The sequence below is a fragment of the Clostridium sartagoforme genome (assembly GCF_004794105.1).
Taxonomy (GTDB): Bacteria; Bacillota; Clostridia; order Clostridiales; family Clostridiaceae; genus Clostridium; species Clostridium sartagoforme_B.
Genome location: NZ_SRYR01000004.1, coordinates 172,844 through 230,514, shown reverse-complemented (window position 1 = coordinate 230,514; position 57,671 = coordinate 172,844). Strand labels below are relative to the sequence as shown.

General features: G+C 30.1%; 39 protein-coding genes and 1 riboswitch (2 of these 40 running past the window's edge). Of the genes, 1 reads left to right on the top strand and 38 read right to left on the bottom strand.

Features of this window, described 5'->3' with window-relative positions:
* A protein-coding gene (locus E5347_RS10615; RefSeq protein ID WP_168354950.1) for a GntR family transcriptional regulator crosses the window boundary here: on the top strand, window positions 1–184 show its 3' portion. It extends 542 nt beyond the left edge of the window; only the last 184 of its 726 coding nucleotides appear in the window; its start codon lies beyond the left edge, outside the window; its stop codon occupies window positions 182–184.
* 389 nt (window positions 185–573) lie between these two features.
* Here the strand turns inward: E5347_RS10615 and guaA are convergent, their stop codons facing one another.
* The 38 genes from guaA to E5347_RS10425 all read right to left on the bottom strand — a co-directional run.
* Window positions 574–2,115, bottom strand: a complete 1,542-nt coding sequence (gene guaA / locus E5347_RS10610) for a glutamine-hydrolyzing GMP synthase (RefSeq protein WP_136007183.1) — start codon at window positions 2,113–2,115, stop codon at window positions 574–576.
* Window positions 2,116–2,443: 328 nt separating this feature from the next.
* Window positions 2,444–3,892, bottom strand: a complete 1,449-nt coding sequence (gene guaB, locus E5347_RS10605; protein ID WP_136007180.1) for an IMP dehydrogenase — start codon at window positions 3,890–3,892, stop codon at window positions 2,444–2,446.
* 154 nt (window positions 3,893–4,046) lie between these two features.
* Window positions 4,047–4,144, bottom strand: a riboswitch (purine riboswitch).
* 241 nt (window positions 4,145–4,385) lie between these two features.
* A complete protein-coding gene (locus E5347_RS10600) occupies window positions 4,386–5,084 on the bottom strand; it encodes a response regulator (protein ID WP_136007178.1) in 699 nt (232 codons plus the stop codon).
* On the bottom strand, window positions 5,059–7,764 hold the full coding sequence (locus E5347_RS10595) for a sensor histidine kinase (protein ID WP_136007176.1): 2,706 nt from the start codon (window positions 7,762–7,764) through the stop codon (window positions 5,059–5,061). Before E5347_RS10595 ends, E5347_RS10600 begins: the two co-directional genes overlap by 26 nt.
* 205 nt (window positions 7,765–7,969) lie before the next feature.
* Complete coding sequence (gene kdpC / locus E5347_RS10590; RefSeq protein ID WP_136007174.1) at window positions 7,970–8,563, bottom strand: potassium-transporting ATPase subunit KdpC; 594 nt, start codon at window positions 8,561–8,563, stop codon at window positions 7,970–7,972.
* Window positions 8,564–8,576: 13 nt separating this feature from the next.
* On the bottom strand, window positions 8,577–10,643 hold the full coding sequence (gene kdpB / locus E5347_RS10585) for a potassium-transporting ATPase subunit KdpB (protein ID WP_136007172.1): 2,067 nt from the start codon (window positions 10,641–10,643) through the stop codon (window positions 8,577–8,579).
* A 12-nt stretch (window positions 10,644–10,655) separates the two neighbouring features.
* Window positions 10,656–12,395, bottom strand: coding sequence for a potassium-transporting ATPase subunit KdpA (kdpA, locus tag E5347_RS10580; protein ID WP_136007170.1), 1,740 nt, complete (start codon window positions 12,393–12,395; stop codon window positions 10,656–10,658).
* A 482-nt stretch (window positions 12,396–12,877) separates the two neighbouring features.
* Complete coding sequence (locus tag E5347_RS10575; RefSeq protein WP_136007168.1) at window positions 12,878–13,768, bottom strand: hypothetical protein; 891 nt, start codon at window positions 13,766–13,768, stop codon at window positions 12,878–12,880.
* A gap of 36 nt (window positions 13,769–13,804) precedes the next feature.
* Entirely contained in the window at window positions 13,805–15,679 is a 1,875-nt protein-coding gene (locus tag E5347_RS10570; RefSeq protein WP_136007166.1) for a vWA domain-containing protein, read from the bottom strand.
* Between the two features lie 14 nt (window positions 15,680–15,693).
* Complete coding sequence (locus tag E5347_RS10565; protein WP_136007164.1) at window positions 15,694–16,290, bottom strand: PilW family protein; 597 nt, start codon at window positions 16,288–16,290, stop codon at window positions 15,694–15,696.
* A 7-nt stretch (window positions 16,291–16,297) separates the two neighbouring features.
* On the bottom strand, window positions 16,298–18,397 hold the full coding sequence (locus tag E5347_RS10560) for a pilus assembly PilX N-terminal domain-containing protein (RefSeq protein ID WP_243109768.1): 2,100 nt from the start codon (window positions 18,395–18,397) through the stop codon (window positions 16,298–16,300).
* Between the two features lie 14 nt (window positions 18,398–18,411).
* The gene (locus E5347_RS10555) at window positions 18,412–19,338 is read right to left on the bottom strand and encodes a type IV pilus modification PilV family protein (protein ID WP_136007160.1); all 927 of its coding nucleotides are present in this window, start codon (window positions 19,336–19,338) and stop codon (window positions 18,412–18,414) included.
* 9 nt (window positions 19,339–19,347) lie between these two features.
* Window positions 19,348–20,604, bottom strand: a complete 1,257-nt coding sequence (locus E5347_RS10550; RefSeq protein ID WP_136007159.1) for a hypothetical protein — start codon at window positions 20,602–20,604, stop codon at window positions 19,348–19,350.
* A 1-nt stretch (window position 20,605) separates the two neighbouring features.
* On the bottom strand, window positions 20,606–21,151 hold the full coding sequence (locus E5347_RS10545; RefSeq protein ID WP_136007157.1) for a PilN domain-containing protein: 546 nt from the start codon (window positions 21,149–21,151) through the stop codon (window positions 20,606–20,608).
* A 14-nt stretch (window positions 21,152–21,165) separates the two neighbouring features.
* Complete coding sequence (gene pilM / locus E5347_RS10540) at window positions 21,166–22,374, bottom strand: type IV pilus assembly protein PilM (RefSeq protein WP_243109767.1); 1,209 nt, start codon at window positions 22,372–22,374, stop codon at window positions 21,166–21,168.
* Window positions 22,375–22,644: 270 nt separating this feature from the next.
* Window positions 22,645–23,052 carry a prepilin-type N-terminal cleavage/methylation domain-containing protein gene (locus tag E5347_RS10535; protein ID WP_136007155.1) on the bottom strand — a complete coding sequence of 136 codons (408 nt, stop codon included), beginning with the start codon at window positions 23,050–23,052 and terminating at the stop codon, window positions 22,645–22,647.
* Window positions 23,053–23,111: 59 nt separating this feature from the next.
* On the bottom strand, window positions 23,112–24,314 hold the full coding sequence (locus tag E5347_RS10530; protein WP_136007153.1) for a type II secretion system F family protein: 1,203 nt from the start codon (window positions 24,312–24,314) through the stop codon (window positions 23,112–23,114).
* Between the two features lie 16 nt (window positions 24,315–24,330).
* The gene (locus E5347_RS10525) at window positions 24,331–26,022 is read right to left on the bottom strand and encodes a GspE/PulE family protein (RefSeq protein ID WP_136007151.1); all 1,692 of its coding nucleotides are present in this window, start codon (window positions 26,020–26,022) and stop codon (window positions 24,331–24,333) included.
* Window positions 26,023–26,144: 122 nt separating this feature from the next.
* Window positions 26,145–26,888: a prepilin peptidase gene (locus E5347_RS10520; protein WP_136007149.1), complete on the bottom strand. Its 744-nt coding sequence runs from the start codon at window positions 26,886–26,888 to the stop codon at window positions 26,145–26,147.
* Between the two features lie 445 nt (window positions 26,889–27,333).
* The gene (locus tag E5347_RS10515) at window positions 27,334–27,723 is read right to left on the bottom strand and encodes a hypothetical protein (RefSeq protein WP_136007147.1); all 390 of its coding nucleotides are present in this window, start codon (window positions 27,721–27,723) and stop codon (window positions 27,334–27,336) included.
* A 126-nt stretch (window positions 27,724–27,849) separates the two neighbouring features.
* The gene (gene groL, locus E5347_RS10510; protein WP_136007145.1) at window positions 27,850–29,475 is read right to left on the bottom strand and encodes a chaperonin GroEL; all 1,626 of its coding nucleotides are present in this window, start codon (window positions 29,473–29,475) and stop codon (window positions 27,850–27,852) included.
* A gap of 14 nt (window positions 29,476–29,489) precedes the next feature.
* Window positions 29,490–29,774, bottom strand: coding sequence for a co-chaperone GroES (gene groES / locus E5347_RS10505; protein ID WP_136007143.1), 285 nt, complete (start codon window positions 29,772–29,774; stop codon window positions 29,490–29,492).
* 739 nt (window positions 29,775–30,513) lie between these two features.
* On the bottom strand, window positions 30,514–32,007 hold the full coding sequence (locus tag E5347_RS10500) for a 4Fe-4S dicluster domain-containing protein (protein WP_136007141.1): 1,494 nt from the start codon (window positions 32,005–32,007) through the stop codon (window positions 30,514–30,516).
* A gap of 449 nt (window positions 32,008–32,456) precedes the next feature.
* Window positions 32,457–33,440 carry a biotin--[acetyl-CoA-carboxylase] ligase gene (locus tag E5347_RS10495; protein WP_136007140.1) on the bottom strand — a complete coding sequence of 328 codons (984 nt, stop codon included), beginning with the start codon at window positions 33,438–33,440 and terminating at the stop codon, window positions 32,457–32,459.
* A gap of 285 nt (window positions 33,441–33,725) precedes the next feature.
* A complete protein-coding gene (locus E5347_RS10490; RefSeq protein ID WP_136007138.1) occupies window positions 33,726–35,039 on the bottom strand; it encodes a class II D-tagatose-bisphosphate aldolase, non-catalytic subunit in 1,314 nt (437 codons plus the stop codon).
* 23 nt (window positions 35,040–35,062) lie between these two features.
* Window positions 35,063–35,920 carry a tagatose bisphosphate family class II aldolase gene (locus E5347_RS10485; protein ID WP_136007136.1) on the bottom strand — a complete coding sequence of 286 codons (858 nt, stop codon included), beginning with the start codon at window positions 35,918–35,920 and terminating at the stop codon, window positions 35,063–35,065.
* A gap of 99 nt (window positions 35,921–36,019) precedes the next feature.
* Entirely contained in the window at window positions 36,020–37,183 is a 1,164-nt protein-coding gene (locus E5347_RS10480; protein WP_136007134.1) for an SIS domain-containing protein, read from the bottom strand.
* A 61-nt stretch (window positions 37,184–37,244) separates the two neighbouring features.
* Window positions 37,245–37,973, bottom strand: coding sequence for a GntR family transcriptional regulator (locus E5347_RS10475; RefSeq protein ID WP_136007132.1), 729 nt, complete (start codon window positions 37,971–37,973; stop codon window positions 37,245–37,247).
* Window positions 37,974–39,047: 1,074 nt separating this feature from the next.
* A complete protein-coding gene (locus E5347_RS10470; RefSeq protein WP_136007130.1) occupies window positions 39,048–40,001 on the bottom strand; it encodes an N-acetylglucosamine kinase in 954 nt (317 codons plus the stop codon).
* 703 nt (window positions 40,002–40,704) lie between these two features.
* Window positions 40,705–47,379, bottom strand: a complete 6,675-nt coding sequence (locus E5347_RS10465) for a discoidin domain-containing protein (protein WP_136007129.1) — start codon at window positions 47,377–47,379, stop codon at window positions 40,705–40,707.
* 669 nt (window positions 47,380–48,048) lie between these two features.
* Window positions 48,049–48,990, bottom strand: a complete 942-nt coding sequence (locus E5347_RS10460; protein ID WP_136007127.1) for a DNA-3-methyladenine glycosylase family protein — start codon at window positions 48,988–48,990, stop codon at window positions 48,049–48,051.
* Window positions 48,991–49,552: 562 nt separating this feature from the next.
* Entirely contained in the window at window positions 49,553–50,395 is an 843-nt protein-coding gene (locus E5347_RS10455; RefSeq protein WP_136007125.1) for a 3-hydroxybutyryl-CoA dehydrogenase, read from the bottom strand.
* A gap of 314 nt (window positions 50,396–50,709) precedes the next feature.
* The gene (locus tag E5347_RS10450; protein WP_136007124.1) at window positions 50,710–51,717 is read right to left on the bottom strand and encodes an electron transfer flavoprotein subunit alpha/FixB family protein; all 1,008 of its coding nucleotides are present in this window, start codon (window positions 51,715–51,717) and stop codon (window positions 50,710–50,712) included.
* A gap of 20 nt (window positions 51,718–51,737) precedes the next feature.
* Window positions 51,738–52,517, bottom strand: a complete 780-nt coding sequence (locus E5347_RS10445; protein WP_136007122.1) for an electron transfer flavoprotein subunit beta/FixA family protein — start codon at window positions 52,515–52,517, stop codon at window positions 51,738–51,740.
* 15 nt (window positions 52,518–52,532) lie between these two features.
* Window positions 52,533–53,672 (bottom strand): acyl-CoA dehydrogenase, encoded by a 1,140-nt coding sequence (locus E5347_RS10440; RefSeq protein ID WP_136007120.1) that lies wholly within the window; start codon window positions 53,670–53,672, stop codon window positions 52,533–52,535.
* Window positions 53,673–53,760: 88 nt separating this feature from the next.
* Complete coding sequence (locus tag E5347_RS10435; RefSeq protein ID WP_136007118.1) at window positions 53,761–54,543, bottom strand: short-chain-enoyl-CoA hydratase; 783 nt, start codon at window positions 54,541–54,543, stop codon at window positions 53,761–53,763.
* A 193-nt stretch (window positions 54,544–54,736) separates the two neighbouring features.
* A complete protein-coding gene (locus E5347_RS10430) occupies window positions 54,737–55,381 on the bottom strand; it encodes a redox-sensing transcriptional repressor Rex (protein WP_136007116.1) in 645 nt (214 codons plus the stop codon).
* Window positions 55,382–56,231: 850 nt separating this feature from the next.
* Window positions 56,232–57,671: the 3' portion of a heavy metal translocating P-type ATPase gene (locus tag E5347_RS10425; RefSeq protein WP_136007114.1), read on the bottom strand. 804 nt of this gene lie beyond the right edge of the window; 1,440 of the gene's 2,244 nt are visible here — the last part of the coding sequence; its start codon lies off the right edge, out of view; its stop codon occupies window positions 56,232–56,234.

Sequence of the window (57,671 nt, the reverse complement as noted above, 5' to 3'; positions counted from 1 at the left end):
TACTGAGTATGAAGCAGAATTATTAGAACTTGAAAAAGGTGATCCTGCAATCATAATAAATGATACTGTTTATTTAAAATCTGGAGAAATTTTTGACTGTAGTTCTGTAGTATATAATTTTAAATATGCTAAATTTTTTGATCTTGCTATATTTAAAAAACAACGTACCTTAAAAGTGAATTAGTTCTGAATATTTATTTAGATCGTACAAATATTTAATCAGCTATTGAAAAAATATACCAAAATATTGCATATAATAAATGGTATTAAGGAAATTTAATATTTTACTTCATATTTATACTTATGTGAACATTACCTATATTAATGAATCTATTTGGGATACAGGAAAAGATATTTCTTTTCTAATATAAATTATTATTTCAGAGGTTTAATACATAATCTTATGTATTAAGTGAAATTTTCTAAAGGTAATTTGGATTACCCTAGAATCATATATATATATTAATAATATCTTATAAAGACATTATAAAAAATTTAACTAAAAAAGAGTTATAATTTATTTCTATCTCAGAAATATTTATAACTCTTTTTATCTATATTAGACTTTTATTATTACTCAAATTCAATAGTTGCTGGTGGTTTTCCTGTGCAATCATAAAGCACACGGTTAACACCTTTAACTTCATTTACTATTCTAGTTGTTACTTTTCCAAGTACTTCCCATGGAAGGTCAGCTGATTCTGCTGTCATGAAATCACTTGTTGTTACAGCTCTAAGTGCTATAGCATAATCATAAGTTCTTTCATCTCCCATTACTCCTACTGATCTCATGTTAGTAAGGGCTGCAAAGTATTGACCAATTTCTTTATCAATTCCAGCCTTTGCAATTTCTTCTCTGTAAATTGCATCTGCCTCTTGAACTATCTTAACTTTTTCAGCTGTTACTTCGCCTATGATACGTATTCCAAGACCTGGACCTGGGAAAGGTTGTCTGAATACTAACTTTTCAGGTATTCCAAGTTCTAAACCTGCTTTACGTACTTCATCCTTAAATAATAGTCTTAATGGTTCTATTATTTCTTTGAAATCTACATAGTCAGGAAGTCCCCCAACATTGTGGTGTGATTTTATAACTGCTGATTTTCCAAGTCCACTTTCGATTACGTCTGGATAAATAGTTCCTTGTACTAAGAAATCTACTGTTCCAATCTTCTTAGCTTCTTCTTCAAATACTCTTATAAATTCTTCACCAATTATTTTTCTCTTAGCTTCTGGTTCTTCTACACCCTTTAACTTTTCGTAGAATCTTTCTTGAGCATTTACACGTATAAAGTTTAAGTCATATTGTCCATTAGGTCCAAATACTTCTTCAACTTCATCTCCTTCATTTTTACGAAGTAAACCATGATCAACAAATACACAAGTTAATTGGCTTCCTACAGCTTTTGAAAGTAATACTGCAGCTACAGATGAATCAACTCCACCTGATAATGCACATAATACTTTACCATTTCCAACTTTTTCACGGATTTCTTCAATTGTCTTTTCAACAAATGAATCCATCTTCCAATCTCCAGCACATTCACAAGCATTGAATAGGAAGTTTGAAAGCATCTTATTTCCTTCTTGAGTATGCATAACTTCTGGATGGAATTGAACTGCATAAAGCTTCTTTTCTTCACATTCCATAGCTGCAACTGGACAAACAGGAGTAGTAGCTACTATCTTAAATCCTTCTGGAGCTTTTTCTATGTAATCTGTATGACTCATCCAACAAATAGTAGATGGTGATACACCTTTAAATATCTTAGATTCTACATCTACATCAACTTTAGTCTTACCATATTCACTTACAGGAGCAGTTGCAACTTTTCCTCCAAGCATATGAGACATTAATTGAGATCCATAGCATATTCCAAGGATAGGAATTCCAGCTTCAAATAATTCTTTTTCACATAAAGGAGAATCTTCACCATATACGCTGTTAGGTCCCCCTGTAAAAATTATTCCCTTAGGATTCATTTCTTTTATTTTATCAACACTTATAGTATGTGGATGAACTTCACAGTAAACACCACATTCTCTAACTCTTCTAGCAATTAATTGATTATATTGACCACCAAAGTCAACAACTAAAACTAATTCTTTATTCATGTGACCCTCCAAAGCGTAATTTATTTATAAAAACTTAACACATATAAGTTTAAAGGAAAACCGACATATTAACAATATGTAAATAACAATTAACAGTTAGCAATTAATAATTAACAATTTATGAAGTAATTTGTGCCAAATTACTAGAAAAAAATCTTTAATGAAACTCAAGCAAGGCTTGAGTTTCTTCCTTAATTATTAATTCTCCACTGTTAATTCTCTTCACTGTTAATTATTCTATTTTAATCATACGAAACTCAATTCATTGAGTTTCATCCTTAATTGTCAATTGTCCATTATTAATTGTTAATTATTATAGTAAATATGCTTATTTACTATAATTAGGTGATTCCTTAGTTATATTAACATCATGTGGATGACTTTCTCTTATTCCTGATGCAGTTTGTACAACAAACTTAGCATTTTCATATAAATCATCAAGAGTTGGTGCTCCTAAGTATCCCATTCCTGATCTGATTCCACCTAGTAATTGATAAATTGTATCTGCTACAGCACCCTTAAATGCAACTCTTCCTTCAACACCTTCTGGTACAAACTTCTTAGTTCCATTTTGGAAGTATCTATCACTTGAACCCTTTTCCATAGCTCCAAGAGATCCCATTCCTCTATAAACCTTGTAGCTTCTTCCTTGATATATCTCCATTTCACCTGGTGCTTCTTCACATCCTGCAAACATTGATCCCATCATTGCAACAGAAGCTCCACCAGCTAAAGCTTTAACTATATCTCCTGAGTACTTTAATCCACCATCAGCAATTACTGGTACTCCATATTTCCTTCCTTCTTCAGCACAATCCATAACAGCTGTTAATTGAGGTACTCCAACACCAGCAACTATTCTTGTTGTACATATTGAACCAGGTCCAATACCAACCTTTACACAATCTGCTCCAGCTTCTATTAAATCTCTTGTAGCTTCTGCAGTTGCAACATTACCTGCTATTATTTGAAGATCTGGATACTTAGCTTTAATAGCTCTAACTCCATCCATAACTCCTTTAGAATGTCCATGAGCTGTATCTAATGTAATAACATCTACGCTAGCCTTAACTAAAGCATCTACTCTGTCCATCATATCTTTAGTTACACCAACTGATGCTCCACATAATAATCTTCCCTTAGAATCCTTAGCAGCATTTGGGAAAGCTTTAACTTTTTCAATATCTTTAATAGTGATTAGTCCCTTTAAATTATTGTCACCATCTACTAAAGGTAGTTTTTCAATTTTATGTTTCTTTAATATTTCTAGAGCTTCTTCTAAAGTAGTTCCTTCACCTGATGTTATAAGTGGGCTCTTAGTCATAACTTCAGAAACTAATCTATCAAAGTTAGTTTCAAAAACTATATCTCTATTAGTGATAATTCCAACTAACTTAGTTCCTCTTGTTATTGGAACTCCTGAAATTCTATATTGAGCCATTAATTCTTGAGCTTCTCTTACAGTATGATTTTCAGATAAGAAAATAGGATCTGTTATTACTCCATTTTCTTGTCTCTTTACTCTATCAACTTCCTTAGCTTGTTGTTCAATAGTCATATTCTTATGAATAATACCTATTCCACCTTCTCTAGCTATAGCAATTGCCATCTTTGATTCTGTTACAGTATCCATACTTGCACTCATTAGTGGAATATTTAAGCTAATCTTCTTAGTTAATTTAGTTTTTAAGCTTACTTCATTAGGTAAAACCTCAGATTTATTTGGTACTAGTAATACATCGTCAAATGTGTATGCTGTTTTAATAATAGTTGCCATTGTTCTTCCCCCTTGAAATGATTTATTTCTTTCATTTTATTTTATGTATGAATTATTTATTTCGTATTTTTACTTATTTTTAGGTATAAAAAAAAGCACACTAATCTTCTAAGTGAAGTTAATATGCCTAAAATCCTATAAAAAGTTATAGTTATAGTATATCAAAATCACTCATAGTCGGAAATTTAAGGTTTCCGGTAGATACTCTCTGCCATATTCAGAGGATATACGAGTTTTGCTTATTACTTTGTTTTAATTTATAGATATTATATAACTCCCTAGATAGCTTGTCAATAAGTTTGCAATTTATATTTCAGATAAACTTTCTTATGAAATCTATATCATTATATATAATTTCTAAAATAATAAAATATCATTGATATTACTACATAAATTCAGTATAAGATTTATAAGTTTACAAGATAAATAAAACTATAAAGAAAAAACTCCACTCGGAGTTTTTATACTAAAATTTATTTAAGCACTTTCTAAATTAATTATTTATCCTAATTAACCTATAGCCAACCCCTATATGTGTTTGAATAAATCTTCCCTTTTCACAATTCTTCTCAATCTTCTTCCTTAAAGTAGCCATAAATACTCTTAAAGAAGGTATATCACTTTCATAAGCTACTCCCCATATTTCCTTCAATATATAAGTATGGGTTAACACCTTCCCCACATTTTTAGCTAATAAGCATATTAATTTATATTCTATTGGAGTTAAATGTATTTCTTCATCCTTAACAAATACACATCCTGAAATATAATCTATTTTTAATTCACCATTTATAAATTCAGTGCTTTCTTCTTTTCTTGTATTATCATAATTCATTTTCCTTATAGCAACTCTTATTCTAGCTAAAAGCTCATCTACACTAAAAGGCTTTGTTAAATAATCATCTGCACCTGAGTCTAATGCTTCGATCTTATCTTTATCTTCACTTCTTGCACTTACTACTATTATTGGACAATTTGACCATAATCTTATTTTCTTAATTATTTCAACTCCATCTATATCTGGCAGACCAAGATCTAATATAATAATATCTGGTTTATTAGATGTCACCATTAACATTGCTTGTTCCCCATTTTCTGCAATTAAGCAATTATATGAATGTACCTCCAATGTTGCAGATATAAAATTTCTTATTGCTTTATCATCTTCAACTACTAAAATTGAAACCTTCATTGTTAACCTCCACCTTAGTTAATGTAAAACCAATTACCGTACCTTTAGGTTTATTATTTCTTACATAGATTTCGCCACCATGGGCATTTATTATGGACTTACATAAGGCTAGCCCTAGCCCTATACCTCTTCTACTATCACCTTTATTTTCACTTGAAGTAAAGAACATATCAAATATGCATTCTTGATTTTCTTTACTTATTCCAAGACCATTATCTAAAACTTCAATTATAACCTTATTACCCTTAGTAAATGATCTTATTACAATATCTGTACCTTCATCTGTATATTTAATAGCGTTATCTAAGATATTAATCAGTACTTGAACTATTAATCTCACATCTACATCTGCCATAATAAAATCATTGGCTAGGTCTATCTTTAAATTGTAATTTAAAATCTTACGATTTACATGTGTTACTGCTTCATTAATAATATCTTCTACTAATTGTGGCTCAGTTTTTAATTGAACTTTCCCATCATCTAACCTAGATGCTGATAATAAATTCTCTACTAAATTAATTAACCATATAGAATCATCATAAATATCTGATATTAGCTTTTTCTTAGTATCTTCATCAAAATCATTATTTAATATAGAGCTTGCACTTCCTGATATACTTGTTAAAGGGGTCCTTAAGTCATGAGAAACAGCTCTCAATAAATTAGCTCTAAACCTTTCATTTTCAGCCTGCATTAAAGCCATCTTTTTTGATTCATTTAAAGTGTATTTTTCTATAGCAAAAGATATTTGACTAAGCATAGCTTCTAATAATGATTTTTCGCTACTATCTACACTTTCATCCTCTTTTAATACTATAGCTATAACTACCATTACATTTTCTTGCCCTATTAAAGGTATATAAGTTGCCTTTGCTCCTGGCAGGGTATCTGTCTCTGCCCCAGCTCTCTTTTTATTTTTTATTACCCAAGTAACTATTGCTTTTTCATCTTCAACTATATACTTATTATTAATCTTAACTAATGACTCATTCTTTTGCTTATATACATTAGATATTTCTTCATTAGAAACTTCATATATAATGATAGATTTTCTTAAAAACTTATATAATTGCTTTTGAGCTGTAAAAATTATATCTTCAAGAGAATTAGCTCTTTCAAGCTCTCTACTTGCTTCAAGTAATATATTAGTCCTATTAGCAATAATTGCAGAAACCTTCGCCTGCTGCTTCACCTTATTTGTTAATGTACTTGTAATTAATGCAGAAGCTAGCATTATAATAAAGGTAACTACATAGGTCGGATCATAAAAGTCTAATGAAAACCTTGGATTAGTAAAGAGAAAATTGAATAACATAACACTAATTAATGCTGCTATTCCACCATAAAGAAATCCATCAGTTTTATTAGAAACAAAAAGAACTCCTAAGATAAATACAGTTATTATATTGGCTTCACTAAACCCTAAATTATAAAGAAAAAAGCTAAATAAAGTTGCAATTGATAATATTCCAAAGGTTCTTATAAAATCCCTTGTTGATATCTCAATATTCTTAACTACATAATTTCTTTTATGAACTAAATCATCATTATCTGGTATAACATATAAATCTATTTCTGGAGCAAGCTCAACTATTCTATCTACATAACCAAGCTTAGACTTAAATAAACTCTTTTTTCTTTTAGTTCTTCCTATTATAATCTTAGATACTCCACTTAACTTTGAGTACTCAGCTACTTGGTAAGGAATATCATTTCCATAAACAGTTTCAACCTTTGCACCTAATTCTTCAGCAATCTTCAAATTTTCTCTGAGTTTTTTAATATTACTTTCACTAAGCTCCTTAGAATCTATCGTCTCTACAAACAGCGCTGTGAAACTTGCATGAAAGGCTTCTGCCATCCTTGCAGCTGCTCTTATAACCCTAGCATTAGTTGGTGATGAGCTTAAGCAAACTAAAATATGCTCATTAGTATGATACACACTCTTACTGAAGCTTTTATTTATATTTACTTCCTTATTAACTCTATCTGCTACTTCTCTTAGAGATATTTCACGAAGGGCAGCTAGGTTTTCCTTTGAAAAGAAATTACTTAATGCCTTCTTCGCTTGAATATCTTTATAAATCTTTCCTAAATTAAGTCTTTCAATAAGTTCAATTGGCTCTATATCTATTAACTCAACTTGGAATGCTTCTTGAAAAAATCTATCTGGAATTCTTTCTTTAACTACTACATGAGTTATAGATGCAATAATATCATTTAAGCTTTCTATATGCTGTACATTAACAGTAGTATAAACATCAATTCCAGCCTCTAATAACTCTTCTATATCGCTATATCTCTTATTATGCCTTAGTCCTTCGGCATTTGTATGAGCTAATTCATCAACTAATATTAATTGTGGTTTTCTATTTAAAGCACCATCTAAATCAAACTCTTTAAGTGTTATTCCCCTATAGTTAACAGAGAGCTTAGGCAAAATTTCTAATCCATCTAAAAGAGCCATAGTTTCAGGCCTAGTATGAGGTTCTATATATCCAACTACTACATCTACACCTGCTTTTTGTGCATCATGAGCAGCTTCGAGCATAGCATAGGTCTTTCCAACACCTGCTGCATATCCAAAAAATATTTTTAGTTTTCCCTTGGCATCCTTCTTTTCTTCATCTTTAATTTTTCTTAAAAACTCCTCTGGATTAGGCCTAGACTCTTTCATTAAATCACCCCTTTTTTTAATTAAGAATTAAAAATGAAGAATGAAAAATTATTGAAGTAATTCAGCATGAGCTGAATTACAAAATTTAAATTTCAAAAACTCCTAAGAGTTTTCATCCTAATTCTTTAATTTTTTCATTCTTTCATTCCAAGAACTCTCTTGGAGTTTTATCCTAAATTCTTCATTATTCATTTTTAATTTTTCATTATTCAAGCTTGCCATCTAGTGCAAGATTGACTTCAAGTACATTTACTGTTTTTTCACCAAATACACCTAAAAATCTCTTATTAGTATATTTATCTATTATTGATTCTACTTCATCCTTACTCATATTTCTTTCTCTAGCAATTCTATCTACTTGATAATCTGCAGCTGCAACAGATATATGAGGATCAAGTCCACTACCTGAAGCTGTTACTAAATCTACTGGTATAGGTTCATCTCCTTTTTCAGGATTAGCCTTTCGTATTTTTTCAACTCTTTCTTCTACTAACTTTTTATATTCATCACTAGCAGGACTTAAATTTGAAGGAGCAGAGTATAAAAGTATTTCTCCATTTTCATTTTTAAATGTGCTAGTGTCTAAATTCATTACTCTTCCCCATAAATATTTATCACCTGTAAATTCTTGTGCTAATAATTCACTTCCATATTTAATACCATTTATCTCAATAATACTACCATTTGATTTATCTTTAAAGAAAATTTGAGAAATTCCTGTAATAAATAATGGAAATAACACACCACAAATAATTGTAAATACTAAAAGGAATTTAGCTGATTTGCCTAAAAGTTTCATATATAACTCCTCCTTATACTATGCCTAAAGCTGTTATTATTAAATCTATTATCTTTATTGCTATAAATGGGCTAACTAGTCCACCTAATCCATAAACTAAAAGATTTCTTGATAAAAGCTTACTAGCTGGAACTTCCCTATACTTAACTCCCTTTAATGCAAGTGGTATAAGAGCTATTATAATTAAAGCATTGTAAATAACTGCTGAAAAAATTGCACTTTCAGGACTGCTAAGACCCATAATATTTAATTTATTTAATTCGGGATATAATCCAATAAATAAAGGTGGAATTATAGCAAAATACTTAGCAATATCATTAGCAATACTAAATGTAGTTAAAGCTCCTCTTGTCATTAAAAGCTGTTTACCAATTCTTACTATATCTATTAATTTAGTTGGTGATGAATCTAAATCTACCATATTTCCAGCTTCTTTTGCTGCTTGAGTACCAGTATTCATAGCAACTGCTACATCTGCTTGAGCTAAAGCTGGAGCATCATTAGTTCCATCTCCAGTCATTGCTACTAAATGGCCTTTCTTTTGAAAATCCTTAATCATATTAAGCTTTCCTTCTGGTGTTGCTTCTGCTAGGAAATCATCTACTCCTGCTTCTGCTGCTATAGCTGCTGCTGTAAGAGGATTATCTCCAGTAATCATGATAGTCTTTATACCCATTTTTCTTAAATCTGCAAATTTTTCTTTAACCCCTTGCTTAACTATATCTTTAAGATGTATAACCCCTAAAACCTTACCGTTCTTAGCAACTACTAAAGGAGTTCCCCCAGTATTTGCAATATTCATAACTACATCTTCACATTCTTTAGAAAAGCTACCTCCCTTTTCTAAAATATAATTTTTAATTGTGTCACTAGCACCTTTTCTAATTTCATTCCCATTAAAATCTACACCACTCATTCTAGTTTTAGCCGAGAATTCAACGAAGCTTAAGTTCATATCTTTAATATCTCTTCCTCTTATTCCAAACTCTTCTTTAGCTAGAACTACTATACTTCTACCTTCTGGAGTTTCATCTGCAAGAGATGATAATTGTGCTGCATCTGCAAGTTCTAATGCATCCACTCCATCTACTGGTATAAATTCACTAGCCTTTCTATTTCCAAGAGTTATAGTACCAGTTTTATCTAACATTAAAATATCAACATCACCAGCTGCTTCTATAGCTCTACCACTCATAGCTAGTACATTTGCTTGATTTAATCTACTCATACCAGCTATACCAATAGCTGAAAGAAGTGCTCCTATTGTAGTTGGAGCTAAACATACTAAAAGTGCTATTAATGAAGTAATTGAAGTATTATTAATTTCCCCTGCTTCTGTTGCAATAAAGTGTGAATAAGTGTAAAGAGCAGCTGTTACTATTAGGAATATTATTGTTAATGATACCAAAAGTATTTCTAAAGCCTTTTCATTAGGAGTCTTCTTTCTTGATGCTCCTTCAACCATTTCAATCATCTTGTCCATAAATCCTTCACCAGGATTACTACTAATTCTAATTACAATGAAATCTGAAATAACTGTTGTTCCACCTGTTACTGCACTTCTATCTCCACCACTTTCTCTAATAACTGGTGCAGATTCACCTGTGATGGCACTTTCATCTACTGATGCAGCACCATCTATAACTTCTCCATCTGCTGGGATTTGTTCTCCTGTACTAACTATAACAATATCACCTTTTTTAAGATCAGTTGAATTAACCTTAGTAATATTAGTTACTTCTTTTATTGATGGAATCTTATTTGCTAAAACTTCTTTCTTAGCAGATCTTAAAGCATCTGCTTGAGCCTTACCTCTTCCTTCTGCAATTGCTTCTGCAAAGTTTGCAAATAAAACAGTGAACCATAGTAATATTGCTATTCCTAAAATAAAGCTTGGAGAATTATCTTTAATTCCACCTAGAGCTAAGAAATATAAAATTGTTGTTATTATTGATGAAATATATACTATAAACATTACTGGATTTTCTTTTTGTGCTTTAGGGCTAAGCTTCACAAAGGAATCTTTTATTGCCCTCTTTAAAATATTTTTATCTTTAAAAATACTATTACTTTCCTTCATATCATTCCACTCCTATCCTATCATTTGGAAGTGCTCAGCTATTGGCCCTAATGCAAGAGCTGGGAAAAAGCTTAAAGCTCCTACAAGAATTACTACAAATATTAATAATCCTATAAATAAAGCATTGTGTGTTGCTAAAGATCCTGAGCTTACTGCTACTTTCTTCTTACTTGCAAGAGATCCAGCTATAGCTAAAGTTCCAAACATAGGTACAAATCTTGCAAATAGCATTACTAGTCCAATGCTAATATTTATAAATGGTGTATTTGCAGCAAAGCCTGCAAAGGCTGAACCATTATTACCACCTGCTGATGAGTATGCATATAGCATTTCTGAGAAACCATGCGCTCCTGAATTGTTTAAACTTTCTAAAACGCTTGGTACTAATGAAGCTATAGCACTACTTACTAATATTGCTATTGGAGTTGCTAAAGACACTAACATAGCCATTCTCATTTCATAAGGTTCAATCTTTTTCCCTAAATATTCTGGTGTTCTACCTACCATAAGTCCTGCAATAAATACTGCTATTATTGCAAAAGCAAGCATTCCATATAGTCCACAGCCAACTCCACCAAATATTACTTCTCCAAGTTGCATTAGAAGCATTGGAACCATACCACCAAGTGGAGTATAACTATCATGCATTGAATTTACTGAACCATTAGAAGCTGCTGTAGTAAAGGCTGCCCAGGTTGATGAAGCTGCTATACCAAATCTAGCTTCCTTACCTTCCATATTACCTCCAGCTTGATTTACTGTAGAAATATCAACTGCTCCTCCACTTGCAAGTTGTGGTGTTGCATTTGCTTCACTAACTGCAATGGCTGCTAAAGCAATTACTAAAACTGAGAACATTGCAATAAATATAGCTCGACCTTGTTTTTTATCCTTAATATTTCTACCAAAGGTAAAGCAAAGTGCTGCTGGTATTAATAAAATTGATATCATTTCAACTGCATTAGAAAATGGTGTTGGATTCTCAAGTGGATGTGCTGAGTTAACTCCAAAGAATCCACCTCCATTAGTTCCTAATTGTTTAATTGAAATTTGACTTGCTGCAGGTCCCTGAGGTACAACCCCCTTAGTTACTACAGTTCCATCTTCTAAAGTTACTGGTTCTAATAATTCTACCTCTTCATATGCTTTAAAGTTTTGTACAACTCCTTGAGAATTAATTAAAACTGAAACTACTATTGATAATGGAATTAATATATATAAAACACTTCTTGTTGAATCTACCCAAAAGTTACCTATTGTTTTCTTTTCTGTTCTAGAGAAACCTCTGATTAAAGCAAATAATACTGCTATTCCTACTGCTGCTGATAAAAAGTTTTGAACTGTAAGTCCAAGCATCTGGGTTAAATATGATAATTGAGATTCTCCTGAGTAAGCTTGCCAGTTAGTATTACTTACAAAACTTGCTGTTGTATTAAAGCTTAAATCAAAACTTGTCCCTTTAACGCCTTCTGGATTTAAAGGTAAAAATCCTTGTATAATTTGCAATGCAAATAAGAATATAAAGCTAAGTAAACTGAAGAATACTATGGATTTAAAATACTTTTTCCATCCCATTTCCTCATTTTCATTTACCCCTAGAATCTTATAAATAAATTTTTCTACTGGCTTAGTAACCTTACTTAGAAAAACCTTCTCTCCATTCATTACCTTTCCAATATAACTACCTAATGGAATAGCTAAAACTACTAAAATAATTAAATACAATGAATATTGCAATATTGAGTTAATCATTCATTATCACCTCTTAGTAAAATATAAGTTAAATAAACAAATAAGCTTAAGGCCACAAGCCCCACTAAATAAATAACTACTGTCATTATTAATCCCCCTTCCATAATTGAATTATATAAAAATCCATATAAAGATAGTGTTAGGATTAATAATCAAAACATTAAGATTGTATAAAGATTTTATGTAAATAAATAATGCTAATCATAACTACTCTGTGCTCCGTCGCAAGCTCCAAGTCCTCTTTTTCATAACATTATTAGTCTGCATATTTTGATTATTGAGCGACTGAATGAATAAATTTAGTTATAATGAAAAGAGGATTCAAGCGCTAGCTTAAATCCTCTTTTTTAATTTATATCACTTTAGTACTTATTCTTTATAATATTTATTTATTAATTACTGAATTAAAAATAACTCTAAATAAAAAGATATCTCTTACCCATTAAATATAGTGCTTAAATTAAGAGATATCTTTTTCTTATTTATAAATCTTCTTTAAATATAATCTTACCTTCATCATTTCCATATAAATATGAAGTTCTTAAATATATATTCTTAGCCATAATATTACCTATAATATATATACTATTTGCTTCTATATATACATTTCCATCAGGGGCATATATACTTCCAATCACAGCTACACCAGCATCACTTTTAATTCTAATACTACTATCATATAAAGTTAAATTTGTTGGTGTCATTGTTTTCTTTTTAGAAGCAATTACAATACTGTTCTTATTATTTAAATCCTCTCTCTCATTTGGAGGTAAAATCCCCTTAGCATTAGATGCTTTTATATCAATTTTACCATCAGCTACTATATAATTATTTAATTCTTTTAAGTCACCTGTAATATCTCCTTCTTCATTAATATTGCCAGCTTCATCTAGCTTTTTTTTAGCTATTATAGAATTTCTGTTCAACTCATCAGTAGTTATTATCATATTCCCATTGTGAATTTTACCATTTTCTAAAGCTATCCCTTCAACACTTTCCATTAAATTTATCATTTTTTTAGAATCCTCGTCTGTAATGATATGTGACTCCTTATTATTATCTAATGTTAAAGTACCGAAATTATTATTCCATACACCATCAATAAATTTTCTTTCCTTAATATCATTATTACTCCAGGTATTTCCTTCAATCTTTACTGTTGTAGCATTGAATGTCAAACTTTTATTTGCCCAAATATCTCCTTTAAAACTAATATCAGTACCATAAATATGAATATTTTCAGTAGCAAAAAGTGCAAAGTCCAAAGGGCTTTTTTCACTACCTTCATCACCTGTTGCAAATGCCATATATGATACTAAACTTACAACTAATAAAGATAATGATAATATAATTATACTTTTCTTTTTCTTCACCTAAATACCTCCTTTACTATTACGTTAGCCAAAAGCTTAAAATAAATCTGGGAGTCTAGGCTCATCATCTGAAAGTGTTCCCATATATACAGCCTTAGAACTATTACTGATAATAATATTATTACTTAACACAGTTTTATTGGGAACTTCCGTATTAACCAATCCCCTATAAGCTACTAGTATTTCAGCCTTATTGGTAATACCATCTGAAAGCCCATTTAATTTTATATTATATCTATTTACAATAGATGCATCTTTAGTTATTTCTGAAGTAGTCAATTCAACAAGTTTATTATTTACTATCTTATAGATTTTCATTTCCTCATCATTAACTTCTATATTCTTATCAACGTCTAGTTTAATATCTATATTATTAACATTTAGAATAAAGGTTGAGCCAAAAGTATAGGTAGCTCCTGGAGTTACATTAAATGAATTATTCTCACCATGCTCATCAATACTTGGTTTTCCATTAATAAATCCATTATATAATCCATGTTCCAATCTCTCTGCTTCAGTAAATAAATCTACAACTAAATATTTCTTTAAATCAGCTTTTCTACTCTCATCTTTCCATCTATAATTTATACTAATAGATTCATATAACTTTTGGTTTAACTTATCTTCCTTACCATTGATGTTATAAGTAAAACTTACTTTATTTCCATTATATAAAATCTTGTTAGGATTAGAGTTATTATCATCTTTAGTATAAGTTAAATCTTCTAAGGCTACCTTATTACCTGCAATATTTAATGTAAAATCCTTATTGATACTTTCAAGTTCTAAATTAGTATCAATAAGTGTATATTTTTCTTCTAAATCATTAGCAATCTTTTGGAATACACTATCTATTGCATAGTTATTATTTGGCTTATTATCAACTACTTTATCATTAGCTTCATAATATCCAAGATTCTCATCTATCTCAATATTAGGATTTTCACTTGGTAATTGTATCATTTCCTTATGAATTGCTTTTAAATTTCTATTTCCTGAATCATTAAGGCCATATCCTATAGAATAGGCATTATAATTATTAGTTTTATTTATCTTTGCTATTTCTTTTGCATAGTTTAAATCATAGCCATAAACATCACTTAAGCCACTACCAGTATTCCATATTACTCCACCATTTTCTACGGTAATATCTTTAAAATAATTAGGAATTTGATTCTTGTCTTCTCCAACTATCAGATTTTTAGTAATTACAGTAGAGTAAGTAGGGAGACCATCTGACATTAATACTATAGATTTATTCGCCTTAGTATTATCCTTATTTAAAAGATATAGTGCCTTTCTCAGGCCTTCACCTGTATTAGTCCCTTGTCCAGCACTTAACTTATCTATTGATTCTATTAAATCCGCAGTTTTACTGGACTCTATAAAACCCTTAGATAATATTTCAGCCTTACTATTATAAGAAATTACAGCTATCTTTAAGTTATTAGTAGTTTTAAACTTTTCTACAAAGGCTTTGGCTGCTTCTCTTAATTTGTATATCTTAGAAAATTGATATTGGCTAGGATGATTTTTTGCATTATTATGACCTTTTGTAGTACATATACCATTTTTATCAATCTTACAGTTATCGCTGCTTCCTTTTACGCTCTCATGCATACTTTCTGACACATCTAATACTAATACTAACTCCTTTAAAGGATAGTCAACTTCAAAAGGAAGTGCTGTTACTTCTCCTCTTATTGTGATATCGTTATTTACAATACCTTTTACCCTTATAGTATTATCTATTCCTGCTGGTTCACCAACCGTATATCTTAACTCAAAGCTTGGCTCTGTTTTTACAACATCATCTGCTTTTACATTAGAGGCCTTAATGGATATTAAAGATACTATAAAAAGAAAGCAAGTTAAAAAGCTTATTATTTTATTTTTTTTATTTTTAAACATCTCATCACCTCTCTTTATTTATTTCTAAATTTAACTATTAAGCTAGCTGGAGTTGTTACATCTGAATAACCCTTTTTAGTATTTAGAACAAATGAAACTTCTAGTCCATTTACATTATTGAAATTTCCACCTGAATTCGATCTGTAATCTAAAGGTCTTACTTTAAACTCAGTTACCTTGTTGGATAACTGAGTTGCAGGTTCTAAATTTTTTCTTAGCTCCAATATTCTAGTTCCGCTATTGTAAGTAAATTTATATATATCACTTTCTACTTTAAAAGCTATCTCATTTACATCAAGCTTCCCTTTACTAGTTGGGTCAGTAATTAAATCTGAATACTTTATTTCATCAGGACTTGAAGGTATTGCAGGATCTAATACCTTCACTTCTCTACCATTAATCCTAGTTAATCTTTCTGCTTCTGAGCCATACTTAGAAAGCTCTTTTTGAATATTTTCTATTTCTATTTGAATATCTGAGTTTACTTCTGAGGTTATAATAGTTTTATTAGCATTTAAGAAAAATGTAAATATTGTTCCAAGAACTACAACCGTGATACTTAAGGTTATTATTAATTCTAATAGGGTAAAGCCATTCTTTTTTTGCTTCATATCTATCTTACCTTTCAATCTTCCATCTAGATTTCTCTAGGAATCCTTCTGTAGAAAGAAGTTCTGAAGATGAATTAATTTTAACTTCACTCCCCTTTTTAGAACTTGCACTTCCATTAAATATATCTTTAATCTTATCGTAGTTAGAAGCTATTACTTCTCTTACTACTTGTGGCGAATAGTTAATTACCTTATTTCCATCTCCAATAAATGTTATATCTTTTGAAGTTATTATAGTTCCAGTAAAGTTAAAGTCTCCTTCTATAACAATATCTGAATTAGAAATAATTAATCCCTTACTAACATCCACCCCATTAAGTCTTCCATCTTTTATATTTATTTTTTCATTTTTACCTTTTAATACTAATAACCCTTTATCTGTATTGAAGTTCTCACCTTTTACCCCTTCTAGCTTCTCAAAATCAATTTGATTTGCAACTGTTTTTAATACAGTTTGTCCACCGTAAATATCTGTACTCTCACTAATACCTGTAGTATCTCCCATAGCAAATACGTTTCTAGCATATTCTTCTCTTTCAGCATCTACTACCTTATTAGTTTCTACAGTTATTCCGCCTTTTAATATTTCTCCATCACTATTTTTAATACTAGTACCTACTGAGTGTACATTTCCTTTTAGTGTTACTCCACCATCATTAAATTTATATTTACTATCTTTATTGTTAAAGTAATTAGCAAAATAATTTGATTTCATATCAGCATTACTTACACCATTTATACTTTCAAGTAATTGAAGTGGACTATAATACTTTAATGTTGCATTACTATTTGGATCTAATATCCCACTTACATCTGTATATGCTAGATAGTTTCCTTTTACTGCAACAGATTCACCAGTCTGATATTGATTTCCTGAAGCATCTGTAGCATTTAAATATGCAACCCCCATAATATAAGCATCTTTTTCTATATTTAGTTCAGAAGGAGTACTTACTTCATTAACTATAATACTACTTGAATTTAATGCCTTACCAGCACTGTCTACCTCTGTAGTTTTATCATTTATTCCATAAAAATTATTCTTTAAATTAATTACACTATTAGTTGAATTAATTGCTAAATCATTATTAACTGTTACATCTTTATAAAAGTCAATTTTATTATTAGTGGATCCTCCAGAGTAACTTCCTTTACCTACATAAACATTTTTAGCAAATACATCTCCATCGACTAAGGAATTATGTCCAGCAGTTCCCTTTATATTATTTTCTAAATGTAAAGTATTAGCTGTATATATATTTCCAGTAATATCAAAACCAGTGTTATTTAAATATATTCCACCTTTATATTTATCAAAAGTAAAGTTCTCACCAGTTAAATTTTCATCTACACCCTTAACCCAAACATCTCCAGTTATATCTAAATTACTCTCTGTTCCACCTTCAACTTTCATATTTCCATCAGCAGTAATAGATTTTCCATCAAATACTGGATAAATATCTACTATATTAATTTCTGAATTATATTCAGGTGCCTTAACCTTAAAGTTTATTGATACTGTTCTTCTTTGTTTAAGCTCAGAGCCCTTAGTTTCAAAATTAGAGTTAACATCCATATTAATCCACTTTTCCCCTGATTCACCCGTTACTAATTCATATCCATTCTCAGGCACTTCAATAATATAACCTACTGATGGATCTACAGCATCTATAGTTTTAATTTCCCTATCTTCAACTGAATCTATTGTTTTTAGATTAGAAACTAAATATAATAATAAATCTGTATCTGTTCCATTAACCACAACCTTATTATCAGTTAAAAAACTATAGAAGCTACTTTTAAATAATTCGTTAGCAACTTCTTTTTCTGTTTTATCTGCAGTAGCAATAATAGTATTTTGGGCGAATCCTTCTTTAACTTTTGTATCTGCATACTTTATAGCTTCTTGAGATGCTTTTATAATAATATTCTCTACAACATCTAAACCTGAATCTGCTTCATAAAGATTTTGCATTCTTTTACTTTCGTTTACTTTCCTCTTATAAGTGCTTGAAGTAAAACCTAAAACAGTTGTTCCAACCAAAAAGATTATAGCCATTGTAATAACTACCATCACCATGGTTGAACCTCTTTTTTTCTTTTTCAACTGAATTCACCACCTTACTTTATAATTAAATTACTACTTGAATCACCTTCAAATAGAATTTTATTCTTACTATCTTTAACTACAACAGAGTAATTATACATATCTGAAACTCCTGCTTCCTTTGATGTATCTATCTTAGAAAACATTATATTTCCCTTTGATGATATAATATTAACTGTTCTTTTATTTCCACTAGCATCTACATTAGTAACACTATTAGTTACTAAATTTATATCAACTGATGAAGTTAGATCATTAAAAATTTCAATATTTAGATTATCAATAGAAAAGCTTTCATCATGGTTTATAAATATAATGCTTTCTTGTCCTGGCTTAATTGGAATAGTTTTTATATTACTCCTGTCATTTCTATTATAAATTTCTAATGTATTAGTTTTTATTTCCATAACTAAATCATCATTCACAATTATTTCTTTTAATGGATTATCCTCATCAATTAGTTTATTAGCTCCTTCTTTTTTTACAAGCTTAAGCTTATAACCTGCCTTTGTATAATCTACAGAATTAACATTACTATAATCAAACTTATCATTTTTCTTTATTTCTAACTCTACATTGAAAACAGGTTCCTTACTTCCTGATGGTTCAGATGGGTTTCCATAAATATTCCTTTGGAAAGTTGCAGTATATTTATCATTTTCTCCATCTTTCTCAACCTTATCTCCATCTAAAAGCTCAAAGTATTTATGCATTGGAGAACCTTCTTCTTTAAGAATTATCTTATCATAAGCCTTTATCTCTTCTAGTACCTTTTGCCCTACATAAATAGCCTTCTGTTTATTTTCTCCGTCCTTACTATTTTTAAAGCCAGAAAGAACTAATGTAGACAAAGGTATAATTAATATTGATAAAAGGGCGACACTAATTATCACCTCAACTAATGTCATCCCTTTTTTGACCCTTTTATTCTTTATTTTCATAATACACACCTACTTATTAGTGACATTTACTGTATTACCCTTACCAGTTACTGAAACTCTAGGGTTTGAAGTATCATCATTTCTAATAATTACTTCAACATTTTTAGATGTATTATTTACAATAGTTAATTTAACTCCAGAATTGTCGAAGTTAACATCTCTCTTTTCACTTAGTATTTCTAATACTATATCTTTAGAGTTTGCAGCAAATACTTTTCCTTCATTAGAGTTTTCCTTTGGATAATAAGATTTTGATGTCTTATATTTGTAATATAATTTTCCATCTACTTCATCCAAGGTCATTTCTACTTCTTCTATCTTTTCATTATCTGAATAAATATAAGTTTCCCTTGCATCATCCTTAGCCTTACCCATAGTTAAGGTTGGAAGTTCTGATGATGGTGACTTTAATAACATTGCAAAGTCAGTTACATCTGTACTAGAGTTTTCATCCTTAAGGTCAGCATAGGCACCTGTTGCATTTCCACTACTAAACAATATTTCTTTTCCGTATACATTATTTAAAGTCCATTTTAAATATTCCTCATCTTCACCAGAAAGTTTAGGAATAGCATGGAATTCTAAATTCATTATTCCTGAAAGCTCATCTTGAGATTTAGCTGTTATAGAAATATTAGTTATTGCTATTTTTCTTCCATAATTTTCTATAGAACTTATAAACTTTTTAACTTCTTCGTAGCTTCCAGTAAAGTTAACTGAAACCTTAAGCTGCTCTGTAGTTGGTCCTTCCTTTTCTGTAGTTGTAACTTCTGAAGTACTTCCTTCTACTGCAGCTGCTGATGAACCTTGAGTATTTTCCTCAGTATCACCTTCTGGTAATTTATCTCCATTATACTCATCAACTAAATCCTTAAAGGAACTTTCTATTTTTACAATTTCATCAGACTTTAGTTCCTCAACTTTTTCTACTGTAATTGGATTAAAGCCTAAATTAGCATCTAGTCCACTTTCAGTTAATAGCTTGTCTATTTCAAGTATAATTTTTTCTTGTAATATAATAGGATATAGTTTCTTAGATTTTTCATAAACATCTACCTTTAGAATTTTAAGCCTTTCTTCTAGACCTTCTAAATCTCCTATATCCTTCATAACTTTATCGTATTTTTCTTTAGTTACTCGTTCTTCTTCCTTTTTAACATCTAGTTTCTTCACTTGATTAATATATATAAATTGATAATAAACAAAACAAATTATTAAAGCTCCAAGAATACCTAATAAATATTTCTCTCTCTTACTTATCTTCATATTACTTAACATCCTTTAAAACGCATTTTATATCAAAAGTATAGCTTTCAGTTCCTGAAATACCACCTATATAAACATCTTGAATATTCTCTAGCTTTCTTAAATTGTTTTCTAGCTCTCCTATAGCAGCTCTGCTACTAGAAACAGCTTGTATTGAAATTTGTTTATTATCTATACTTATACTATTAAAAGTTACTTGTGAAGGTAGGCATGAACTTATCATATTTAAAAGTTCAGTGCTTACTACCGCTCTAGTATCTAAGGCATTATTTATATCTACTAATCCCTCGTTATATCTTGATAAAATATCTGTTTTTCTACTTATGTCTTCCCAGATTGCAAGCTTTTCTTTAACTACTTGTTCTTCTAGCTTAGCATTATAATCTTTTATCTTATTATTTAATAAAATAATACGACCAGTATTCCAAGCAAAACTTCCCACAATAGCTACAGATAAAAAGGCTGCAACGGAGTAGACATAAATATTCTTATTATGTTGTTCCTTCTTTTGCCCCTGATAAGGAGCAAAGAAATTCAGATCCATCATCCTATTGCCTCCTCTTACAATCTAATAATTGCTCCTATAGCATTTAAATATTGGCTTATATCTCTATTCATTAAAATGTTATTGCCTAGGTTTACATTTTTTATATCTTCAATTCTTTGAATTCTTGTATTAAGTTTTTCTTCTAAAAATAAATTAATGTTTCTTATATTGGAAAGTCCACCATAAATAAATATGGTCTCTATCTTTGTACTAGCTCTATTATTATAGAACTGAATAATTCTTTCTAATTCTTCTAATAAATCGTTAATAACACCTTGGACTATCTTACTCTTTTCATCTTCTTCATCTTCAGATAATAGGTCTATATCTTTGAATTTAATAAATTCTGTTGATTTTATTGACATATTTAAGCTTTCGCTTAGGGCATATAATATATTATCTCCACCCATTTTTATCATTCTGGTAAAATCTAATTTGCCATTTTTAAATATTGCAACATTTATAGAGGCTGCTCCCATATCAACAAAAGCAACAGGACCTCCTATTAATCCGACCTCCTTATGAGTGTATTCACCAAGGTTTGCAAGTTTATTTATTGCATTATAGCTAACATCTAAGGCATAAGGATCTAAATCTAAAGCATTAATTAAATTATAGTAACTAAGTGCAACTCTCTCTGGGAAAGCAGTAACATTTACTTTAAGCTTCACACCATCATCATCTACAATTTCATCTAAAACAACAAATTGAACTATATAATCATCAAGATTAATAGGTAAATATTGTTGTATTTCATATCTAACCACTGTATCCATTTCTTCTTCTTGTACTGCTGGAATTAATATATCTCTATTAATAATAGAAGAAGAGTTAGTAGTTATAATTACATCTCTTGCTTTAATAGAGTTTTCTTTAATTAATCTTTCTAAAGCATTTACTACTACTTCAAAATTTATTATTTTCCCATCAGCAATAGCCCCTTCAGGTAATACAACTTCAGCTAGTTTACTAACACTAATACTTCCCTTTTGAAGCTTACCTTCTACTGCTTTTAAATAATTACTTCCCATATCTATAGATAATACAAGCCTAGGTTTTTCAAATTTTTTAGGCTTCTTAGAAGAAATGATACCTTCATAAGATACATTAGTATTTTCACCATTGCCTTCTTTATTTTTCTTAAATAATTTTCCTATGTCTTTTATATCCATACTACCTAAGTCTTTAAGCTTTGTTCCAAGCTTACCCTTTTCATTAGCCAAAAAATCACCCCCTGATAACAATTAATAACTTATAACTGACAATTATTTCAGAAATCCATTCAATTGGATTTCTCTTTAAATTTTTTGTAATTTATAGCTTCCCTTTAAATATAAATTACCTTTGTAGTTATTTATTAAAGTTAGTTTCTTCATTTAAATTCATATTAATTAATTAGAAACTCAAGCTATGCAAGAGTTTCATTAGTAATTTTCTTAATTATTATTATGCAAAATGCAGATGTTATCTGCATTTTGCTTCCATTTCAAATTCTACTGCTCTGGGAATAATGGCGTGCTTTCAGCCGATACAATTACATCTCCCTTATTACTTATTGTTACTGAGAAATTTCCACTCTTACTCTTAGGTGTAGGTACATTTTGTAAGTATCCTGCTACATCTGCTGCATCTCCAGTATTTCCAGTCTTAGCTAATTCAAATGAATTAGGAGTAGCTGCATCTGTACCAACATCTACTTTCCCTTCTGCTACTAATGCAGTTACAGCATTTGCTATAGTCTTAGCATTTGCTATATCAGATTTTTCATTTGCACTTTGTCTTATTTCACTAAACTTCGGAATAGCTAATAATGCTAATATAGCTATAATTGCTATAACTATAATAAGCTCAATTAATGTAAACCCTCTCTTTTTCTTTTTGTTCTTTAAATTTTTTAACATAAAAATTCCCCTTTCTTATATATAAATTTTTAATTTAAAGCTAATTTAAAAGTTTAATATTATACCATTGAATACATATCAAACATTGGTAGCATTATGGAAATTACTATAATTCCTATACTTAATCCCATAAATACTATTAATATAGGCTCTATTAATGCCACAGAAGTTTGGATTGCTTGTTCTACTTCATCATCATAGAAATCAGCAGTTTTATTTAATAAATCATCTAAAGCTCCTGATTCTTCACCTATTTTAACCATTGAAGCTAGCATAGTAGGAAATATCTTTTCATCAAATATTGTTGAACTTAATGTATCTCCTCTTACTACCTTTTCTCTACTTCTCATAATAGCTTCTTCAGCTACCTTATTACCAAGGACACCACTTACTGTAGGTAGGGCATGTACTAAAGATACCCCTGCTGATAATAAAGTAGATAAAGTTCTTGTGTATCTTGAAACTATTATCTTTTTATTTAATTTTCCTATTACAGGTAATATAAGCTTCAATTTACTAAGTCTTGCAATTCCTGTTGGACTCTTTCTATATATATTAAATCCTATAATTATAGCAATTAAGATTATAATTAATAAGATCCAATTACTACTCATAAACTTACTTACAGCTATTAATCCTCTTGTTATTAATGGAAGTTCTATTCCTTCTTCTTCAAACATCTCTATAAAGGTTGGCATTACGAATGTCATAATAAATATTACAGCAGCTACTGCAACTACACTTAAGACAGCTGGGTATATCATTGATGATTTAATCTTATTATTAAGCTTATATTCCTTTTCAAAGTGAAGAGAAAGTCTCTTCATCATTTCATCTATATTACCTGCTACTTCCCCTGACTCAACCATCTTTATTAATATTTGAGGGAAAACCCTAGGATACTTTGCCATAGATTCAGACAATGTATCTCCTTTTTTAACATCTTCAGTTACTTCTACTATTATTTCTCTTAACCTCTTATTAGATATTTCTACTGATAAGATTTCTAAACAGCTAACAATAGAAACCCCTGCTTCTAGCATAGTATAAAACTGTCTACAAAAAATAGCTAAATCCTTAGTAGTAATCCTACCAAAGAGGTCGATTTCTATCCTTTTGCTTTCAATTACTTCTTCTATTTTTAGAGGATAATATCCATTTGAAGTTATCATACTTATAACTTCTTCCCTATTTTCCCCTTCAAACCTACCTTCAATTTTAGTTCCATCGCTTTTCATAGCTCTATACTTAAAACTTTTCACTGCATTAAATCTCCCCTTATACCTCTTTTAATAAAGTTATAGTTGCAAGTTCTTCTATAGTAGTAGTTCCATTTAGAACTAACTCCTTACATTCTTCAGCTAATGTTTTCATTCCATGCTTTATAGAAATATCTTGCAATACATTAGAGTTTTTAGTTTCATTTATTGCATTCCTATGTTCCCTAGTTATTTCCATAATCTCATAAATACCTGTTCTCCCATTATATCCACTATGATTACAATGCCCACAGCCTTTTCCCCTGTATAGTTTTAATTCTTGATCTTTATCAATATTAAATACAGACTTTTCATAGTCTGAAGCTATATATTCTTCCTTACAATTATTGCAAATTCTTCTAACTAACCTTTGAGCTATAATACCTGCAATAGATGTTGCAACTAAATAAGGTTCAATCCCCATATCTAATAATCTAGTTATAGTTGATGGAGCATCATTAGTATGAAGGGTACTTAAAACTAAGTGACCAGTAATAGCTGCTTTAATAGCTATAGATGCTGTTTCTTCATCTCTAATTTCCCCTATCATAACTATATCAGGGTCTTGTCTTAAAATACTTCTAAGACCACCTGCAAAAGTTAATCCTGCTTTAGTATTTACATTTACTTGGTTTACTCCATTTAAAGTATATTCAACTGGATCTTCTACAGTAACTATATTTACATCACTAGTATTTAGTTCACTTAAAACAGTATATAAAGTAGTAGACTTACCACTACCTGTGGGACCTGTAACTAAAACTATCCCATTTGGACTTGAAACAATATTATTTAACTTTTTAAGGTTGTCTTTACTTATTCCTAGGCCTTCCTTACCAAGTCTATAGCTATCCCTTTTTAATATTCTTATAACTATTTTTTCTCCAGTTACTATAGGAAGTATAGATACTCTCAGGTCTACTTCTTCTTTTCCTACTTTAGTAATTATTCTTCCATCTTGAGGTAATCTTCTTTCAGCTATATTAAGGTTAGCTAAAATCTTTATTCTAGTTACTAAAGGCCCTAGACTTTCTATACCTAAGGTATTTACAGTAGTAAGTCTTCCATCTATTCTATATCTAATCCTTATTTCGTTTTCATAAGGTTCAATATGTATATCTGAAGCCCTCATTTCAATAGAATTTTTAAAAAGGTATTCTATCATCTTAACTACTGGTGCATTTTTAACATCATCAATTGCTTCTACGTCTACTTCGATATTTTTCGACTCTAAGCTTTCTTTTACTAATTCTTCAGCAGCCTTATTTACTTCTTCTGTACTATAGTTTATTTGAACAAACTTATATATATCTCCTTTAGGCGCAATGTAAGTTTTAACCTTAAGACCTGTTGATATATATACATCATCTATTGCAAATATGTTAAGTGGGTCTTCTAGTGCTACTTTTATCTTATCTTCCTCAAAACCAAAAGCTATTAAGTTATACTTATTGCAAAGGCTTTGTGGAACTATTTTTATAGCTCTCTTATCAAAAGTTAAATTGTTTAAATCTACCCTTTCTATCCCAGTTTGCTCTTCTATAGCTTCGATAATATCCTCTTCGGTAACTATTCCACTTTCAATTAAAACTGTTCCTAGTTTCTTTCCTATTACCTTTTGAGTTTTTAACGCATTTTGAAGTTGATACAGGGTTATCTTACCAGCTGTAACTAGTATATCCCCTAGTCTCTTCTTCTGACCCTTTATCATTACCTCACCCCTAAGTCTAATTACATCTTTTTCCTTTTTTATCCAATTATAAACTCAATTCTATATTAATATATAAAATTTGCATTTTCAAGCCCCATTTAAATTTTAATTAAATTAATTTTTTACAAAAAAATATTTAAATAAACTTCCAAAAGTTTTTCTCCAACCAATATCCACACAATAGTTCCTAACGCAATATACGGGGTAAAAGCCATTTCAGCTTTCCTTTCCTTCTTTATAAGGTACTTATAGGATGCCACTATTCCCGCAATAATTACTGATATGAATAAAGCTCCACAAATCCCCTTTATTCCAATAAAAAGTCCAGATAAACCTGCAATATCTGCATCACCTTCACCCATACCACCAAAATAAACAAATAAAAATATAACTCCATATCCTATAATTCCACCTATTACATTATTAATTAGACTAATATCACCAAAATATTTCCCAGACAATAAATAGATTACTGCTATGATTAAAGTGAAAATACTTATTGATGAGTATACATCCTTACTCTTTATGTCTATTACTGAAATGACTATTAGACATGAAGTGAATATAGCATAAAATAAAAATTCTAAAGATATGTTAAACTTTATAAATAGTAATAAATACATAAGTCCATTTAAAAATTCTATAAATGGATATTGTATTGATATATTTTCTTTACAGCTTCTACAACGTCCCCTTAAAAATAAATAACTAATTATAGGGACTAAATCTATAGGTCTTAATTTATATCCACAATTAGTGCAATGTGATGGTGGATATGATATTGATTCATCTCTTGGTACTCTATAAATAACTACGTTTAAAAAACTTCCTATACACAAACCTAATATTGTGACTAATAAATGCATATTATCCCCCATTTACAATTAACAGTTATCAATTAACAGTTTTTGTTCAAATTCATTTAAATGAATTTCTTTATCTAATATTTTTTTAATAAGAATAGATAATTAACTAGGAATGATTTAAGAAGGTAACTTATTCAAAATCACTGAAACATATCACCTTCAAGAAAAACAAGTATCTGAATTTTATCTTCTATTTTTTAACTCTTTAATTCCCTAATTCTTTTATCCATTAAATCTTCAAATATTTAATTCTTTCATTTCTTAATTTTCTCATTTTTACATTTATTTGTGACTTTAGTCCTATTTATATATTTCTACGCTGAATAGATATTTCCTTTTAATAATTATTATTAATTTTTCCAAAAAATATTCTATAATAAAATAAGCTCTCCATCAATTGAACTTCCTGGTAATAAAGTCTAATAATGGAGAGCCTTCTATTTTTTTATTCTATAATCTTTACAAATTTGCCTTCATTGCTAATTTGAAATTCAACTTTTTCATCAATTATTTTTCTTGCATCCTCAATACTTAAGGCTTCAATCTTATCTAATAAACTTGCATCTTCAATATATTCTTTTAAGGTTTTATCCTTATCAGCTTGAAGCTTGATATCTACTATAGTTTCATCCTCTGCAAAATCAATATCATGATTTATCTCTACTTTTTCAACAGCTAATACTAAATCTCTAGCTGCATCTCTAACTAAAGATTTTTTATAATCCTTAAAGTATCCTCTAAGGGATATTATCATGATAGTTAAAATAATTATTGAGCCTATTGTAATTATAATTTTTTCAAGCCTAGTGACTTTTCTTTTTTTCTTTGAAACCATCCTTTTCCTCCCAGGCTAAACCTTGTAATTAATATTTCTTAATAAAAGAAGTAATCTTTTACTACCTTATTATAATTTAGAAAAGGATTTATATCAATTACAAAATAATGAGGCTGATTAATTATCTTAGTACATTCCGTCCATTCCCATTCCTGGTGCTCCTGGCATTGCAGCTTCCTTTTGAGGAATATCTACAACAGCAGCTTCAGTAGTTAAGAATGTTGATGCAACAGATGCAGCATTTTGAAGTGCTGATCTAGTAACCTTAGTTGGGTCAACTATACCTGCTTTAATCATATTAGTATATTCACTCTTTAATGCATCATACCCAAATCCAGCTTCTTCACCCTTAACATGTTCAATTATTACTGAACCTTCAAGTCCTGCATTAGTAGCTATTTGTCTCATTGGTTCTTCTAATGATCTTACTATAATATTAATACCAACTTGAGTATCTGGAATATCTGAAGTTACCTTAGCTACTTCATTAATTATATTTACATAAGCAGATCCACCACCTGGAACTATTCCTTCTTCAACAGCAGCCTTAGTTGCAGCAAGTGCATCTTCTATTCTTAATTTCTTTTCTTTTAATTCTGTTTCAGTTGCAGCTCCAACCTTAATTACAGCTACTCCACCAGCAAGTTTAGCTAATCTTTCTGTTAACTTTTCCTTATCAAATTCAGAAGAAGTTTCTTCTATTTGAGCTCTAATTTGTTGAACTCTTTCTTTTATAGCTTCGCTATTCCCTCTACCATTTACTATAGTAGTATTTTCCTTAGTAACCTTTATACTTTCACATTGTCCAAGCATATCTAAAGTTACTTCCTTTATGTCTATTCCAAGTTCTTCAGAGATAACTGTACCACCTGTTAAGATAGCTATGTCTTGTAACATTTCTTTTCTTCTATCTCCAAAACCTGGTGCTTTTACAGCTACACATGTGAAAGTTCCTCTTAGCTTATTAACTACTAATGTAGTCATAGCATCGCCTTCTACATCTTCAGCTATAATAAGTAATTTCTTACCTTGTTGAACTATTTGCTCTAATATTGGAAGTAATTCTTGGATATTAGAAATTTTCTTATCAGCTATTAATATTAATGGATTATCTAAAACAGCTTCCATCTTTTCTGTATCTGTTACCATATAAGCTGATACATATCCTCTATCAAATTGCATACCTTCAACTACATCTAATTCAGTACCCATTGACTTAGATTCTTCTACAGTAATAACACCTTCATTACCTACCTTTTCCATAGCATCAGATATTAATTTACCTACTTCTTCATCTGCTGCTGAAATAGCTGCAACTCTAGCTATATCTTCTTTACCATTTACAGGCTTAGAAATATTCTTAATTTCTTCAACAGCCTTATCTACAGCCATCTTAATACCATTTCTAATTAAGATTGGATTAGCTCCAGCTGTAACATTTTTTAAACCTTCTCTAATAATTGCTTGAGCTAAAAGTGTAGCTGTAGTAGTACCATCTCCTGCCACATCATTAGTCTTAGTTGCAACTTCTTTAACTAATTGAGCTCCCATATTTTCATATGGATCTTCAAGTTCTATTTCTCTTGCAATTGAAACACCATCATTAGTTATTAAAGGTGATCCAAACTTTTTATCTAAAACAACGTTTCTTCCCTTTGGTCCTAATGTAACCTTAACAGTATCAGCTAATGTATCAACACCAACTTGCATTGCTCTTCTAGCATCTTCACTAAATTTAATCATCTTTGCCATAATTAATTCCTCCCTTATTCAACTATTGCTAAAATATCATCTTGTTTTAAAATAGTGTACTCTTCACCATCAACCTTAACTTCAGTTCCTGCATATTTTGAATAAAGCACCTTATCTGAAACTTTAACTTCCATTGCTATTCTCTTTCCATCTACTATAGCTCCTGGTCCTACTGCTACTACCTCTGCTTCTTGTGGTCTTTCCTTTGCTGACCCAGTTAAAAGTATTCCACTTTTAGTTGTTTCTTCAGCTTCTAATTTTTTTATTACTACTCTGTCTGCTAATGGTTTAATCTTCATAAAAAAATCCCTCCTATATAAAAATATAATTATTTACTATCTATTTTAGCACTCATCACCATCAAGTGCTAATAATTTTATAATAATCTTTCGTATTTCTTTTTTCAAATACTAACTCTTTTATTTTTCCCCTATATATAATAAATATTACCATCTTACATTAAATATTTCCTATTTACTTAAGGTTTTGTTTGTTTTCTCAATAAATCTCACTCCCTTAGCATTTCCATTACTTATCACTATTACAATACCCAAGAAAAACCCAAAATATAGGTGCTACCATTATGACACTTATATTAAAGAAGCTTTGAACTAAATATCCTATTAAAGTTAAAAATAGTACCCTCTACTTATTATTTCTATTCTTACAAGCTATTATTTATTCTCCTATTTTATAATTCAACATAAGTAATTTATTCCCTTTTTCAACATTAACTCTTTAGTTTACTTTATTAATTATCTTTATTTTTTCCAAAATAAATGAGACTAATTATGAAATTAAATTTTTATATGGCAAAATGAAAAGAGGATTCATATTAGAATCCTCTTTTGGGTCATAATAACACCATGAAAAAAATAAAATTATACTTATTCATTAAATAGGTTTCCCCAATTGTAATAAATTTATTACACATGATAATAATTTAGATAAATCACTTTCAGAAACTTAAGTAAAATTAATTTATAAAACTTAAATTAAATTACTTTAATAATTATTATATATTAGGTATTAAGTATATTAATTTCTTTCAAAATTCACTTTATCATAATCATTAATTTTTTCATTATCAATTACTGCTTTTCTTGAAGCTGCCGAATTCACCTTATTAAATGTATTCTTAGACTTAAATGGAGTTGCTAATGTACCTGCTCCATTTATGCAGCCTCCTTCACACATCATACCTTCTATAAAGTTTCCTTGAAGTCTTCCTATCTTAGCCATAGTCATAGCCTTCTTAATTTCAATTCCTCCAGAAACCTTAACAGGATTAAAGTTTACTTCTAACCCTTGACTTCTAACATAATTTTCAATTGCAGCTGTTAAACCACCATGAGCTCCAAAGCCTCTTCCATAAATAGATGCATCATCTACTACTTCTTCTTCGCAAGCTTCAACTTCTATATCAAAAGCACTAAATAATGCTAATAATTCTTCAAAGGTTAAAACATAATCTACTGCATCCTTAATTGGCTCTCTAACTGCCTCACTTTTCTTAGCTGTACAAGGTCCAATAAATACTACCTTTGCTTCTGGATCTACACTTTTAATATATCTTGCTGTAGCAACCATAGGTGAAACTGTTCCTGAAATCTTAGATACTTCTGAAGGCATCATTTTTTCAATGTAGCTTAGGAAGCCTGGACAACAAGAGTTAGTCATATATGAATCTCCATTTTCAATTCTCTCGATAAACTCCTTACTTTCATGAACTGTTACAGCATCTGCTCCACAAGCTGCTTCTATCATATCTTCAAATCCAAGTTTCTTTATTGCATTTTTTATTTTTCCATATCCAACCTTAGGTCCAAATTGTCCTGTTATTGCAGGAGCAACTACAGCATACATCTTTCTCCCTCTAGCAAGTCTCTTTGCAACAGGTACTATTAAGCTTTTATCTGAAATAGCACCAAATGGGCATGCACTCATACAACTACCACAGTTAACACAAGTTTCTTCCTTAATCATAGCTCGTCTATCATCTTTACTTATATCTAAAGCCCCTGTTGGACAAACTCTCTTGCAAGGTCTCATTACTTCAGCTATAGCATCATAAGGGCAAGCTTTTTTACACATACCACATTCTTTGCATAACTCTTGATTTATATAAGCTCTTCCTGCTACATAAGTTATAGCTCCAAAATTACAGGCTTCATGACATTTGTGTGCTAAACAGTTTCTACAAGAATCTGTAACACTATACTTGTTTATTGGACATCTATCACAAGCTGCCTCTATTACATATATAATTTGATCATCTTCTCTAATATCTACAAATTCATCATCAATATTATCTCCATTAGCTAAATATCCAGCTGCAAGTTTTGCTCTTTCTAAAACTATAGCTCTTTCCTTATAAACACAGCATCTATACATAGCTATATCCCCTTGTATTATTTCATAGGGAATCTTTTCTATCGTTTCAGTAGTTAAGTTATTATCCTTGGCTAACCTTGCTACCTCTGTTAATACATCATGCTTTAACTTTTTTAACTGAGTCTCAAATTGAAACATACCAATACCCTCCTATAAAAATAAAATTATACAATTCTCCCATATATAATTATAGTATTTCCCTTTCATAATTGCTATACTTTTAACAATATATTTTCTATTTTTATTATTTCAGAAAGCCTATTTTATGAGCTTATTCTGAATATCAATGATATTTACTCTATGTATTTTCAATCTTTTATGTTAATTTTTAAACAAACTTTGTAATTGCTTTTTTATTACATTTTAGAAAGTATTAATATTCTCTTTTCATCATTATTATATTATCAATAATATCCAAACTTTACTTAAAATCACTTAACTATATAAATCTATATAATAACCAAACCTTATGAATTAGTATTTAATACTTAACAGCTAACAACTTCTTAAATCCCTTATTATAAATAATAAAATAAAAAAATTTGAAGCTATTATAATGACAATACTAACTTCAAACTTTAATTTTTTCATTCTTTCATTCTTACACTTACTTCTCCCGAAGATAATTCTTTTATACTTCCATCTTCTAATTGAACTCTTAATCTGCATAAATCATCTATTTCTAAAACCTTAGCTTTTACACTACCTTTATTGGACTCTATGTTAACTTCTCTATTTATTAAAATAGATCTTCTTTTATATTCATCTATAAATCTCTTTTGATCTATTGAGTTATAATAACTAAAAAAGTTCTCTATTATTTCTGCTATAAATAAACTTCTAATATCCTTAGGCAAATTATCCTCTTCATTAAATACTGAAGTTGCAATATTTTTAATATCCTCATGGAAGCCTTCATTAGGTGATTTCAAATTAACACCTATTCCTAGCACAACATATTGTATTAATCCACTTTCAAAATCTAAAGCAGCCTCTGTAAGTATTCCAGAAACTTTTTTATCATCTAAGTAAATATCATTTACCCATTTTATTTTAGCTTCTTTATTAGAAATACTCTCTATAGCCTCAGCCACTGCAACTGCTGCTGATGTAGTAATAAGATAAGAATCTTGAGCCATTAGTCTAGGTCTTAATAAAATACTCATATATATTCCAGTATTCTTAGGAGAATGAAATTTTCTACCAAACCTACCTTTTCCCTTAGTTTGCTCTTCAGAAATAACTATGTACCCTTCTTCTTTCCCATCTAAAGCTAATTCTTTAACTTTATCATTAGTTGAGCCTATAGTTTTATAAACCTTTATCTTAAAATCATTACTACTTTTTATATACTTACTAACGCTTTGCGCTGATAAAATATCAGTATCCTCTGATAAACTATAACCCTTATTAGTAACTGCCGAAATATTATAGCCTTCACTTTGAAGGGATTTTATAGATTTCCAAATAGCATTTCTACTAACATCTAGTTCCTTTGCCAATTCAGCTCCAGATATATACCTTCCTCTATTCTTCTCTAAAAATTCTAATGTTTTATCCTTTATACTCATAAATCCACCTTATTATTTCATGATTATTATTCTTCATTATAACACAATAATTGTCATAAAATGCGAAGCATTTTATTAATGAAAGAATGAAAAAATCAAAAAATGAAAGAATGCCTATAAAAAATCCTTAAAACAAAAGATGTTTTGCATTGTAAAACCTCTTCCTTCATTTTTTCATTCCTTCATTCTCTTAATTTTTTCATTTTAAAATGCTTCGCATTTTAAAACTAAATAAAAAGGAGCTGTCCTAAGACAGCCCCAATAAAAGTGGGAAATTATTATTAGCTAATTTATAATTGCATAGATATAATCATCTATATATTCACCAATTCTATCCTTTAGTAAGTCTAAAGCTAGTGGCTTTAGTTTACCTTCTCTGATTTTCTTATATTGATTATGCATATATTGACTTATCACTGAGATAGGTATTTCTTTTTCACCTAAGTTAGAAATTAATTTTTCTAGTGCAAAATTAACATCTTCCTTAGGCATATAGTATCTTGCTCTATCTGATAAGCTATATTTTCTTTCAACCTTTACATCAATGCTACTTCCTGAGTAATGATGGATCCAATCCTTAGGTTCCTTTATCATTGAGAAGTCTAAAATATCTATAAAGTTTGATAGCTCTATATTAGAATCATACTTATATATTTCATTTTCAATATGATTTAATGCAAATGCACCTTCTCTAAATCCAAAGGTAAGTGCTGGTCCAACCTTTAAGATTATAAATCCATCTTCAACCATTTCCTTTAAAGATTCAGGTCTTTGATAATCAGTAGAATGAGCTTCAAAAACTATATTATTATAATCCTTTAAGGATTCTTTTAGTTCTGCTGCCTTTTCTCTATTATATTCCCAAATATAATCACTGCTAAATTCCACACCTGGCTGTACTACTACACCTAGAACATAATCATTAAAGACTTCTTCTAATCCATAATTCTTAAAAGTTTCCTTAAAAGTCTCCACTGTTGTTTTAAAATTCTTAACGCTAGTAAGTACTGGTCCACTTTCCTCTTCTTCTACTTGTGCTCCACCAGGTATTGGAACTTCACTTCCTATAATATAAACTGGATGAATTGCATCCTTATTTTTCTCTTTTAATTTTTCATATGCATTCTCACATGCTAAGCAAAGCTTTCCTGCTCTTTCTGCTATTATTTCATCGCCAAAAGCATTCTTTTCTATATCACCTAATAAAGGCATACTTGTATCTATATGAATTTTAGTAAATCCAGCTAAAACATATTCTTCTATTAGTACTTTTGCATTTTCCATAGCTTTATCAGCATCAATGTTAGTCCAAGTTAATGGTCCTAAGTGGTCTCCACCTAAGATAATTCTTTCCCTTGGAAATCCTACTTTATCAGCTATTTTGTAAATATAATTTACATAGTCAACAGGTTTCATTCCTGTATAACCACCAAATTGATCTACTTGATTTGCAGTAGCCTCCACAAGCAATGGAATATCCTTATCTATAAGTCTTTCCATAGCTGCTTCTATTACATATTGATTAGAGCAACATACAGAAAATATTCCAGCCTTTTCACCCTTTTTATACCTAGCTACTATTTCTTTTATTGAATGCATATAACCTCTCCTCTATATATTATTTAAGCTTTCCCATTACTTCCACATACCATAATCTTATGAGCAACTATTTTCTTCATAGCATCTTTTCCTGGTTGCATATATTTTCTAGGATCATTTGCTGTAGGATTTTCTATAAAGTATTTCTTTACAGCATCTGAAAATGGTATTTTTAAATCTGTTGCAACATTAACCTTGCATATACCAAGGGAAATAGCTTTTTTAACAAGTTCATCAGGAATATCTGAAGCTCCATGTAAAACTAGAGGTACATCTACCATATCTCTTATTTCTTTTAATCTATCAAAATCTAGTTTAGCTTCACCCTTATAAAGTCCATGAGCTGTTCCTATTGCAACTGCTAATGAATCAATACCTGTTTTTTCAACAAAATCTTTTGCTTGCTCTGGATTAGTGTATTTTGCGTCCTTTTCATCAACAACTAAATCATCCTCTTGTCCGCCTAATCTTCCAAGCTCTGCTTCTACTGTAGTATCATACTTATGAGCAAATTCAACTACTTCTTTAACTGTAGCTATATTATCTTCATAAGATTTATGGGAAGCATCAATCATAGCTGATCTAAATCCTAACTTAATAAATTCTTCTATTTCATTAACTTCTTCATAATGATCTAAATGAATTGCAATTGGAATATCATATTTACCTGCTGCTGCATCTGCCATAGATACAATAAACTCTCCACCAGCATAGTTAACTGTTGATGGTGTTCCTGCTAAAATAACAGGTGATTTTAATTCTGCTGCTGTTTCAACAACTACTTGTAATGTTTCTAAATTGTGTATATTAAATGCTGGTACAGCATACCCTTCCCTTTGTGCTTTGTTTAACATTTCTCTTGTTGATACTATCTTCATAATTCACTTCAACTCCTATTTATTATTTTTTAATTGCTGTATTCATCTTCAAAGTCATTTTTATTCTAAAACCTTTTATTACACTTATTTAATAATTAGTAACTAGTTTTTATACTTATGTATAACTACTCCCTTTACTACCCTATTAACAGTTCCATCTGGTCTTGGATTGTCAGGAGAAATTCCTAATTTTAATGAAGAAAAGAATCCAAACATTTGACCAAATAACATGTAGTTAAACACAGTAAATACTTCTGGTACTTCCTCCCCATCTATAGTTATATATTTATCACAATGGTTACATAACTCCTTATTATTTGAATAACTTATTACAGCTAATTTATGATTTCCACTATCTCCATTAATTTCTTTAATAAGATCCATATCATAAAGGTTTGTATATTCATTAGTAGAATTCATACATATAACTAAAGTATCATCATTAATAATTGATTTAGGTCCATGTCTAAACCCAAGTATTGATTCACAAACAGTTACTACCTTACCACTTGTTAATTCTAAGTTTTTAAGAGCCATTTCTTGTGCAAGACCTTTTAATATTCCTGAACCTAAATACACTACTCTTTTAGAATTTAAATCTACTAATTCCTTAACATCTCTCCAGTTGTGATCTAATACGAACTCGCCTTGTTTTACTACTATATCTAGATATTTTTTATTAGTTTCTAAATTCTTAATATCAAATAGTAATAATGATGCTAAAAGCATACAACTAAAGGAACTTGTCATAGCAAAGCTCTTATCATTAGAAGCTTCAGGCATTAATAAACAAAGACTATTATCATTTCCTTTACTCTTTTTAGCTAGTTCACCAGCTCCATTACAAGTAACAATTACTTGAGCTATATCCTTAACATTTTCTTGAAAAATATTATATGCTCCTATACTTTCAGGACTATTTCCCGATCTTGCATAAGATACTAAGATAGTAGGTACATCTTCTTCAATGAATTCTGAAGGATTTGATACTAAATCAGTTGTTGCTATAGCCTCTACTCTTAAATTAAGTTTCTTTGCTAAGTGAAGATAAATTGTATCTCCAATATAATCTGATGTTCCTGCACCCGTTAATATTATTCTAGTATTGCTTTTTATGTTCTTACTTAAGAAACTCTCTATTGAAGCCTTATTATCTTCTATTATTTTGTATGTTTCTAACCAAAGCTTAGGTTGCTGTCTAATTTCAGTAGCGGTAAAAGTCCCACCTAGACTTTTTATATTATCTATATCCATTCCGAATATCATATGTTACCTCCCCAACTTGTAATGTTGTCATTACCAGTTATTCTAAAAATTTTTTCTTTTTTTAATTGTTATTTAACCTAACCCTATACTTAAACTTATCTCCTCTTGCTACACTTACTGTGTATTCAATAACTTCACCCTTCTCATAAGTAAATCTCTCAATTTTTAAACTTGGAGAACCTTCTTTAATATCCAAATAAACACTTTCTATTTTATTAGTTAAAATAGGTCTAAAATATTCCTCTGCAGAAGATATTCTTACATTATATTCTTTTGCTAAAATATCATAAAGAGGCTTATTTTCTAATTTTTCTCTAGTTATTCCCTTAAACCTATCATAAGGGATATACGTAGTTTCATACATCATATGAATTCCGTCTGCCTTTCTTATTCTAGAGATCTTATATAGCAAGTCTTCATTTCCTATCTTAAACATATCACTTATATGGTCTCCAGCTTGAACCACTTCAAATCCAGTTACTTCAGAGCTTGGTTCTTTTCCTAGCTTTTTCATTTCTTCTGTAAAAGAATAAAATGCACTTAAATCTTGATTCATTCTCTTTGGAGATACAAAAGTTCCCTTTCCATGGACCTTATATATATATCCTTCCTTTTCAAGCTCATCCATTGCTTGCCTAACGGTAGTTCTACTTACATCATAAAACTCACATATTTCTCTCTCAGATGGTATTTGAGTATCTTCTTCTAATTTATTTTCTATCTTATCAATTAGAATATTCATTAATTGTAAGTATAATGGCGTTCTCGAATTTTTATCTATAAAACTCATTTCTTTTCACCTCATTATTCTATAACACTATTATACCATAAAATTCTTTTAATAAAAGAACACTAATTTTTACACAAGTGTAAATTTTACACCCTCTAATAACCTTTTAACCCTTAATTAAACATAATATTTTAATCTTATTTATAGTAAATTTAAATAAATTACAGGGCTGTGTATCTGGGCAATCCATCAAAGATGTCATACCCAGTACTACCTCCCCAGGTAGCAATTACTACCTCTTACATAAAGTCATTTCATATAATTTAAAATTCCCCTATAAATTATATTAAAATAAACATATTAAAACTTGTCCCTTTTATTGCTAAAGTTCGTATTCCCTATAATAAACCTTTAGCTGGGACTTTAGCTTCCATAACCTTTAGTATGTCTTATACAATTTTACACACTAAAAATGTATTTTTGTCTATTGGAAGCCTTATGTACTATAGATTTTTCTAAATATAAAAATCTGATTTCAATAGTATCTGGAACTACCATTTCCATTAAGTTTTGCTATACTGGATCATTAGCTAACTGCTATTATCTACTTATATTTATTTGATACCTAAATTATTTATCCATGTAACCTACGTTTATTCGCGAATTATTCGTTGTCAACTTGTTAATAGTATAGTCAGATTGAAATATATTCATAAGTTATAAGTTTTATATAGTGGTAATTACCACTATAGTTTTATTCTAAATCTTCTATTGAAAAGTGTCAATTATTTTTTCTAATTTTATATCAATTTTAATCCTTTATTTTCGACAGTATGATTTGATAATTCTTCACTATTCTATTGAAAATACCATATAAAAAGCAGCCAGATTTATAAAAGAAGCTTATACAAACTTATAACAATGTCACTACCAAATTAGATGCTAAATATACCACCAATTGATCTATAATAGGTAATACAAAAATTATTCCTGTAATATCACTGTTAAATCATTCATTTAATGTACTACATATAATATTAATAGTACATATAAGCATCAGACTGTAGTTTTGGTATTATAAATAATTAATAAAGGAGCTATCCTTAGGACAGCCCCTTAACTCTTAAAATTAATTTATTTTAAAATATCTTTTGCATTATCTGGAACATCATTTCCAGCTAAAGAATAAGCTAATAATACTGAACCATTCCATGGATCTAATGCAGGCTCTTGTAAGCTACACTTTAATCCTGATTCATTAATCATTTCTTGTAGTGGCTCTAATACATGTTTACCTGATTTAAATACTCCACCAGTATATGAAACTACAAACTCATCAGTAAAGTTTAACATCTTAGAAATAGCTTCAATATGGCTGAATAATTCTGCGGCTGCCTCTCTAAAGATGTTCTTACATACAGGACAACCAGCTTCTGCTGCTAAATAGCATACAGTTGAGAACTTAGCTAATTCTGTTCTGTTAAATTGCAATCTATTAAATGCTATATCAACAATTTCATATTGATAAGTAATATTATATTCTTTTTCTAGGATATCAAGTAAAGCTGTCTTTTCTTTTCTTCCATCCTTTTGCTTAGTGTATTCATTGATAGTTTTCAAACCTATCCAATATGCACCACCATCATCACCTATTCCAGGTCCAAATCCACCACATCTAGCAAGTTTACCTTCTGCATTTCTTCCATAAGCTATACTTCCAGTACCTGCTACTATATTAACTCCCGGCTTACAAGCAGTTCCACCTGCCCAGCCATTAACTGAGTCATTATCTATTGAGTAAGGTGTTACCATAACTTCTTTTATGGCAGCATCTATTTTATTCATATCTTCAAGGCTTTCACCATATCCTGGTACCCCTATAAAAGTATAGGCTATATCTTTTACTGATATTTTAGCTTCCTCACAAACCTTTAAAATGTTTTCATTTAATTGCTTTTGAATCCCTTCCACTCCTACTTGATGGATATGAATAGTAGAACCTTCAACATCAGCTACTTTGTTAAGCTTTTCATCAACTAATAAATATCTTGTTTTAGTTCCACCACCGTCAATTCCTAAATAAAACATACTTCTTCTTCCCCCTACACACTCTTGAAATTTTTATTATTGGATATTTTATATTATTATTTTCATTACTGTAGATAATTTATGTATATGCATTGTAATAAAAATTCTACTTTTTATAAAATCGCTATAAAGTAAGTTACATAGCAAAAATATTTAAGTTACATTATTCACTTAATCATTTATATAAAAATTAAACAATATATAAAAATCCACAATATAATTATATAATCATTGATTAACTTTTCCAATATAATATATTGCTAAAATCGAATTTTTCTGAAATTTCTCTATTTTTTTATTTATTTACTACTAAACTTATATTTTATTCTAACTATCTTAGTAGAAATATATTCATAGGTAATTATTTAATATTATATAAATTTGTCACGTTAGAATATTTATGTTAGCTAATGCAATTTCCAGTAAGCATTGAACATTATATAAATTTATCAGATACTTATTAATCCTCTTATACTTATTAAAATCTGTGATTCTTGAAGCTTATATTAATCTATTTCTATTAAATACTATAATCTTATTCTATGATATTAATATTATTATTTATTATTAGAAGCTAATTAAAATAGTATTTATACTTTTTCACAAAAAATAGCCTACTTAGATTTAATGATGAAACCGGCTCTATTCCCTTACTTGATCCGTCCTATTAAATCCTTGCAGACTAAATTATAGTTTTACTTATTTACTTTTTCTTTTTAAATATAGAAACTCCTAATGCTGAAGTTAATACTCCAAATAATGCTATAGCACCTGCTGGTGTTCCTCCAGTACTTGGTAACTTGCCCCCATTATTGCTGTTGTTATTTCCGTTGCCATTACTATTGTTGTTTCCACTACCGTTGCCGTTGCCGTTTCCATTATCACTTCCGTTGTTTCCGTTGTTGCTTCCATTTCCACTTCCGTTATTTCCGTTATTATTTCCATTTCCGCCGCCGTTGTTTCCATTGTTATTACCGTTGCCATTTCCGTTACTTGCTATTAGTCCTTCTAAAGCTGATTTCAATTCATCTGCTGATTCATCTATTTCATTTTGAGTAACCTCTTCTTTGTTTAAGATTGATCTACTATTAGCTAATGCTAAACTTAGCTTATTAGCACTTTCCTTAGTATATTTAGATAAATCTATTGATTCAGCCTTGCTTATTAAATCTTCAAGAAGAGATTTATCTGGGATTAATCTTAAATCAAGGTAAGCTTTTATTAACTTATTATAAGCTTCATTTATTTCTTCTTGACTTGCATCCTTATTGCTTAAGATTCCCTTAGCATATTCTAATTCTGCCTTGAACTTATTAACAGTTCCTGTTGTATACTTAGATAAATCTTTACCTTCTAATTCAGCTACTAATTGTGCAAGTTTAGAATTATCAGCTACTAATTCTAATTCAGCGAATGCCTTATTTAAGCTTTCATAAGTTTTAGCAACTTCTTTTTCCATTGCATTTTCATCTGCAATTACTTTGTCAGCTTTTTCAAGCTCTACTTGCAATGCATTCCAAGTTGAAGTTGTATATTTACTTTCATCTAAAACTTTAATTATTTCAACAAGTTCTTTAAGCTTTGTCTTATCTCCTTTTTTGAACTCTAGCATATGAATTACGTTTATTAATCTCTTTTCAGCTACATCTACTTGAGCTTGTGTAGCATTTTCATTAGCTAAAACTTCTTTAGCTTCTTCTAATGCAGCTTCAAGTTCTTTAATTACTGCTGGAACAACATCTTCAAGTTCTCCATTTGCCTTTAAGTTTTGAACATATTCTATAGCCATTGCTAAAACTGTTTTATTAACTTCTTCAACATCATCTTTCTTAACAAGATTATCAATTGCATCTGTTAAAATACTAATTGCCTCATCAACTTGTTCTTGAGTTGCTAAATTATCATTTAATATTACCTTAGCGCCATCAATTGCTACCTTAACTGCTTCAAAGCTTTCTGCTGTGTAATCAGCTTCAACTAATGCTTCTGCTTCACTAATCTTAGCACTTAAGTTTGATTTATCTACTTCTGATTGTCCATAGAATTTAAGTTCAGCAGCACTTGCATATTTATCACGAGTATCGCCTAAAGTTTTTAATGCAGTAAATCTAACATATTGAGCTTTAGTAGTATTGAAGCGTATTGGATTATATCCTTTATTTTCAAGTCCTGAACCATTACTTGCTTCTTTAAAGGTTCCTCTTCTAGCTTCTGTCCAATTTTCATTATCTAAACTAGTTTCAACAATATATTCAGTTACATGTCCATTTCTACTATTTTGTCTTGGTAAATAATCAACTTGATTAAGGTTATAAGGCTTATCTAGCTTAACTACTATTGAAACTGGTAGCTTATCTTTACTTTGATAACCTGAATGCCATATTGTATTTTCATCACCATCTACAGCATTTTCCATAAAGTCACTATCTGCTTCAGTTGTAGCAAATATAGCTTCTAATTTATTAAAGTCAATTACATTTAAATTAGGTTCTTCACGTTCTTTTAATCCGTTTATAGCTACCCTTATTGATATAATGGCAGAACTTAATTCTGATTCTGTCTTTGCTGATTCTAATACCTTTTCAGCATTTTCTATAGCCTTTAGTAATTCTGAATAAGTTTCCTCTGTATAAATTTCACTATTCTTTGAGTATGATTTACCCTTTTCAATAGCTTCAATTAATATAGATTTATCAAATCCATCAAGTACTGTAACTTCATGTAGATCGCTAAGTTTTCCATCAACTGTTGTAGCTGTTACCTTTGCTGTACCCGGCTTAACCCCTCTTAAATAATAAGTAGATGAATTACCATTATCTACACGTATAACCTTTACTACCTCTTCATTATCTGAAGTAAGTTTATAATTTAAATTTGCAGTTTCAGGTAATACTTTTGCAAATATAGGTGCTATCTTATTAACATAAAGATTAGTTGGTGCATTTTCTAAAAATTCTATTGATGATGGTGCTTGTTGCTTTTCTTCATAGAATTCTATTTCATTTATTGCTAAAGTGTACATATCCTTATTAGATTCTAAAGCTGTAATTACAATCTTATCAAATGATTTACCTTCTAAATTGAATATAGTCTTTGCAGTTGTAATATTAGATACTTCACCTAAATCTGTTGCAACACCATTTAAGTATCCAACTGCTTTTACTTTTTTCATTGCTGCAATATTATTTTTACCATCAGCATTAGTTCTATTGTATATTGTAAAGTTATTAAACTTCTTAGCTTCCTTAAATGTAAATGTCATTTCAAATGGAAGCTTTCCCTTATCTGCTTGATCAGCAGAATATACCCATTTTAAATCCATACGAGAACTATCATCACTACTTGTAGTTCCATCTATTAATCTGCTTAATCCCATTCCTGTTTGTAATTGTGACTCATCACCAGTTACAGTAATACTTTCTTTTCCAATCTTCACTACTGAATCTTTATCTCCTGGTAATGGATCTTCTGGATTAGTAATATTAGCAACTGCATTTTTAGAATTTAAGTTACTATCAACTACTAATGCATCACTTAATGCTAAGTCAAAATTAATATCACTCTTAGCTTTTAAAGTAATTGTTGCAAGAGTATCTGTTCCGTTAAGTCTAACGTTATCACCAATATTAGTGAATACAGTATAAAGATCTTGTGAATTATCACTATGAAGTCTAATCTTTGAGAAGTTCTTCATAGAAGCTGTTGAGACTGCACCTTCTGTTTTTACAAATTCATACTTACTTGAATCTAAAGGAATCTCAGCACTAAAGGCATTAACATCTGATAATCCAGTACCTACAACATCAACAGTAAATGTTTCGCCTGCTGAAATACTTGCTTTATTCGGAACTAGCATAATTTCTCCAGCAACATTTCCACCTTCTGTTGGTACTATACCACCTTCTAATTGGCTTGCTACATAACTTATATCGTAAGCATCAATAACATTATTAAAGTTTAAGTCAGCCATTGATACATAATCCCAATCTGCATCTACAGATGATAATCCAGTGTAATTTTGAAGGAATGTTAAATCTCCTTCTTCAATTGTTCCACCATTGTTCCAGTCACCAACAAGTTGACCCTTACTTCCATCTACCATGTATGGTCTAAACTCTCTCATAGTCAAGAAGTTACCAACTGATTCTTTAGTTACAATCTTAAAGTAACGCGCTTTAATTGGAGCATCAAATCCTATAGTTTTTACTTGTCCATCAGTAGTCCAAGCTGCATTTCCAGAATCGCTTGCATTACTAAATACCTTTTGATAATTAACACCATCTAAGCTGCTATATATTTCAGCACGCTTTACAGAACCATTTCCTGCATTTCTAAACAGTAGCTCTAATTTTTCAATTTGATAAGCTTTTTTCATGTCAATTATAAATGGTACATCAATTGCATTTCCCTTTGAGTGGAATTGAGAGTTATCATCTCCATCTACAGCATTTGCTGGTACATCACTACTATATTGACCTTCTGTCCACTTAACAGTCATGTCTTTAGGAACATTTCTATATGGATCTAAGTCTGTTCTAGCAGTTAATTCTTTACTCCACTCTGAATAACCATCCTTATTTACACTACGAATACGATAGCTATACTCAGTATCAAAATCTAGGCCTTTATGACTATATTCTGTTGATGTAATATTTCTTTGTATTATTCCATCTATTTCAATTTCATAAGATTCTGCATCTTTTACTTTGTCCCAAGTTAAATCTATTGAACTTGAAGTTATTAAATCCTCTGGAGCCTCAAAGTTCTTAGGAGCTTTTAAATCTTTGTTTACTTCATTTTTAGAAATATCTTGAGTATTTATAAAATCATTAATAGTTAACTCAACTTCATTAACTGTCACATCTGTTTTGTCTACCTTTACATAAATCTTAGGAGTTGTAGTTATATCCACATCTGCAAATTCTGAACCTTCTGTAGAATATTTATTAAGATTTGGACTTTCATCATAGAAATATAAGTTTGTTCCTTTTTCAAATTCTTCTAAAGAAGCTGCTTCTTTTAAGTCAACATTTTCATTTCCAACTTTTAATGATAAATCTGTTGGTTTTTCACTTACATTTACTGTGAATTCAGTTGATCTTTCTGTAACAATCCCTTCATAACTTCCTGTTAATAATCCAGCTTTAATAACAGCTTTTCCCTTTCCAGTCTTAGGAGCTGATGAAGTTATCATTGTTGTTGCTGACTTTCCTTCATAATAGTCTGTTGTTAATCCATCATCTTCATACATTTCAAAACTAGTATCTCCACTTGGATATACTTCAAACTTTCTTTGTGAATCATCTATATCTTCTGGAGTATTGTTCTCATTAGCCATAGGAATTATAGCCCCATTCTTAACGAATAAAGGAAGCTTCCACATAGGTGCATCAAAGTTATTTAATACTCCACCACCTCTGTATTGTTGTCCTGTAAAGTAATCAATCCATATTTGATCTTCATCTGGAAGATATATATCATTACGTATATCATTTCCTGCTGAATCTGAAGCAGTATCTTGATATATAGGTGCTACTAATAAGTTCGGTCCCCACATATATTGATATTCAGTGTTTGTTCCATAAGTATATGCTTCAGGGTACTCTAACATCATTGCACGCACCATAGGTACTCCGTCATTAGTAGCTTCATTGGCAATACTATAGTTATATGGCATCATTTCTGCCTTTAACTTTAAATACATACGGTTAATTGAGTTATATGGTTCACCAAATATATATGGCTTTTTAGGGTTACTTCCCCAACCATCCATATCTATTTCAACTGGAGTAAATGCTTTCCATTGAATATCCCTAGTTTGAATTAATTTATTTCCACCAAATATTCCATCTACATCTGAACCTACATTAGGCTGTCCTGATAATCCAGATCCTATATATGTTGGTATATGGAAACGAATATACTCCCAATTACCACCATATTGATCTCCTGACCAAATACTAGCATAACGTTGAGTTCCAGCCCATCCATCTAAAGATACAATGAAAGGTCTAGCTCTATCTACTGAATTATTTACAATGCCCTCTGCAGCTTGTCTTACAGCATTAAGTGCAAAAGAGTATCCTGCTCCTACCCATGCAACATCTGTCTTAACTGCATTTGTTCCAGCTTCACCAACTTCTTTATCTATATCACGTTGCAAGTAAACTTCTCCAACCCCTGTTGGCTTTAAGTCACTTTGTGTCCAAAGTCCAGTTTGAATACCTTTACTTTTTGTATAGTCAACAAACTCTTTTAATAGTGCTATATTACCATCAATTGTATCTGCACGACCATATCCTGCACCATATCCATCATTAGGTAAAAACCATCCAAGTGGCATATCATTATCAATATGCTCATCAACAACTTTTTTAGCATCTACCATTAATGTTTCTTGACGATCAAATCCTGGCTTTGGAGTTTGAGATTCTTGACCTGTTTCATCATTAATCCAGTCACGAGCATAGGCATTTGCATGTCCTAGATAAAATGCATATTCTGGTAATAATATTGGCTTACCAGTAAGCTCAGTAAACTTATTAATAATATCTGTTGGCTTTTCATCTATAAAATAATATGCATCGAAACGTTTTTCATCATGCTTCGCAGTCATCTTTCCTTCTTCAGTCGCTTCAAAATCATATTGTCCTGGTTTAAAGGTATGACGCATTACCCCATAACCCTTAGTAGAAAAATAAAATGGTGTAGGACTTGAAACTCCTCCATCAACCCAATTATTTTCATTTTTAATATTTATAACTTTTCCCTTATGAGAGAATCGTCCGTTTTGTTGTCCACCACCATAGAAATATTCATCTTCAGAAGCTTCTAAAGTTTGGATAGTCTCAGTATCCTTATACTTTAATGGTTCTGCTTCTTTCCATACTAAGCTATTTGTTTTCTTATTGAATAATTCCATTTTTCCAGTTGCTTTATCAACTCTTAACTCAATAACTTCTGTGGAAACCTTTATAGTATTACCCATTTCTAATACTGGCGTAACATTGCTATATTCACTTTCTTGTTTATCAATAATTTTAGCTATATGATCCTTTGAGTTTGGAGTTGGATCTTCTTGAAACTCCCCTTTAGGATCCATATATATTCTAAGTACATCATTTTCCAAAATTGATACTCTTATCTTCTCACCAGTAGTCATTTCAAAAGTGACTTTATTCTCTGATTGTATAACATCCTTAACTCCACCAATGACTTTGTAGTCGTTTGCTTTTTGTTCTGAAATTATGTTTTCTGTAGCTAAATTAGTTCCTACAGAAATTTCATAAGCCGATACTGATTGAATCATTAGACCTGATGCAAAAACAGTAGTTAAAGCAAGTGCAGTTAATTTTGCAGCTATCATTTTTCTCTTCATAATTCCTCCCATTGATTTTCTAAAATTTATTAAGCTGTGTGCTTAACATATTATTCTCATTCTCTTAACTATGCTATAACTTAAGATAAGTTATATACTATTAGCATGATTCTATACCTATGGGCTTTTCACACGAATTTTATGATGCTTTTAATTTGGAATTTTATAATATGAATTTTACTATTACTAACTGCTATATTACCTATCATTTTAAAATTGGTAATGACAAGTCTTAGATATAATTTAAAATCTTTATACTGTTGATTTAACTTTCTAATTTTGATATAACTTAAAATTATATTACTTACATAGCATTATCTTGATTATTCAACGATTCTTATCAGTTGTTTATAATAAAATTTATATATAATCCCCCCTATAAATAATAACTATAACGATATCTACCACTTAATGGTAATTACCACTTAACTTCATTATAATTTTTATTTCCATATTTTGTCAACAACTTTTTATTATCATTTATTTTGTCTATATACTAATTTTCGCTAATTCTTTCATAATAAAAATAGGCTACTGTATCTAATACTATACAGTAGCCTACTAATTATTATATTATTACTTCTTATTCATTTATCATTTATTGTAATTGTACTAATACATGCTTACCAGTTTAAATACTATATCAACTATTTTCTGCTGATAAATAATCTAAACTTCTATCTTATTTTCCCTAGCATAGTAGAAAAGATATTGCTGAGCCATTCCAGAATATGCTCCAAATTTATCCCTAGCAAAGACTCTCATCTTATTTAATGATACATCAGGTGCTACATAGAAATATATCATTGCCCTTTTTATCCATACATCTACTGGGAATGCTGAGTGCTTTGCCATTGAAAATAACATTATACAATCAGCAACCTTAGCTCCTACTCCCATAAATTTTTGAAGAGCTACGTGACATTCATCATCATTTAAAGACTTAATATACTCTAAATCGAAATCTAAAATTTCAGGTCTTTCACTATATTTATCTGGATTATTCTCCATATCTTCCTTAACTTCTATAGCTTCATTAACCTTCTTTATAGTATCTACTATGTATTTACTTCTAAAAGATGCTCCTGTTCCTTGGATATCTTCTAAAGTAGCTTCTTTAATAGCTTTTGCTGTTGGAAATGTGTAATATTCCACGCCTTTATATTCTATTCTTTCTCCCCATGCTTCACATATCTTTTTAACAGTCTTCTTAATTGATGGAATACTATTTCTAGCTGATATTATAAAGCTAATTAGCATTTCAAAAGGATCTTGATTTAAAATCCTAATTCCATATCCAAAATCTACACTTTTTTGTAAGATTTCATCCTTAGCTAATTCAGTCTTAATTTCATCATAATCTCTCTCTAAATCAAAATAATTTATCCATATATTATTAAAATCTTCTTCATTTGAGTTATATATAGTAGCCTTATCCCCCTCTTGAAGTACTTCTATTACTCTTCCATAAGCTACAATTATATAATTTGTATCACTAATCTTATCCCATCTAAAGCATTGTCCGCACTCTAATATTTGCTTAATATCAAAGTTCTTTAGACCTTCTAAAATTACTTTATTATCTTCAAAACTAACTTTATCAAAATTCATTATTTCACCTCTTGTTATTTTATTTATCCCCTTAAAATAAACAAACTATTCCTTAATTATACCACAAGGACTCAGACAATTAACAATTAATAGTTAACAATTAGCAGTTTTTGATGTGATTTGTTCCAAATCACTTAGATTTAACAGCTTAGCTTATCTATATGTTTTTCCTAAGTTATTATTATTCTTTTTCTTATTTCATAGTTATCCCATTAAAATCAACCTATTCTCCTATTTATTGAAAATTTATATTGTCCAAGTTTCATTATCCTCCCCTCACTTTCCCCCCTAATTTCTTCATTTCTTCATTCTTTCACTCTTAATCTTCTCCATTCTTAATTAAAAAAAACTCAGATACCACTGAGTTTTCCTTAATAAGCTTGTCAAATCTTTCACTTCATTCTTTGATTCGTTAAGTCTTTAATTTCTTCATTTTTAATTAAAAATCTCAGCTCAGCTGAGTTTTCTCCTTACTTGTTAATTGCCCATTGTTAATTGTTAATTGAAAAATCCCTTGCTCATAAGGAAGCAAGGGATTTTTTCGGTAATATATATCTTAATTTTAGTAAGTGTAAAAACCTCTTCCAGTCTTTCTACCTAGATATCCAGCTCTAACGTATTTTCTTAAAAGACTGCTTGCTCTATACTTGCTATCCCCAGTTTCGTTATATAAAACATCCATAATAGCTAAGCATACATCTAATCCTATAAGATCTCCTAATGCTAATGGTCCCATTGGATGGTTTGCACCATATTTCATTGAAGTATCTATATCTTCTACTGAAGCAATTCCTTCTTGAAGTATGAAACTTGCTTCATTTATCATAGGAATAAGTATTCTGTTAACTACAAATCCAGGAGCTTCTGCAACTTCTACTGGCTCTTTTCCAATTGCTACTGATAATTCTTTTACAGCATCAAAAGTTTCTTGAGATGTAGCTATTCCTCTTATAACTTCAACTAGCTTCATTACTGGAGCTGGGTTAAAGAAGTGCATTCCTATAACCTTATCTGGTCTCTTTGTTGCTGAAGCAACTTCAGTGATAGATAAAGATGATGTATTAGAAGCTAAAATAGTAGATTCTTTACAGATTCCATCTAATTCAGCAAATATGCTTTTCTTGATTTCCATATTTTCTACAGCAGCTTCAATAACTAAGTCACAATCTTCAGCAAGAGCTAACTCTGTAGTTCCAGATATTCTTCCAAGAATTGCTTCCTTATCTTCTTCAGTGATTTTTCCTTTAGCTACGAGCTTAGTTAATCCTTTATTGATTCCGTTAATTCCTCTTTCGACGAATTCATCCTTTATGTCCCTAACTATAACCTCATATCCTTTTTGAGCAAAAGCTTGAACTATACCAGCACCCATAGTTCCAGCACCTATAACAAAAATCTTTTCCATTTTAAACACCCTTTCTTTTAATTAACAGTTAACATTTATCAATTAACAATTAAGGTAATAATTTAGACAAAGGCTAAATTATCTATTTCATAACTCAGCTCTGCTGATTTATTTCCTCAATTATCCATAATACATTATCTATTAAATTATTTAATCCTTATTTTATGAGAATTTTTAAAATACATTTCAATTATATCACAAATTCCATATTATGTGAAATTCATTCTTTCATCATCCATATCATAAATTTCAAATTAGTAAACTCTTTTGATTTTAATCATCAATTTTTCATTATTTCATTTTTTAGCTTCTACTTATTCATTCTCTTTCATTGCTTTTAATTGAGCAGTCATTTCTGGTACTACTTTTAATAAGTCTCCAACTACAGCATAATCAGCTGTTTGCATAATTGGCGCTGAAGCATCCTTATTAATTGCTATTATAAGATCTGAATCTTGCATACCCGCAACGTGTTGAATAGCTCCTGAAATACCACAAGCTATATAAATGTTAGGTCTTACTGTCTTACCTGTTTGGCCTACTTGATAGTCTCTTTCTATCCAACCATTTTCAACAGCAGCTCTTGATCCTGCTACAGTTCCACCTAAAGCTTCTGCTAATTCTTCTAAGATAGCAAAGTTTTCTTTAGCTCCAACTCCTCTACCACCAGCAACGATGAAATTAGCTTCACTTATATCTACGATTTCTTTAGTTTCTTTTACTATTTCAACTATTTTAGTTCTTATATCTGAATCCTTTAATTCAACTGCTACTTCTTCAACAGTGAACTTTCTATCTTCATCAGCAAGCTTTGAGAAAACTCCTGGTCTTACTGTTGCCATTTGTGGTCTGTGATCTGGACAAGCGATTGTTGCCATTAAGTTACCACCAAATGCAGGTCTTGTTGCAAGTAAATCTGCCTTTTCAACATCAACATCTAATACTGTACAGTCAGCTGTTAATCCTGTAGATAATCTAGCTGCAACTCTTGGACCTAAATCTCTTCCTATAAATGTTGCTCCAATAAATAATATTCCTGGCTTTCTCTCATTTGCTAAATCACAAATAACCTTTGTATAACCATCAGTTGTATAATGTTTTAACCCTTTATTTTCCGCTACTAATACTTCATCAGCACCATGTCTTCCTAATGTATCTGCTAATCCTTTTACATTATCTCCTATTAAAAGTGCTGTTAATTTAACCCCTAATTTATCTGCAATCTTCTTACCTTCACCAAGTAGTTCTAGAGAAACTTTTTGAAGTTCTCCTTCTCTTTGCTCAGCAAATACCCAAACGCCTTTGTAATCTGCTATACTCATCTTCATTTACCTCCCAAATCTTAGATGTAGTGTTTTTCTTTTAATTTTGCTAATACATATTTTGCAGCTTCTTGTGGAACTTCATTTATTATTTCTCCAGCTCCCTTAGTTTCCTTAGTCATAGTTTTCTTAACCTTAGTTGGAGAGCCTTTAAGTCCAAGTTCTTCTTTATTTACATCTATATCATCTGCTGACCAGATTTGAATTTCTTTGTTAGCTGTGTCAAATATATATTGAACATTCATATATCTTGGTTCATTTAATTCTTTAATTGCTGTTAAAAGAACTGGAGCTTTAACTTTAATTAATTCATATCCATCTTCTAAAGCTCTATTTACTAATAAACCATCTTCTTCTACCTTTACATCTTGAACGTAAGTTACTTGAGGTATATCTAAGTGTTCAGCTATTTCAGGTCCAACTTGAGCTGTATCTCCATCGATAGCTTGTCTTCCAGCGAATACTATATCATATTCTAATTTCTTTAATGCTCCTGCTAATGCTTTAGATGTTGCTAAAGTATCAGCTCCTGCAAAAGCTCTATCTGTAATAAGGATAGCTTCATCAGCTCCCATACATAAAGCTTCTCTTAAAGCATTTTTAGCTTGAGGAGGCCCCATGCTTAATACAGTAACCTTTCCTCCATTATTATCCTTTATTGTTAAAGCAGCTTCTAATGCATGCTTATCTTCTGGATTTATTATTGATGGAACTCCATCTCTTATAAGTGTTCCTGTTTTTGGATCAATTTTAACAGCTGTTGTATCTGGAACTTGTTTTAAACAAACTACTATATTCATTTATAAATCCTCCCCTTATCTTAAAGCGCTTCCTGAAATAACCATCTTTTGAACTTCAGATGTTCCTTCATATATTTCAGTTATCTTAGCATCTCTCATCATTCTTTCAACTGGATATTCTTTAGTGTATCCATATCCACCAAAGATTTGAACAGCTTTTGTAGTTACATCCATAGCTACTTCTGCTGCATAAAGCTTAGCTCTTGCTGCTTCTACGCTATATGGAAGCTTATTATCTTTAAGCCATGCTGCTTTATATACTAAGTGTTTAGCTGCTTCAATTTTCACATCCATATCTGCGATCATCCATTGTAATCCTTGGAATGCAGATAATGGTCTTCCAAATTGTTTTCTTTCCTTCATATAATTAACTGCTTCTTCAAAAGCACCTTCAGCAATACCTAATGCTTGAGCTGCAATACCTATTCTTCCTCCATCAAGAGTTTTCATAGCTATTCCAAATCCCTTACCTTCTTGTCCAATTAAATTTTCCTTAGGAACGATGCAGTTACTCATTACTAACTCAGTAGTTGAAGATGCTCTAATTCCAAGCTTTTCTTCTTTCTTACCAATTGAGAAACCTTCAAAGTCTTTTTCAACTATAAATGCTGAAATACCTCTAGTTCCCTTAGATTTATCAGTCATTGCAAATATAATAAATGTTTCAGCTACTCCCCCATTAGTGATAAATATCTTTGAACCATTTAATATATAATTGTCCCCATCTTTAACTGCTACAGTTTGTTGTCCTGCTGCATCTGTACCAGCACCTGGTTCAGTTAATCCAAAAGCACCAAGTTTTTTACCAGTAGCTAAATCTGTTAAATACTTTTCCTTTTGATCTTTAGTACCAAATTGATCTATTAAAGAAGCACATAGTGAAGTATGAGCTGAAACTATAACTCCTGTAGTTCCACATACTTTAGATAACTCTTCAACTGCCATTATATAAGAAAGGGTATCTCCACCAGCTCCACCATATTCTTTTGAAAATGGAATTCCTAGCATCCCTAGTTTAGCCATCTTTTCAACGTTTTCCATAGGGAATCTTTCTGTTTCATCAATTTCAGCAGCTATTGGTTTAACTTCATTTAAAGCGAATTCTCTAACCATTTGCTTTACTAATTCTTGTTCTCTAGTTAATTGGAAATTCATTAATTATACCTCCTTGATATTGCAACTTAAATTGAAATAATTAAACTTTATAATATTATAATTATTTTGTATATTTCATTTTTTCTGACTATTTATTTGAAAAATTTTTAGCTCTTCTTTCCATAAAAGCAGTCATACCTTCTTTTTGGTCTTCTGTTGCAAAACATTTACCAAAGTCTCCTGCTTCTATTTCAACAGCCTTATCTATGTCAACCTGCATTCCCCTATTTATTGCATCCTTACATAGTTTAACTGCTATTGGAGCATTAGCCATAATTAAACTTGCCATAGCCTTTGCTTCATCCATTAATGATTCTAAAGGAACTACCTTATTTACTAATCCAATACTTAATGCTTCATCAGCCTTAATAGTAGCACAAGTGTAAATAAGTTCTTTCGCCTTACCTTCACCTACTAATCTAGGTAATCTTTGAGTTCCACCAAAGCCTGGTGTAATTCCAAGACCTGCTTCTGGTTGAGCGAACTTAGCCTTTTCAGAAGCTATTCTAATATCACAAGCCATTGCAAGCTCACAACCACCACCTAGGGCAAATCCAGATATAGCAGCTATTACAGGCTTGTCTAGTTTTTCTAATCTTCTGAAAACTTTATTTCCTAAAAGACCAAAGTTTCTTCCTTCTTCTTCCGATAAGTCTTTCATTTCAGATATATCAGCTCCAGCTACAAAAGCTTTTTCTCCAGAACCAGTTAATATAACACAGTATATATTGTTATCCTTTTCTAAATCATCTAACACTACGTCTAAGTCTTTTAATGTCTCTGAGTTTAATGCATTTAATGCCTTAGGTCTATTAATAGTAACAATAGCTAAGTGTTCACTTTTTTCAAGAATTATATTTTTTAATTCCATTTTAAAGTTCCTCCCTTTTTACCCATAATTATATAATTTTTTTAAATAACATTATTTGAATATAAATTAATTTCAATTGTTAATATTGTAACAATTAAAATTAAAAAATAATTGAAGCTAAGCTTCAATTATTATTATAAACTCTTAAATTTTCTTTTGCAATAACTATTTCTAAATAAACCCATGTATAAATTTACAAGTTACTTTCATCTTTATCATGTAGTAAGTATATAAGTGTTAATAAACTCTCTGATAAATGTACGTTTTCCACTGTAACATTTTCTGGCACTGATAAGTCAACAGGAGCAAAGTTCCATATTCCTGTAACTCCATTTTCAACTAAGACATCACATACCTTTTGAGCATTGATTCTAGGTACACAGATTATACCAATATCAACTATATTTTCTCTTAAGTAATTTTTTAATAAGTCAATATCTTCGATTTCAATATCCCTAATTCTCATTCCTATAAGTTTTGGGTTTGCATCAAATATTGCTCCTATATTAAGACCTACTTGAGAAAATCTGCTGTAATTAGCAATTGCTTGCCCTATATTACCAGCACCTATTATAATTCCCTTATACTCTTTGTTTAACCCTAATATTAAGCTAATTTGATTATAAAGATCCTTAACATTATATCCGTACCCTTGTTGTCCAAAATCTCCAAAGCAATTTAAATCTTGTCTTATTTGTGACGCCGTAAATCCTATCTTTTCCCCTAATTCCTTTGAGGAAATTCTATCTACATCATTTTTTAATAATTCTTGTAAATATCTATGGTATTTAGGTAATCTCTTAATTACGGCCATTGAAATATTCTTTTTCTTATCCATAATAATTTTTCTCCTAATTTTCTTGTTGTATTATATTAAATTAAAATTAATCTATTTTATAATATAGTTTACCACTTTTCATGCAATTTTAAAACACTCCAAGTTATCTATTTAACAAAGTTTTTATAAAATTCAAATAAAAAAGTTAAATTTTTAGCAAACTTCTGTTTTTTCTTTTATGAAAATATTATATTTCTAGCAAACTATTATATACAAAGCTGTATTTCTTCTAATTTAAATACTCATATTACTATTTTAAAATAATTCTAATCAATAAACAATATCATTTATAAAATAGTAATAAATTGAGCAGGAGTTTTTAAATTTGTGGATGAAAGCCTACTGAAGGAAGAAATTCAGGCAAGCTGAATTTCAATAAAAATTAGTGTAATAGCCTAAAATATTTTAAATGCTGAATTACTAGCAAAGATAAATTGACGGTGAAGTAAGCATATGGCGAAAAATTAGAAGTTCTTGGTGAAGTAAAAACTACTAAGCCTTAGAGTTGTTGGTTTGTCTGAGCGTATGCGAGTTTTACCAAAACTCTTGGCTTAGTAGTTTTACGAGCCTTAGAACTTATTTTTGCAGTCATTTGTCTTACGAGCCGTCAATTTATCTTTGCCGTTATATTCACATTAAAATCTACACTATTTATTGATGCATAAATTAAATAAAAAATAGACTTATGTATAACGTAGCAGATCCGTTATACATAAGTCTTAACTAGTACAAGCTAACTTGTAATTAAAGTAAAATCTAGCATGCTCCCTATTGCCTGATTGTTCTCAACTCAAGTAATTATATGAAAAATATCGAAATTTGTCAATAAGCTTCTTATTTTTTTGTTTTTTTATTTAAGACATCTTGTAGAGTTTATTACTGCTAGTACAGTTACTCCTACGTCAGCAATTACTGCTTCCCACATATTAGCCATTCCTAAGGCACCTAATCCTAATACTAACACCTTAACTACTAATGCTAATGTAATATTTTGCCATAATACTTTATTAGTTTTTCTTGCTACTTTTATTGCATCTACTAAAGCCTTTGGATCATCTTTCATTAAAACTACGTCTGCTGCTTCAATAGCTGCATCTGAGCCTATACCACCCATAGCAACACCTATATCTGCTCTTGCTAGAACTGGGGCATCATTTATACCATCACCAACGAATATAACTTTTCCTTCTGATTTATTATTATTAATTATTTCTTCTAATTTTTCTACCTTATCTCCTGGTAATAATTCTGAATAAACTTTATCTAAGCCAATAATGTCAGAAACTTTATCTGCAACAACCTTATTATCTCCTGTTAACATTACTGATTGTCTAACACCAATTTCTCTTAATCCACTAATAGCTTCCTTTGATGTTTCTTTAATTTCATCAGATATTACTATATTACCCTTATATTCTTTGCTTATAGCTACATGAACTATAGTACCTATTGAATCTACCTTATTATAAGCTATATTGAATTTCTCCATTAACTTGTAGTTACCTATTAATACTTCCAATCCATCTATTGTAGTCTTAATTCCATGTCCACTAATTTCTTCATAATCTTTAATTTCTGAAGAAGTTACATCCTTACCATATTCTTTTATTATTGATTGAGCGATTGGATGATTTGAATTACTTTCTGCAATTGCTGCAACCTTTAATAATTCTCCTTTTTCTATATTAACATTGTTTATTTCTGTTACTTTAAATACACCCTTAGTTAAAGTACCTGTTTTATCAAATACTACTGAATCTACATTTTTTAAAGCTTCTAAATAGTTTCCACCTTTAACTAATATTCCTCTTCTAGATGCCCCACCTATACCTGCAAATAAGCCAAGAGGAATAGATACTACTAAGGCACATGGACAAGATACAATTAAGAATATTGATGCTCTATATATCCATTCGTTAAATGTTGCATCCTTAATCACTAAAGGAGGTATTATTGCAAGTGCTAAAGCTAAGAATACAACTATTGGAGTATATACTCTTGCAAACCTTGTAATGAATTTTTCAGTTGGAGCTTTTTTATTTGAAGCATTTTCAACTAATTCTAAAATTCTAGAAACTGTTGATTCCTTAAAGTTTTTGCTTACCTTAACTTTTAAAACTCCATTAGTATTAATACATCCAGCTAAAATTTCTTCATTTATAGATATTTCTCTAGGAACTGATTCACCAGTTAAAGCTGAAGTATCTACAAAGCTTGTTCCATCTATTACAATACCATCTAAAGGAACTCTTTCTCCTGGTCTTACAATAATTTCTTCATCTATATTAAC

Excerpts from the sequence above, each read along its gene's own strand:
- E5347_RS10470 (WP_136007130.1), bottom strand. The coding sequence starts at position 40,001 with ATGTTTTATTTAGGAATTGACGGTGGTGGAACTAAAACAAGATATTTA.
- E5347_RS10595 (WP_136007176.1), bottom strand. The coding sequence starts at position 7,764 with ATGAAAGAGTCTAGGCCTAATCCAGAGGAGTTTTTAAGAAAAATTAAA.
- E5347_RS10475 (WP_136007132.1), bottom strand. The coding sequence starts at position 37,973 with ATGAGTTTTATAGATAAAAATTCGAGAACGCCATTATACTTACAATTA.
- E5347_RS10500 (WP_136007141.1), bottom strand. The coding sequence starts at position 32,007 with ATGTTTCAATTTGAGACTCAGTTAAAAAAGTTAAAGCATGATGTATTA.
- E5347_RS10545 (WP_136007157.1), bottom strand. The coding sequence starts at position 21,151 with ATGATGGATCTGAATTTCTTTGCTCCTTATCAGGGGCAAAAGAAGGAA.
- E5347_RS10555 (WP_136007160.1), bottom strand. The coding sequence starts at position 19,338 with ATGAAAATAAAGAATAAAAGGGTCAAAAAAGGGATGACATTAGTTGAG.
- E5347_RS10445 (WP_136007122.1), bottom strand. The coding sequence starts at position 52,517 with ATGAATATAGTAGTTTGTTTAAAACAAGTTCCAGATACAACAGCTGTT.
- kdpB (WP_136007172.1), bottom strand. The coding sequence starts at position 10,643 with ATGAAGGAAAGTAATAGTATTTTTAAAGATAAAAATATTTTAAAGAGG.
- E5347_RS10440 (WP_136007120.1), bottom strand. The coding sequence starts at position 53,672 with ATGAATTTCCAATTAACTAGAGAACAAGAATTAGTAAAGCAAATGGTT.
- E5347_RS10495 (WP_136007140.1), bottom strand. The coding sequence starts at position 33,440 with ATGAGTATAAAGGATAAAACATTAGAATTTTTAGAGAAGAATAGAGGA.
- guaA (WP_136007183.1), bottom strand. The coding sequence starts at position 2,115 with ATGAATAAAGAATTAGTTTTAGTTGTTGACTTTGGTGGTCAATATAAT.
- kdpA (WP_136007170.1), bottom strand. The coding sequence starts at position 12,395 with ATGATTAACTCAATATTGCAATATTCATTGTATTTAATTATTTTAGTA.
- E5347_RS10450 (WP_136007124.1), bottom strand. The coding sequence starts at position 51,717 with ATGAGTATAGCAGATTACAAAGGCGTTTGGGTATTTGCTGAGCAAAGA.
- E5347_RS10520 (WP_136007149.1), bottom strand. The coding sequence starts at position 26,888 with ATGCATTTATTAGTCACAATATTAGGTTTGTGTATAGGAAGTTTTTTA.
- groL (WP_136007145.1), bottom strand. The coding sequence starts at position 29,475 with ATGGCAAAGATGATTAAATTTAGTGAAGATGCTAGAAGAGCAATGCAA.
- E5347_RS10465 (WP_136007129.1), bottom strand. The coding sequence starts at position 47,379 with ATGAAGAGAAAAATGATAGCTGCAAAATTAACTGCACTTGCTTTAACT.
- E5347_RS10460 (WP_136007127.1), bottom strand. The coding sequence starts at position 48,990 with ATGAATTTTGATAAAGTTAGTTTTGAAGATAATAAAGTAATTTTAGAA.
- guaB (WP_136007180.1), bottom strand. The coding sequence starts at position 3,892 with ATGGCAACTATTATTAAAACAGCATACACATTTGACGATGTATTACTA.
- groES (WP_136007143.1), bottom strand. The coding sequence starts at position 29,774 with ATGAAGATTAAACCATTAGCAGACAGAGTAGTAATAAAAAAATTAGAA.
- E5347_RS10550 (WP_136007159.1), bottom strand. The coding sequence starts at position 20,604 with ATGAAGATAAGTAAGAGAGAGAAATATTTATTAGGTATTCTTGGAGCT.
- E5347_RS10490 (WP_136007138.1), bottom strand. The coding sequence starts at position 35,039 with ATGCATTCAATAAAAGAAATAGTAGCTAGGTATAAAAAGGGTGAAAAG.
- E5347_RS10535 (WP_136007155.1), bottom strand. The coding sequence starts at position 23,052 with ATGTTAAAAAATTTAAAGAACAAAAAGAAAAAGAGAGGGTTTACATTA.
- E5347_RS10570 (WP_136007166.1), bottom strand. The coding sequence starts at position 15,679 with ATGTTTAAAAATAAAAAAAATAAAATAATAAGCTTTTTAACTTGCTTT.
- E5347_RS10565 (WP_136007164.1), bottom strand. The coding sequence starts at position 16,290 with ATGAAGCAAAAAAAGAATGGCTTTACCCTATTAGAATTAATAATAACC.
- E5347_RS10435 (WP_136007118.1), bottom strand. The coding sequence starts at position 54,543 with ATGGAATTAAAAAATATAATTCTTGAAAAAAGTGAACACTTAGCTATT.
- E5347_RS10515 (WP_136007147.1), bottom strand. The coding sequence starts at position 27,723 with ATGGTTTCAAAGAAAAAAAGAAAAGTCACTAGGCTTGAAAAAATTATA.
- E5347_RS10430 (WP_136007116.1), bottom strand. The coding sequence starts at position 55,381 with ATGGATAAGAAAAAGAATATTTCAATGGCCGTAATTAAGAGATTACCT.
- E5347_RS10525 (WP_136007151.1), bottom strand. The coding sequence starts at position 26,022 with ATGATAAAGGGTCAGAAGAAGAGACTAGGGGATATACTAGTTACAGCT.
- E5347_RS10480 (WP_136007134.1), bottom strand. The coding sequence starts at position 37,183 with ATGATATTCGGAATGGATATAGATAATATAAAAAGTCTAGGTGGGACT.
- E5347_RS10600 (WP_136007178.1), bottom strand. The coding sequence starts at position 5,084 with ATGAAGGTTTCAATTTTAGTAGTTGAAGATGATAAAGCAATAAGAAAT.
- E5347_RS10455 (WP_136007125.1), bottom strand. The coding sequence starts at position 50,395 with ATGGAAAAGATTTTTGTTATAGGTGCTGGAACTATGGGTGCTGGTATA.
- kdpC (WP_136007174.1), bottom strand. The coding sequence starts at position 8,563 with ATGAAACTTTTAGGCAAATCAGCTAAATTCCTTTTAGTATTTACAATT.